Here is a 57,671-nt window from a genome sequence, read left to right on the forward strand (position 1 = left end):
GAATCCTTTACGGTGAGTGCAAGCACTCGGTGTAAAGGTTTCGCGTTCGACTTGCATGTATTAGGCACGCCGCCAGCGTTCGTCCTGAGCCAGGATCAAACTCTCATTTTGAATTCGTGACTCATTATTTATTACTAGCGAAGTTTGACTTCGTTAAATTATGTTGCTCAAAAGAGCCCTACACATTTAATTCGTCGATACTGTGTTCAGTTTTCAAAGATCTATCCCATTGCCTTACGACAACTATTTTATAATAGCATCACTCTCAATTACCGTCAACAACTTACTTCCTCTTTTTTCACAAAAATGCGCTTTTTATAAAAAAGAAACCGCGACGCAAGTCACAGCTCCTTTATTATCTTTTTTGTTATTCCGGCCGTCGCGTTGGGAATAACAAAACATCCCGAATCGACGGTGCGTCCGTTAACAGCATTACTAACCGGTCAATTCCAATTCCTAAACCACCCGTTGGCGGCATTCCATACTCCATTGCTTCCAAGAAGTCTTCATCAATACTTTCGGCCTCATCGTTTCCAGCCTGCCGTTCAGCCGCCTGCGCTTCAAACCGCTGCCGCTGATCAACCGGATCATTCAATTCAGTAAAGGCATTGGCATATTCACCACCAAGAATGAATAATTCAAACCGATCTGTAAATCGCGAATCACTAGCGTTCTTCTTAGCAAGCGGTGAAACTTCAACCGGATGCCCATAAATAAACGTTGGATCAACAATCTTATCCTCACAGAACGTTTCAAAGAATTCGTTAATAATATGACCTACCTGCCAGTAATCCTCATAATGAACGTGGTGCTCATCAGCAACCCTTCGCGCTTCTTCAAGCGTCATCCTTTGCCAGAAATCAACCCCCGTAACGTCCTTAATCATATCAACCATATGAACGCGTTTAAACGGCTTATCAAGGTTAACTTCCTTCCCTTGATACGTCACGATTCCATTGCCAGTAACTACCTTAGCGGCTGCCTTAAAAATACCCTCAGTTTCATCCATGACATCCTCGAAATCCCAGTAAGCTGCGTACGTTTCCAACGTAGTAAATTCTGGATTGTGTCGGGTATCAATTCCTTCGTTCCGGAAAACTCGGCCCAGTTCATAAACCCGTTCCATTCCACCAACAATTAACCGCTTCAATGGCAATTCCAGGGCAATCCGCAGGTAAAGGTCAATGTCCAACGCATTATGATGCGTAATAAACGGCCGGGCAGCCGCTCCCCCTGCCATGGTATTTAACACTGGCGTTTCCACTTCAATAAAGCCGTTATCATCCAAGTACTTCCGTACCGCCCGGATAATTTTACTCCGGTTAATAAACCGGTCATAACTATTCTTATTGGTAATCAAATCAAGGTACCGCTGACGATAAACCTGTTCGATGTTTTGTAATCCGTGATACTTATCCGGAAGTGGCCGCAGCGCCTTTGATAGGTGCGTCAACCTTGTCACGCGCAGGGTCAACTCACCCATGTCAGTCTTAATCACTTCACCGGTAATTCCCAGAAAGTCCCCAAGGTCAGCCCGCTTAAAGATATGATACTGATCCTCACCAACAACATCTTTCCGCACGTACAATTGCATTTTGCCGGTTCGGTCCTGCAGGTCAGCAAAGCCAACCTTACCCTTTCCCCGCTTAGCAACCATCCGCCCAGCAATCGTAGCCGTGAGCCCCGAATCATTGAGTTCTTCTTTACTCATTTTGCCGTACTTTGCGTGTAATTCCGCATTTGTCGCGTCCCGCTCAAAGCGGTGACCAAAAGGATCAATTCCCTCATCACGCAGCTCTTGCATTTTCTGCCGCCGTACCCGCATTTGATCGTTCATTGGCTGCTGCTTCTTTGCCATCCTTAATCGTCCCTTCTTCATCCTTAGTCCCTGTCAGTATACCATAAAACTAACACTGTTCCCGGCGGATCCGGCGTTCCTCGTAATCTGCAAGGAACTTGTCAAAAATCGCAACCATTTCTTCCTCGGTATCAGCATTATTTAATGCCGCCTTAGTCCGAGCAGACCGCGGAATCCCTTTTAGGTAGTACGCCGCTTGCGACCGAAATTCCTTAGGGCCAACCACTTCACCCTTAATCTTAATTAGCCGGTGAAGGTGCTCCTTAGCCACTTTGATTTTCTCCGCCGGCGTTGGTTGCGCAATCTTTTCGCCCGTTTCCAGGTAATGCGCAACCTCCCGAACTACCCACGGATTCCCGAGGGCTGCCCGCCCAATCATCACGGCAGTACACCCAACCTCATCAAGCATCTTCTTTGCTAATTCGGGAGTTCGTACATCACCGTTTCCGATAAATGGGATCTTAGTAAGATGATCGTTTACATCCCTTAAGATTTCCCAGTTAGCATGACCAGCGTACATCTGCTTCCGGGTTCGCCCGTGCATTGCCAGGGCCGCAACCCCCGCTTCTTCAGCTGCTAGGGCGTTTTCAACAGCCAAAATGTGATCATCATCCCAGCCGGTCCGCATTTTAACCGTAACCGGAATATCCACGCTATGCACAACAGCATTTAGCATGTGATAAATCTTGTCGGGGTCTAACAGCCACTTAGAGCCCGCCTCGGTTTTAGTTACCTTAGGCACCGGGCATCCCATATTAATATCAATAATATCCGTTCCGGTATTTTCCTGTACAAACTGGGCTGCTTCAACTAGGGTATCCTCATCGCCCCCAAAAATCTGAATGCTTACTGGATGCTCGTTGGGATTAACAAATAACATTCCGAGTGTTTTTTTATTTCGAAAATGAATTCCTTTATCCGAAATCATTTCGCACTCGACCAAACCAGCGCCAAATTCCCGACAAATTGTACGGAAAGCCACGTTCGTTACTCCCGCCATCGGAGCAACAACTACTTGATTCGGAATCTCAACGTTTCCAATCTTCCACTTTGTCACGGCTATCCCTCCTTTTGCGTTGCGTTCTTCAAAATCGTGCGGAGCTCCTGTTCACTGAACCGATAATCTTTCCCGCAAAAATGACACACTGCTTGGGCACCGTGATCCTCATCAATCATTTGTTGCAAATCAGCCGGAGCAACGCTTGCAAGGGCCGTTGCAAACCGCTCCTTCGAACAGTCACATTCATACTTAACCGGCATCGTTTCAAGTACCTTAAGGCGCCCTTTCCCACAAATGGTTGTCAGGATATCCTCTGGCTTTTTATGGGCCCGCATTTGTGCCGAAATTGGCGCCATCGCGTTAATCTGTTGCTCCACTTTGGTGATTACGTCATCATCCGCCCCGGGCATCACTTGAAGCATGAATCCTCCGGCCGTCGCAATGGTATTATCGTCATTAACAAAAACTGATAATCCCACCGCTGATGGAATTTGTTCAGATTTTGCCAGGTAATACGTGAAGTCCTCTCCCAGCTCACCAGACACCAGCGGAACTTCTCCGGTAAACGGTTCCTTCAACCCAAGGTCCTTCGTTACCGCCAAGAACCCCTTCGTTCCCACAGCCCCCTTAACATCAATCTTGTGCTGATCGTTAAGCGGAAGGTGCACATGCGGGTGTTGTACGTAGCCCTTCACCATTCCATGCGCATTACCGTCAACAACAATTCCACCAACCGGGCCGTCCCCATTAACCTTAACTGTCATTCGCTCATCATCCGTAAGGGATGCGGCGCTCAGCATCACCGTTGCCACAATGCTCCGCCCAAGAGCAGCCGAGGCCGCACTCCAGGTATCATGTAACTGCTGCGCCTGGCGCACAGTAGCACTTGCATCCACTGCGTATGCCCGGATTTGGCCATCAAACGCCAGTGCCTTTACTAAATAATCGCTCATCTTGTCCGCTCCTTTCACCCATAATTTCCAGTAGTGATTTTATCATGTTTACATGCACGACAAAAGCGGGCAGTCGTTCGTCCCGACTATCCCGCTTTGTTCTTATTCATCCGATTGGTGGTTATGCGGATAGAACGTTACCGTTTTATTAGCGTCCTTGTCGTCCTTCCCATCATAACGCTCCGCTTCCTTCTGTTCGAGGGCTCGCTTTGATTCCTCAAAAGTAGCAGCCTTCTCACTTGGAAACTCATCTTCCTCACTCTGCGCTGGCATCTTTCCTGTCTTGTACAGGCTAAGAATTTGCTTTTCATCCAGCGTCTCATACTTCAACAGGGCTTCGGCAATTACCCGGTGCTGCTCACGGTGTTCCTGAATAATTTTCATCGCCGTTGCCATTCCTTCATCGGAAAGGCGTTTAACCTCAGCATCAATTGTATTAGCGGTCTGACCAGAATAGCTATGCTGTCCAGCCATTTCGCCCGGATTCATGCTGGCGTCACCTTCGTACTGAACGGGGCCAAGTTTCTCACTCATCCCGTACTCTGTAACCATTGCCCGGGCTAACTGGGTTGCCTGCTGAAAATCATTAGCTGCTCCGGAAGACTGACTGTCAAAAATAATCTGCTCAGCAGCCCGACCACCCATTAATCCGGCAATCTGCTCCTTGAGGTTTTTCTTTGACATCAACATCTGATCTTCCTTCGGCAACATAATGGCATATCCGCCGGCCCGTCCCCGCGGCACAATCGTTACCTTATGGACAACCCGCGCATCGTTTAAGACCAGACCAACGATGGTATGCCCGGCTTCGTGGAAAGCCACCGTCTCACGTTCATGCTTGCTAATTACCCGGTCACGTTTTGCTGGCCCAGCAATTACTCGGTCCTCCGCTTCATCAAGGTCCGACGAATCAATCTGCTTCTTATTCCGACGGGCAGCTAATAGGGCAGCTTCATTTAACAGGTTTTCTAAGTCAGCCCCCACAAACCCCGGCGTTTGCTTAGCAATCATCTTCAGGTCAACGTCATCCGCAAACGGTTTGTTCCGGGCATGTACCTTCAAGATTGCTTCCCGGCCCTTTACGTCCGGCCGCCCAACTAAGATCTTCCGGTCAAATCGTCCCGGCCGTAGCAACGCTGGGTCCAAGACATCAGACCGGTTCGTTGCGGCCATCACGATGACGTTTTCGTCGCCTTCAAATCCGTCCATTTCAACCAGCAACTGGTTTAACGTCTGTTCCCGTTCATCGTGGCCGCCGCCCATGCCGTTGCCCCGACGACGACCAACCGCATCGATTTCATCAATAAAAATAATCGCCGGCGCGTTCTTTTTGGCAGTTTCAAAGAGGTCGCGCACCCGGGATGCCCCAACCCCAACGAACATTTCAACGAAGTCCGAACCAGAAATGGAGTAAAACGGAACACCCGCTTCACCGGCGACCGCCTTCGCGAGTAACGTTTTCCCGGTTCCTGGCGGGCCCTCAAGCAGAACCCCAGACGGGATCTTTGCCCCTAATGCCTTAAATTTTCGCGGATTACGGAGAAACTCAACAACTTCAACCAGTTCTTGCTTTTCTTCTTCTTCGCCGGCTACATCGGAGAACCGCACCTTGTTTTTCTTCTTGTCAATTGGCTTAGCCTTTGACTTACCAAAGCTCATCATCCGGCCACCCTGACCACCCTGGCCAGCCTGCCCCATCATCATATAGAAGAAGAACAAGAAGAAGATTACCGGTGCCACGTAGATCAGCAACTGCATCCAAATACTATTGGACGAATCCGCCTTCGCATTGTTCTTTACGTGGTACTTATTAGCATATCGCTGAATCTCGCGGGCAGTCGGGTCGTTTGCAAGAACGGTAGCCGTGAAACTCGTCACCTTATTCGTACTGCTTCCCGTTCCCAAAAGACCGTTATTGGAACTGTGGGTTTTTTGGGGGTGCCGGTACGTCCCCGTTACCTTATAAGTTGATCCCGACGGCTGCATCGTATAACTCTTAACGTTATTTTCCCTTAACGCCGTAATGAATTGGCTGGACTGAATCTGCTGGCTAGACGACTCCGTCTTATCACCAAAGAAGTAATAGCCCATCCCAATCACACCAAGAATTATCACGAGGTAGAACAACACGTTGCGGAATAACCCATTACGCTTGTTATTCATGCGTTCACTTCCTCAATTCTCAAAAATTATCACTATTCATTAATGACTATCACGGTAAATCTTACCACATTTGACTATCATTGACTAACCTATTAATCAGAATAAACTTCCGGTTTTAAAACGCCGACGTACGGTAGATTCCGGTACTTTCCCGCATAGTCGAGCCCATAACCAACGATAAATTCGTTGGGAACATTAAACCCAACGTAGTCTGGCGTAATCGCCTTTTCCCGGCGATCATGTTTATCAAACAGGGTGCATACCTTAACGGAAGCAGCATTCCGGTGACTCAATAACCCCACGAGTTTATCGAGGGTGCGGCCCGTATCAATGATATCCTCAACAATCAAGACGTCCCGACCACTCACAGAGACGTCCAGATCCTTTAAAATCCGCACGTCCCCCGTTGATTCAGTCCCATCGCCATAACTTGACACATCCATAAAATCAAGTTCCAGGTACGTTTTAATCTCCCGAACAATATCCGTCATAAACATTACAGCACCCTTTAAAATACAGATTACCAGCGGATTCTTCCCCGCAAAATCCACCGTAATCTGTTTTCCCATTTTCTGGCACGCTTGCTGGATATCTTCCTGACTATACAGGACCTTCAAAATATCGTTATCCACCGTTCGTTCTCCTTCCCGTCGCTGACCGATAAACTACTATGTATTGCCCTATTCTAGCATCTCCACCGGTGAGTGACAAATCACTATACTTAATGCCCAAAACAGCAATTACTTCGCCGGTCGCCATAACCACAACCGGCCAATCTACCCGCTGATTTCCCGGAACATGAGCGGCCTGTAATACCCGCTTTACCCGTTGATGTCCTGTCCGGGTAATAAGCCGATCACCCGGCTGCCGTGAACGGATCGTCAACGGCCCTGCAGGTACTAGAAGACTTGGTCCCTCAACAGGACATTCTGTGCGTTCAAAGAGTCCAACCATTCCGCCAGTAGGAAGCATCACCCAACTACCAGGTGTAAGACGGAGTGAAAACGGACTTGTCGTTTGGAACGAAGGCTGCTTTATTTTAACCAACCACCCTTGGTCTTTAATGATAAAAAACGAACCGCAATTTACCATTCCATCAGGCCGCTGCAAATTAGCTGCAAGTTGTTCCACCTGGGCCCGTTGCCGGATGGTCATTGCCGGCGCAAACCGGTCAAGCACTCCCGCTTGAATTGCAGCAGGCAACCGTTGTAGCTGCTGGCAGCTTACACCCCGATCGGGCGAAACGACCCGGGGCCATTCCCGATCAACCTCCCATTTCACCGCTGTAAGTAGCTGTTGTACCCCACTAGCGGCCATATTAATGTGCGCCACGGCCACCGGATTCTCCTGTTCCAACTGGGGAATAATATGGTGCCGAATCCGGTTACGCTGCACGTCATCCTCCCCGTTTGTTTCGTCATCAAAAAAGCGCACGTGGTGCCGGATAGCATACGTCCGGAGTTCTTCTTTGCGCATTCCTAAAAGGGGACGAATAATACGTAAATTATCCCCAAACGAACGACTTGGTTGAATTCCTTGAAGCCGGTTAACTCGCCCACCCCGAATTAGTTTTTGAATCACGGTCTCTGCCTGATCATCAGCATGGTGCGCCGTTATCAGGGTTGGAATTTTATTTGCTTGCATAACCCGGTTAAAAAAGGCGTACCGAAAATCCCGCGCCGCGGCTTCAATCCCCGTCTTAGGGTGCAGGGCCTGTGCCCACTTAACCTGGTAAAGGGGCAGGCGGTGACGGTGACAATATGCCACTATGTACGCTGTTTCTGCTTGGCTAGCTGTCCGGAGCTGGTGGTCAACATACGCTACGGCAAGGCGTGGCCGCTCTCTTTCAGGTAAGCGTTGGAGAAGGGTAATGAGTGCCATCGAATCACTTCCAGCTGAAACGGCAACGAGAACCAAATGATGTGCAAGGTGAAAAGTCGTCATTGCCCGCCGAAACCGTAATTCAAGTTGGTCTGCCATCTAATCCACCTCCACATTAACCGCTAAAAAATAAGGGCCGTTGACCACCAATGATCCGCAAGCCCTTCATCATGTTTACGTTCGTTCTAACTCCGGCGACCGCCACGACCACCGCGTTTTCCCTCAGTATTATGCTTAATCGTCGCCAACCGGGATTCACTTTCCTTTAGGAAGTTAGCCATCATCGAATCGAAGTCCTTGTTCCCACCAGACCGCTTCCGGCCACGAAAAGCCCCTCCACGGGTCTGACCACCCCGATGATGATCATGCTCATGCCGGTTTTGTTGCGGTCGATCAACCGCCTTTCGGATGGACAAGCCAATTTTCCCGTCATCACCAACACTTAACACCTTAACGGTGACTTCGTCGCCCTCCGTTAGAACATCATGGACATCCTTAACGTATTTATCCGAAACTTCACTAATGTGTACCAGTCCGGTCTGATTATCACCAAGATCAACAAATGCTCCAAAATTAGTAATCCCCGTGACCTTGCCCGTTACCTTTTGTCCAACTTCAATCGCCATAAAAAGACTTGCTCCTCCTAAACATTCCGTTCTCCACGGGAAAATCCCGTATCATTACCTAATTATTATTCGATACATTCGTTTGCGGAAGGTTGTAAACCGTTTCGCCCTTCTTAGTGTAATTATACCGTTGGCGAATTACCTTTTGTACATAGTCGTTATTACTGAGCTGCTGGACTTGTTGGCTAAGGCTGGCATTCCGGGCCTTTACCCGTTGAAGCTTTTGCTTTGCCACCGTCGTTTGCTTGTTCACCTGGTGAGTTTCAACTTCCGCCTGAACAATCCGGATACCACAAAAAAAGGTAACAATTGCAACAACAATTGCTAACAGCCCCATTCGAAACCGCGTTCCACGAGACTGCCGTTCATTTGCCGCATTTTCTTGCTTCTTTTGCTGAAAATAAGCGTTGTCGAGCACCTTAATTTTTGAGCGCTTTGCCACTCGCTTCCACCCCCGTAATCCCGGCTACTTCTAGTGAAAAATTATACCAAGAAGTCCCAGGGTTGTCTAACTACTCCTGCTAACTTTCCTCATTGAACGAACCAAAATCTTCCTTGTAGCTTTCCGAAATCACACGGTATAAATCAGCCGCATCACTCTTCTTAGTTGAATCTTTAATTCCTGTTATTTCAACGGTTAACGTTTTATTTCCAAAATTAATTACAAGTTCATCACCAACTGCTACACTGCTCGATGATTTGGCTGGTTTTTGATTAATTGTAATCCGTCCCTGATCAGCAATCTCCTTTGCAACCGCCCGCCGCTTAATAATCCGAGCCACCTTTAAGTACTTATCCAACCGCATTTTATCCACTCCTCTTCTAACTAATCATGCTCATTCTTATCGTTTCTACCTTGATCCGGGGACTGCTTAACCGTTACTACCTGAGCGACCGCCTGCATAAAGGATTGTAATTCCGTTAGCACTTGCGTCATCGTCATCCGGGGCTGAATTACAAACTGCACTCCTAGATGCCCAGCGCGTTCATCTAAGACAGCGTGCAGGTGAGTTTGGGCGACCGCCTGCAACAACTGCTTAGCCGTCAACAGATGATCAATCGCTGAATCAAAGGTCACCGTAATCCGCTTATCTTTTTGATCAATTGCCGTAACAAGGGCTGCCGCTGCGTTCATGCGTAACACGCCGACTTCTAGCAAATTAGCGACCGCATCTGGGTATTCACCGAAACGATCAATTAAATCATCCTGAATCTCCCGGTACTCGTCGATTCCCGTTAACTGCCGGATTCGCTTGTACATCTCAATCTTTTGCTGCTGGTCACTAATATAGTCTGCCGGAATGTACGCCTCGATTTCAAGGTTAATTTCCGGGTTTGTCCGACGTTCAGGCTGGTGCCCCTGCTTCCGGGCCACCGCCTCATTCAACATCTGGGTATAAAGATCGTACCCAACCGAATCAATAAACCCGTGTTGCTCCCGTCCCAAAAGGTTTCCGGCTCCACGAATCGAAAGATCCCGCATGGCAATCTTAAAACCCGCCCCTAGTTCAGTAAAGTCCCGGATAGCCTCAAGCCGCTTTTCACTCACCTCGGATAACGCCTTATTTGGTTGGTACATAAAGTATGCGTACGCAATTCGGCTTGACCGGCCAACCCGTCCCCGCAACTGGTAGAGCTGGGCTAATCCCATCCGGTCAGCATCCTCAACAAATAACGTATTCACGTTTGGCATATCAATACCAGTTTCAATAATAGTAGTCGTCACCAAAACATCATATTCGCCTGCTAAAAAATCCATTAAAATACGTTCAATTTGGGGTTCTGGCATTTGGCCATGAATCGCAGCAATCCGTGCTTCGGGAACCAGTGCTTCTAATTCCGTAACTACCCGTTCAATATCATGTACCCGGTTATGCAGGTAAAAAACCTGCCCACCCCGGGCTAGCTCCCGCCGAATCCCCGCAACAATTACATCGTAGTTCTGTTCCAACACGTACGTCTGAATCGGATAGCGGTTAAGCGGTGCAGTCTCGATTACAGATAAATCCCGCACCCCAAGCATTGCCATGTTGAGTGTTCGGGGAATCGGGGTCGCCGTTAACGTCAAAACATCCACGGTGGCCTTCATTTGCTTAAGCCGTTCCTTATGCTTAACGCCAAACCGCTGCTCTTCATCAATAATCAACAATCCCAGGTCATGAAAGTGAACGTCCTTTGACAGGAGGCGGTGAGTTCCTACAATAATATCGAGTTTTCCAGTTTGAAGGTCAGCCAACAAGTGGTGGGCTCCCTTAGTGGTTGTAAACCGGGAAAGCACGCCGACCGAAACGGCGAAGTTCTTAAACCGCTGTTTCATCGTCTCGTAGTGCTGTTGGGCCAAAACAGTAGTTGGTACAAGAAACGCAACTTGCTTACCGTCTAAGACAGCCTTATACGCCGCCCGGAGTGCTACTTCGGTTTTCCCGTAACCGACATCACCAATCAACAGGCGATCCATCGGCCGTTCCCGTTCCATATCACGCTTAACTTCCTTAATACTCCGGAGCTGGTCGGCCGTTTCAGCATACGGAAAAGCATCGTCAAACTCACGTTGATTAGCATCATCTGGGGAAAACGCAAACCCGCGCTTAGCCGCCCGCTCAGCGTACAGGTCAATTAAATCATCAGCAATATCTTCAACCTTCGCCGCAACCCGTCTCTTCGTCTTCTGCCACTCGGTTCCACCAAGTTTATTAATATGTGGTGGTTTAGCATCTGCCGCCACATACTTTTGAACCCGATCAAGTTGGGTAACGGGGATAAATAATTGGTCATCGCCCCGGTACATGATTGTCATGTAATCCTGGTGCTTTCCGTCAACGGTCATCGTCTTCATGCCCATGTACCGCCCTATCCCATGGTTAACGTGAACCACATAGTCCCCCTTTTTCAGGTCGGTGTATGCCTTCAACCGTTCCGTATTGGCCATCGTTGCCCGTTTTGCACGGTGATGGGTTACCTTAGCGAACAACTCACTGGCTGTTAGCACAACTACTCCCGCAGAAAACATTTCAAACCCCGTTGCTAGTTCTCCTACAACAACCTGGACCTTTCCTGGCTGCACGTTATTCGGAGTGGTTTTAAAAGCAGCAACCTCAAAGTCAGCGAGGGTCGCCATCACTTTATCCTGCCGCTCCCGTTCTGGAACAAGCAAAACTACGGTCTGGTGTTCATGACACCACCGGTCCAATTCTGCCTTTAGTGCCGGCATTTGCCCGTAAAATCGTTGAACCGGTCGGGTTTGAGCATTTACCAACTGGCTAAACCGTAAATGACCAACACTACGTTCCAACCCGGTAACAAAGAGCTCATAGTGCCCATTAGTTTGTTCAAGGTTCCGGATTGCCACTCCGAACCGCTCATTCTGCGGGAGAAGAGGGTGGCTATTAACCCACTCCTGCTCGTCAGTAACGAGTTCTTGCTCATAATCAGTAATCCGTGCGTAGTCATCAAAAACAACTAAACCGTCATCCGGCAGATAATCCACTAACGTGTTGTGGTCAGGAAACAACTGCGGTCCCAAAACTAAGTGCGCTGGGGTGAGCGCATGCGCTTGTAATCCTGGAAGTAATTGCACCACCTGCTGGGTAACTGCCTCATCCGCCGCCTCACGCTGTCTTTTTTGCAGTTCAGTAACCACCTGTTCCACCACTTCATCAGAAGCAAGTAACGTTGTCGCCGGTGAAATGGTCACCGTTGTGGTGTTCGCGATGCTTCGTTGGTTAGTTTCATCAAACGTACGGAGTGAATCAACCTCAGTATCAAACAAATCAATCCGTACTGGATGGGGTAAATTTAAAGGATAAACGTCCAAAATTGATCCCCGCACTGCAAAATCACCCGGGCGGCCAACCATTTGTTCTCGCTGGTATCCCATCCTGGTTAACTGGGCAACCGTTGCCTCCAAATCAAGATCATCACCCACAGTAATGGTAATGTGGGCCGCCTGCCAAGTTGCTGGAACTGGAAGGTAGTGCCGTATCCCCGCCACTGCGGCCACAACGATTCGCGGTTCCCCGGTCATCAACGCGTTTAGCGCCTGAATTCGCTGCGCCCGAAACTCCGGTGAACTGGTTGCCATCTCAGCTGCCAGTACCTCTTCAAACGGAAAAAGAAACACAGAATCAGGAGCTACGACGTTTTGGAGGTCATCAACAAGTTGTTGGGCCCTAAAGAGTTGATCGCATACAACCACCATGGGACGCTGGGATTGGCGAAAAGCCGCTGCTAGAAGAAGCGTTTTAGCTGATCCCGTCAATCCGGTTATCATATGCCGCCGCCCCTTATTAAGGTTTGCCAACCAATGACGGATATCCTTATTTTGTTCTAACAGCGTTGTAATCTTCACAATCCAGCCTCCTACCCGTTATACTGATTCATTATTTGGTTAAAGTCGCCCGTTAAAATCCACTCCTGCAACCCATCAACGGCCCTGGTAACTGTCTCGTCAAAAGTAATCCGTTCAGGAACACTAAACCGAGAAAGCACCCAATCAACCACCGTCACCTTCGTGGGGTGGCCAATTCCCAACTTCAAGCGCTTAAAGTCCTGCCCACCAACGTGAGCAATAATACTTTTAATGCCGTTATGGCCGCCAGCCGACCCCTTCGCCCGGAAGCGTAACCGTCCTAGTTCCATATCCATATCATCTTGAATGATCATTAATTCGTCACGAGTTACCTTGTAATAATCCATTAACTGCCGGACAGCTCGTCCCGACTCGTTCATGTATGTCGTTGGCTTTGCCAGCAAAACCCGCTCGCCAGCGATATGGGCAGTTCCCATTAATGCATCCCCCTGCACACGGTTAATCGCAACGTCATTCCGCGCCGCCAGTTCATCAATTACCATGAAACCAACATTATGCCGCGTCCCCGTATATTGTTGCCCGATATTTCCCAGACCGACAATCATTTTCATCCATAACTCCTCCAATTTTAACTGCCTACACAAAAAGCCCAGACACAACCGTGCCGCGGGCGACTCATTATTATGTACATTTATTATACAACGGCGCGTAAGTCTTCGGATGATCCATTGATAGCGAAACCGTTTTCTTTTTGCTTGTCGCGGGAATTAAAGCATGGTACATTATGACTAGTGATAACAGTCACAAATACTTACTTAATAGAAGGAAGGACGCACTATGAACAAGCACCATTCAAAAATTATGCTCGTGGGTGACGGCGCAGTCGGCTCCACGATTGCTTACGCCCTCACCCTCGAAGGAATCGGGGCCGAACTTGGAATCATCGACATCAAGAAGGATCACAGCTACGGTGACGCCATTGACCTGGAAGACGCCACGGCTATTAGCGCTCCCAAAAGCATCTATGCTGCCGACTATGCTGATTGTAAGGACGCTGATCTGGTGATTATCACGGCCGGTGTTCCCCGGAAACCCGGAGAGACCCGCTTACAGTTAGTTGGGAAAAACCTCACAATTTTAAAGTCAATCGTTGATCCGGTTGTCCAATCCGGATTTAATGGTATCTTTGTTGTTGTGGCGAACCCCGTTGATGTTCTTACGTACGCAACGTGGAAGCTTTCCGGATTCCCGAAAGAACGGATCGTTGGAGCAGGAACCGCCCTTGATAGTTCCCGGATTCGGGTTGCCCTTGCTAAGGAATTAAGGCTTGCCGATGCCCGGTCAGTTCATGCATACGTCCTCGGAGAACACGGTGATTCCCAAGTTGCAGCATACTCCGCCGCAACCATTGGGGGCACGCCGCTGTTAACATATGCTTCAGCAAAGGGCGTTTCTACTAATCGTTTACACGAAATCGAAGAAGACGTTAAACATAAGGGAGGGACCATCATTGCCAAGAAAGGCGCAACCTTCTACGGCATTGGTGCAGCTACAGCCCGGCTATGCAAAGCCATTCTCAACGATGAGCAAAGCGTAATCATTACGTCCGCTTACTTAGACGGCCAGTATGGCATTCACAACGTCTTTACGGGGGTTCCGAGTGTCGTTGGTGGAAATGGACTGGAAGAAATTATCGAAATGGATCTCAGTACCGAAGAGCGCGCTCAACTGCAACATTCCGCAACGGTCCTCCGTGGTGTCTTAGACGATGCACTTAAAGAAGCCGGTATTCCCGATTAATACCCGTTAATTAAAGGCCAAAAGCGTCCTGTTTCCCTGGCACAATGAACTTCATTGCCAGAATTACAGGACGCTTTTTAATTTACCCGTCTCATAAGGCGTTTTTTATGGTATGGTAGACGGGAAATTAAGGTACCGGGAGGATAAACCATGCTAATGAAGGACCTCATTAAGCCGAAGAACAAACTTACAACTGTCAAGGAGGACGCAACGTTAGCGGAAGCGCTCACCATTTTGGAAACATCCGGGTTTCGCTGTGTTCCAATCCTTGACGCAACGGGGAATATCTACCGCGGAAACATCTATAAAATGCATATCTACCGGCATAAATCTCGCAACGGTGATATGCAGCTCCCCGTAACCCACTTGCTGAAAAATGCAACAAAGTTTGTCACCCTAAACTCCCAGTTTTTTACGGTCTTCTTCGCTATCCGTGACCTGCCATACATTACCGTTTTAGATGAAAATAACCGGTTTTACGGGATTCTCACCCATAACCGGCTCCTTAAAATGCTCTCCCAATCGTGGAACGTTGACATTGGTAGCTACGTCCTAACGGTCACTTCGCCAGACGAACGAGGTGACCTTGTTAGCATCGCTAAAATCATCACGAAGTACACCGCCATCGCAAGCTGTATGACACTTGATATTCGAACGGACGGGGAACCCCGTCGCACAATGTTTACCCTGCCGGCCGATGTCACCCCAACGAAACTTAATAAAATTGTAGCGAACCTTAAACGGAAACACTTTGACGTTCCTGAAATCGAAAATCTCCGGGAATAGCACACTAAATTCGCGTTACCCGGAGGACAGCATCCACGTATTCTTTTTTGGAGTGAGCCGCATCATGAACAATAATTGTCCGTTCTGCTACCCGCCACTGGGCATTACCATCCCCCACAATTAATGTATCTCCGGGAACCGGAAGAACTCCCAATTCGACCGTCACTGTCCCTGAATTCCCTCGAAGCGGTTGATCTGCGTTTATTTGTACTCGCCACATCTTTCATCATCCTTACTATTATTGGGGCTAACTTTATTTCAACGGTAAAAAAGCGCGGCAAAACACCTAATGTTCCCGCGATTTTCCGGTATGTAACCGCACCAACCCTACGCTCACCTTTAATGCCTCATCAACATCATGCATCACCTGTGAATCCAGGTGGGTTACCCGGTCTGCCAACCGTTGCTTATCAATTGTCCGAATTTGTTCAAGTAACACAACGGAATTCCGTTCAAGCCCGGTTTTCTTAGCCTCCAAGGCAACATGCGTTATCATTCGCGGCTTCGTGATCCGGGAAGTAATTGCCGCAACAACTACTGTTGGACTATACTTATTACCAATGTTATTCTGAATCACCAATACTGGCCGGCTTCCTCCTTGCTCCGAACCAACAACTGGTGAAAGATTTGCGAAGAAGACATCGCCCCGCTTCACGCTATTCTCTGTCAATTAAAATCCCCCAATTACCGTAACCTTAAATTTGCCAGGGATCCGTAACCTCTTCTTGCTGAATTTCCTCCGCAATCGGTCGATTAATTATCCCCATTGCTCCATACCCAGTAATCAATTGTTCCAGGTATGGCTGGTACTTTAAAATATGAGCCACATATTCCGGGTGTGTCATTAAATCCTCTCGTGTAACCCCATAAAAATCACAATATTCCGCTAAATGCTTGTAACCCGTAATATCTGCTTGATTATTATTTTGTCCGTATTCAGTCATGGCGCCTCTGTCCCTTATCAAGTTCTCCAATTCCATAATAAACCACGGAACGGCACGCCAGTCAAGGTTCTTTTATTCACGGTATTCCCGTTTAATTCGATCTGATAAACAACATGTAATTTCGTAGTTAATTGTGTGCGCGTAGTCAGCAACGTCTTGCGGGGTAATCACGCTCCCGTTATTTTCCCCGATTAACGTAACCCGCGTTCCCTGGGGATAAGCGTGAGGTAGCCGAATCATAAACTGATCCATACATACACGCCCAACAATCTCGCAAAAATGGCCATCAACCAATACCTGCGACCCCTGCATTCGCCGAAGCCACCCATCGGCATACCCCATCGGCACTGTACCAATCCATTCATGCCGTTGTGCCGTATAAGTCTTCCCGTATCCAACCGAATCTCCCGGGTTAATTTGCTTAACAAAAACAAGCTCACTCTCAAGGGTCAGGGCTGAGTGAAATCCCGCCGGCATTGCCTGAGCCGTTCCCGCAGGATTCATTCCGTACATTGCCACCCCTAACCGAATTGCATTGCCGCCACATTCTCTGTGCCACAACGCAGCTGCAGAATTAGCAACGTGGATAAACCGGGGAATAACCGGAACAGCTGCCATTAATTCCTTAAACCGCGTTATCTGCTGCTCGTAGTAAGCCGGATTCGGATCGTCCGCCGTTGCAAAGTGGGTAAAGATCCCTTCCAGGTCAAATTCCTGGGAGTGGGCTGCAATAAACCGCAGAGCTTTTTGGAGTTCGTCTGCGCTGGTAAAGCCAATCCGCCCCATTCCTGAATCAAGCGCCAGGTGCACCTTTAATCGCCGGTGTTCCCGTGCTAACAGCGATTGTGCGGCGGTTAAAAAAGCAGTACTAGCAACCGTAACGGAGAGATCGTGCATTGCACTGTATACCGCAGTATTAGCCGACGTTACGCCAAGAACCAAAATCGTTTTAGTAATCCCCGCATTTCGGAGGGCAACTCCCTCGTCAATAACCGCAACACAAAAGCCATCAACGCCTGCTTCCACGGCTGCTTGGGCCACCGGCAACAACCCGTAACCATAAGCATTGGCCTTAACTACCGCAAACAATGACTGGTCTGCCGCCATCCGAGACCGTTCCTGCCGGATATTATCCTTAATCGCCCTTAAATCAACAATCGCTTTTGAGTTCCGGTGCTTTCCAATAATCACTTACTTTCCCCTCCGTTTCGTTCAAGAATTACTTCCGTTCCCGCCAACTCATCCGTATGTGTAATGCTGACGTGAGCGAATAACATTCCTTTTCGGGGATGAACGGCAAAGTATGGCTTGCCCGCCTCATCATTTAAAATAGTAAGGTCGTGAAAGCCCACGCACTTGCCAATTCCCGTTCCCAACGCCTTGCTATATGATTCCTTTGCTGAGAACCGGCCCGCAAGGTATTCAATCTGGCGTTTTGCTGACGGTAATGCATCATACTGCTCACGCTCACGGGGAGTTAGGACGTAATCAATAAAGTGGTGTTTAGCCGCGGCTTGCTTTATTTGGGCTAACGGCGCAACATCAATCCCAATTCCGTAAATCATCCGGTTCCCTCCTTAACTAAATTACTTCTTCTTACGGATCGTGTATCCACTTACCATTCGGCGACGACTATCCTGCCGTGTTCCTGTTCGTTGCTTAGCAGATTTATGAGGAGAATTTCCCCGCTGTTTGCCACTGCGCCGGTGTCCGCGATTATCTTCACGATGCCGCCGGGGAAGTGGTCGTTCCGCCGTGATCCGAACGGGGAGTGTCCGCTGCTGATCCTTAGTTAATTCATCGACAAACGCAGTTACCAAATCAACCGCATCATTTTGCGCCAACAGGTGCCGGGCAACGTCCTCGTATTTAGTATGATCAGTTTGCGCTACTAATTTTTGAATCTGTCGCTGCGCCTGAGTAAGCTGACCCGCAAACGCCTCATCCTGCGTTGGCGGCTTAAGGGGCATCATTCGCTTGTTAGTAAGCTGTTCAATCGCCCGGAGGTATGGCCGTTCATTTCCGGTAACAAAAGTAACCGCAACCCCATGTTTCCCGGCCCGGCCCGTCCGCCCAATCCGATGAACGTAGCTCTCTGGATCCTGGGGAATATCATAGTTATATACGTGGGTCACCGCGGAAATGTCAAGGCCCCGCGCTGCAACATCAGTTGCAACCAAAACCGCTAAATGACCCGCACGAAACTGACGCATAATAAGTGTTCGTTGCTGCTGTGTTAAGTCACCGTGGATTCCCCCCACATTAAAGCCGCGGGTTTGTAATCCCCGGGTAAGTTCATCTACCCGCCGCTTAGTACGCCCAAAAATAATCGCATACTGTGGGTGTTGCACGTCTAAGAGCCGAGTAAGGGTATCAAACTTCTCCCGTTCCTGAACCCGCACAAAATACTGATCAACAAGGTCCGTAGTCAACTCCTGCGCCTGTACCTTTACGATTGCCGGGTGCATCATAAACTGCTGGCTGACCTGCATAATTGCTGGGGGCATTGTTGCGGAAAATAGTAACGTCTGCCGCTTAGCAGGGGTATGTTTAAGAATATGCCGGATATCGTCCAGAAAGCCCATATCAAGCATCTCATCAGCTTCGTCCAACACCACCGTCTGCACGTTACTCAAATCAACGGTATGGCGGTTAAGATGATCAAGTAAACGCCCCGGTGTTCCTACTAAAATCTGGGGCGGTCGCCATAAATTTCGAATTTGTCGCCGAATATCTGCTCCCCCATAAACAACCTGCACGTGAGCGCACTTCTCCTTCCCCAGTTTGAACAACTCTTCCTGGGTTTGGCTAGCTAACTCCCGAGTGGGGGCAATAATTAACGCTTGAACGACATTCCTTCCCGGATTAATTCGCTGAAGAAGTCCCAACCCGAAGGCAGCCGTTTTCCCGGTCCCTGTTTGGGCCTGACCGACAACATCCGTTCCTGCTAATTCCAGCGGGATGGTCTTTGCCTGAATTGGAGTAGGTGTGGTATATCCACACCGGGCAACCGCAGCAAGTAACTCTTGATCTAAACCTAAATCTGCAAATTGTTCCACGTTTTTCTCCTAACCAACTGACGGTGTTATCAGCGCCGCCAAGACCTTCTCAAGGTGCATACCGTGACTTCCCTTTAATAAGACGATGTCATCGGCCTGCACGGTTGACAATAAATCACTAATTAAAACTGGTTGTTGTGCTAAGGGGTACCAATGAACCTGATCTTTCCCGTAACGGTCAGTTAAAGCATCCGCGAGGTTTTTCATCAGGTTGCCGCACAAATATACTTGCTGGATTTTTCGAGGATCAAGTGCATCAGCTAACGCCGAATGCATGGCAACGCCCTGTTCACCCAACTCAAGCATATCGCCCAAAACAGCAATCCGCCGCCCAGCTGTCGGAACCTGAGCAAACGCCGCTAACACCTCACGCACCGCCGTTGGGTTAGAATTGTACACGTCACTCAGAATACGCATCCCACTTGGCGCAATCCGCCACTCTGTTCGGTTAGCGGTAAGCGCAAACGTCCTTAACGCCTGCCGCATATCAACAACCGGCACCTTAAACAACTGACCCACGCTTAACGCCGCTAACGCATTCATCACGTTATACGTTCCAATCATGTTAACAGTCATCGGCTCGTCCGGCCATGCACTCGCAGTAAACGTTGTCGTCGTCGCATTACCCGCAATTTTCCGGGCAACAAGGTCGTTATTTTTCTGCATTCCAAACGTACGCACGGTCTGCACTAGGTTAGCCGTCCGCGCGCGTAGTAACGGCTCGTCCCCGTTGTATACCAAGGTACCATCCGCTTTTAGCCCGTGAGTAATCTCCATCTTAGCATCCGCAATACGCTCTCGGGTCCCAAAGAATTCAATGTGGGCCTCTCCGATCATGGTAATTACCGCAACGTCTGGCGAAACCAACCTACTCAGCGCATCAAGCTGACCGCTGCGATCCATCCCCATCTCAACAACTAGCACCTCAGTCCGTTCATCCATTCCCAATACGGTAATCGGTACTCCAATTTCATTATTGAAATTAGCGTTCGTCTTATGAACGGTAAAGGTCGTCCCTAGAACCGCCGCAATCATGTCTTTTGTGGTCGTTTTCCCGTTACTCCCCGTTACGGCCACCACCCGCGGATTAACCCGTTTAAGGTAATACCGGGCAAGGCGGTGTAATGCCGCTAACGTATCCGGCACAACAATTGCGGGCAAATCAGCCGGAGCCGGTCCGTGATCAGCCTGCCATAACGTTGCTACCGCCCCGGCCTGCTTTGCTGCCGCTACGTACGCGTGCCCATCGTGCTCACCAATCAACGGAATAAAAAGCGATCCCGCATCTAACTGGCGACTATCAAACCCCACACTTGTGATTGTCACCTGACCAGCATTCCCCGGTTGGGGAGTTGCAAGTGCTTGAGCAACCTCACTTAACTGCATGTCCATGTCATGTTTTCCTTCCGTTTTTCAAGGGTGGTTCCCCACCCGTTCTCCCCGTTATTGTACCATACCGCGTCTCCGATAAAGTGAACCCTAACTATATTCTCTTCACCGGTAAAAGTCAATTAAAAGGGCGCGTCCCCCAATATCGAACCGGGCGTAATGAAAAGCTACTAGCTACACAAAGCGCAAATTACAACAAACATGGCAACTGATTTTCCCCACTCAATCCGTTCGTTTTAACGCCAAATTAACCCCAAAAACAAGGAGACTGCGTTTCTTGCAACAGTCTCCTTATCTTACCGATTAATCATTTAATTACATTTCTTCCAACCGTTTAATTCTGTCAGCCACTGGTGGGTGAGTGTCAAAAAGATGAGTCCATGACCGCTTTTTGAACGGGTTAGCAATGTATAATCCAGCACTACTAGCATCAGCCGCCTTCATTGGTTCACTATCAGTAATCTTTTGTAATGCGCTGATTAACCCCTGCGGATTCCGGGTTAGTTCAACCCCCGAGGCATCAGCCAGGTATTCCCGGTTCCGGGAGAGTGCCATTTGCGCAAGGGAAGCTGCTAATGGCCCTAGTATAAGAACCAGCACTGCGCCCACGGCAAACACAACTGTTAATACGCCGTTCCCGTTGTCTTCATCATCCCGGTCACCCTGGCCGCCACCCCACCAAAAGAAACGCATTCCCATACTCACTAGCACAGAAACAACTGATACTAAGGCGAGCGAAATGGTCTGGAGTCGGATATCGTAGTTGCGAATATGGGAAACTTCGTGAGCAATTACCCCTTCTAATTCTTCGCGATTCAGCCGGGCTAACAGTCCCTGCGTTACCGCAACGGCAGCTTTCTCCGGTCGATTCCCCGTCGCAAATGCATTGGGACTAGGATCATCAATGATAAACACCCGTGGCATGGGGACGTTCGCCGCCAAAGCCATATCTTCTACTATGTGCCACAATTCCGGATACTCAGCAGCTGTATGAACCTCCCGGGCATGGTTCATATCCATGACGATTTCGGTTGACTGACTCCACGTAACGATAAAATAGATGACTCCCAAAACCACCGCAGCAACTAATCCCGCACTAATACTTCCAAAGAATAAGTCACCAACAGCTGCGCCCACGGCCGCAACTAACAAGATAAAAGCCGTAAGCACATAAATTGTCCGTCGTTTATTCTGCGCAATTTGCTGAAACAACACGGCCCATCACCACCTAGAACTTAACTTCCGGAACCTGCTGAGCCTCAGCCGGCGCCTGCAAGTAGTCAACTTTAGTTAAGCCACTCAGCCGCGCAATGATATTCGTTGGAAACATAACTAATTTCTGGTTAAAATTAGCTGCTTGGTTATTAAAGAGTTGCCGGGAGTACGCAATTTTATTTTCTGTATTACTTAATTCTTCCTGTAACTGGGAAAATTCTGCGCTGGCTTTTAAATCAGGATAATTTTCTGACAACGCAAAGATCGACTTTAAGCTATCAGTAATCTGATTAGAGAGTTCCATCTTTTGCTGATGGTCACCTGCCGGAACGTTGACTAACTGGTTCCGTAACTGAACAACCTGTTCAAAGGTACTCTTTTCGTGCTTAGCATATCCCTTAACCGTGTTAACTAAATTAGGAATTAGATCGTTTCGCCGCTGAAGTTGAACATCAATCTGGCTCCACGCCTCTTCGGTATACACCTTAGCCCGCTGAAGACCGTTATATAAAACGATGTAGCCGCCAATCAAAATAACGGCCAACACAATAATGATGATGAATAACCATTTCATCGTAGCTACCTCCTTGGAATTAACTATGAAATGAACGTAGGCCAATCATAGCATATTTAATCCTAAACCCAAACAATTATTAACAAAAAAAAGGAGCTCAAAAGCTCCCCGCGCAGAACCATCTTAAAAGACAGCGGAATAACCGCTCCACAACGGTCATTCCCTTCCCCACAATCCGGTGGTACGGAAGCCTGCAAGTACGTGTGGTCGGTGCGCCGCAGCGCTGACCACCTCGACTCATCGCATCAGAATCCATCCTAACTTATTTTAAAGAAAAACGCAACGATAATAATTGACATGCGCCTCAGCCGAGCGTTAACATGACATTGTGTCGTATGACATATTGTCATACGACAATACACGTTAGCGTTAAAGGAGGAGCTTATGCCAACCCAAACATTCTTAAACCTTCCCCAGAAGAAACGCCACCGCTTAATTGACGCGGCTATTCAAGAATTTTCCCGTGTTCCTGTTAGCGACGCAACTATCAGCCACATTATCAAACAAGCGAAAATTCCCCGGGGAAGCTTTTACCAGTACTTCGCGGATAAGTTTGATTTGCACCACTACATCATCGGCCAATTTCGCACATCATGGATTAACCAGTGGCGTAATTTCCAGATTGAAAACCATGGGAACCCCTTTGCCGCTATTCGGCAACTCTTCCCCATTATTCTTGACGACATTACATCCCCGCAGTACTACCGTTTCTGGCAAAACACCTTTATTACCTTTCGCGATCACCAAATGCAACCCAGCCAAAAAAAGGGACACCTAGCCAAGAAACCAATTCTCACCACACAAAACGTCGCTCTTGACCACCTAGCGATTACCGCTGATCAACTTTCCCTACTTCAACAGGAGCTATTCGCCTCCATTTTCTTTGGGATCCGCTTATATATCATGGCAAGTTACCGCGGGGAAAAACATCCCCGCCAGCAAACCCTTGACCAATTCAACACGTTAATATCCTGGCTAGAAAACGGCGTTGTGAAACGGAGGGATTCATATGATTAAGCTCATTCGTAATCGGCTCCCCAAGAAAGCCATCGTAGGGTCATTTATCTTTATGCTGATCCAAGTCATTACCCTATTATATTTACCAACATTAACGGCTAACATCGTCAACAACGGGATTGCCAGGGGGAACTTACATGCCATCGTTCGCATTGGGATAATCATGCTCTTCTTCTCCCTAATCAGTGTGGGAGCGGCGGCGGCCAACGCTTTTTTCTCTGCCCAAGGTTCCCAAAAGCTCGGGCAACGATTACGAAGCGCTGTTTTCCGAAAAGTCATCACCTCTTCCCGTGCTGAACGGGAACACTTCGGCACGTCATCCCTAATCACCCGAACAACAAACGACATTATGCAGATTCAAAACGTCGTCTTAATGTTCCTGCGACTAATGATGATGGCCCCGTTAATGTTAATCTGTGCTAGCATCCTAGCCTACGCTAAGAGTCCCACCCTAACACTAATCTTTATCATTGTCCTTCCAGCCCTCGCCCTGCTAGTCGGCATCATCGTGTACTTTGCCAGCCCGCTTTTTGCGGCCATGCAACACAAACTCGACGCCGTTAACCGGGTCTTCCGGGAAGGCTTAACGGGGGTGCGCGTTATCCGGGCGTTCCGCCAGGACCAGTTTGAACAAGAACGGTTTGACAACGCTAACCGGGATTATACGCAAAATGCCGTGAAAGTATACAGCATTACTGCATTGATGCTCCCCATTGCAACCCTCATTATGAGTTCGACCAACGTTCTTATCACGTACTGGGGGAGCCGCCTCATTGCGGTGCAAGCAACGATGGTCGGAAACATGATGGCGTTCATCGCTTACGCTACCCAGATTTTAATTAGCTTCATGTGGCTTGCAATGGTGTTTGTTCTCGTTCCCCGCGCTCAAGCCTCTGCCAAACGGCTAAACGCCGTTTTAGACACAACTAGCTCAATTGTTAATCCACAGCACCCAACGTCAATCAGAGATAAGGTTGCCTCCCTGGAATTTACCGCCGTGCAGTTTACTTACCCGGGCGGCAGTGCTCCTGCTTTGAGCGGAATCACCTTCTCCGCTTATGCCGGGGATACGGTAGCCGTAATTGGAAGTACCGGTTCAGGAAAAACCTCCCTGGTCAACCTTATCCCGCGTTTTTACGCTCCAACTGCTGGTGCTATTCGGGTCAACGGGGTCCCCGTTCAAGCGATTAGCCTCCACGAGCTTCGCAATCAAGTTGCTCTAGTCCCCCAAAAAGCGACCCTTTTTAGCGGAACAATTAGAAGCAACATGTTGTGGGGAAATAAAGATGCAACGGATGAAGAAATCTGGCACGCTTTAACCATTGCGCAGGCAGCTGACTTTGTGCGCTCCTTGCCGGACCAACTTGACGCTACCGTTGACCAGGAAGGCGCTAACTTCTCCGGAGGGCAACGGCAACGGTTAGCGATTGCCCGGGCACTGGTGAAAGACGCCAGTATCTACGTTTTTGATGATTCATTTTCCGCACTAGACTTCCAAACCGATGCCCGCTTGCGGGCCGCCCTTAAACATGATCCACGAATGAAGAACCGCGTGGTCGTCATCGTCGGTCAGCGAATTGCAACCGTAGCGGATGCCGCTCCAATCATCGTGTTGGATCACGGAAAAATGATTGGCCGAGGAACCCACCAGGAACTCTTGGCAACCAACACCGTTTACCAGGACATTGTTTACTCGCAATTAAGAAAGGAGGATGATCACCGTGACGAAAAGTGTTCGCAGTAAGGTCCAAAAACCCAAAAACTTCTGGAAAACAACGGGACGCCTTTTGATTTACATGAAAAACCGGTTGTTTACCATCGCCATCGTGCTCGTCCTGGCGGTAATTGGTCAAGTTTGTCAGATTCAAACACCAAAGATCCTCGGAGAAGCCACCACAACCATCTTTAAGGGAGTTATGCAGGGAACTGCGATGCAAAAGGCGGGAATTCCTATGAAGCACTGGCCAATTGATTTTACCCGGATCGAGCACATCCTTCTAATTGTCCTAAGCCTATACGCTATCGCAGCAATTCTTTCGTTTGGGCAACGCCTAATTATGAACGTGCTCGCCCAACACTCCGTTTACCAGATGCGTAAACAAATGAAACATAAGATGATGACCGTGCCGGTCCATTACTACGACGACCACAATAACGGGGACATCATTAGTACCGCCATCAACGACCTGGATAACATTTCATCAACCCTCCAACAAACCCTCACTCAGTTAGTAACAGCCATTGTCCAGTTGGTGGGAACATTCTGGCTAATGCTGACCATCAGTTGGCAATTGACCCTTTTAATTATCCTGGCCATTCCGGTAAGCACTATTCTGGTAGGAATTATCGCCCCCCAATCACAAAAGAACTTTACTGCTCAGCAAAATCACCTGGGATTATTAAATAACCAGATTGAAGAAAACTACGCCGCCCAGGAAGTCGTGCAGGCGTTTGCCCGTGAAGAGGACGTAATTACCCGGTTTGAACGAGAAAACGAGCAGGTTTACCAGGCATCATGGAAGGCCCAGCTCTTTTCAGGCATCATGCAGCCACTAATGCGGTTTGTTAGCAACCTTAGCTACGTGGTAGTGGCAATCGTCGGGGGAATTGAGGTCACCCATGGCCAAATTTCACTGGGGAACGTCCAAGCAATGCTGCAATACTCGACCAACTTCTCGCAGCCAATTATGCAGCTGGCCAACTTAGCTAACACCATTCAGCTGACAATTGCGTCGGCTGAGCGGGTCTTTGGGGTACTCGATGAACCGGACATGAAAGAGCCAACGACCACCATGCCCCCAGAAAAGGAGCCCGCTGGGATTATTGAATTCCAACACGTCCGGTTCCACTATCCGAATGCTACGGAACTAATGACCGACTACAACCTAACGGTTAAACCAGGACAAATGACGGCTATTGTGGGCCCAACCGGAGCGGGAAAGACCACCATCATCAACCTCCTCGAACGGTTCTACGACGTGACTGACGGGGTCATTCGGTTAAACGGACAAGACACCCGCACAATGAGCCGGGAAAAGGTGCGTTCCCACTTTGCAATGGTGCTTCAAGATACCTGGCTGTTTACCGGAACCATTTGGGATAACCTAAAATACGGCCGGGAAGAGGCTCGCGACGAGGAAATTTATGCCGCGGCCAAGGCAGCCTCCGCTGATGCGTTTATCCGTCAACTACCTGATGGCTACCAAACGGTCCTAACGGAAGGCTCAGCCAACATTTCCCAGGGCCAACGCCAACTCCTAACCATTGCCCGGGCCTTTGTAGCCGATCCGGAAATTTTAATTCTTGATGAGGCCACCTCCAGTGTTGACACTAGAACTGAACTGCAGATTCAACATGCCATGAATCGGCTCTTAAAAAATCGAACCAGTTTTGTAATTGCACACCGGCTATCTACGATTCAAAGTGCGGATCAAATTATCGTGATGAACCACGGTCAAATTGTTGAAACCGGAACACACAACACGCTCTTAGCGCAAAATGGGTTCTACGCCGACCTGTATAATTCTCAATTTGAGGGGAACGTAACAATGGACGAAGGAGGGTTAGCATGAATAAACGCTTAATCACCATCGCAACGATTCTTAGCCTCAGCGGCCTTGTTGCCGGTTGCCAGTCGCGGATTACAACTACGGCAAGAACGTACCAACAAACGGGTATGGTCGCGACCATTAAGGGCCATGCTGCTGGCAAAACCATCAAATACCGGATTGGAAGTGAAACGATACACACAGCTACCATCCACAATAATTCGTTTGTCGTTTCAATAGCACCAACTACGCACCAACAAACCGTTACCCTAAGTGCACCTAACACCTCACAACACAAGGTAACGGTTAAGGCCGCTAAGCCACTAGGAAACTACCGCCAGTTTGCCCGGCGATACAACCAGATTATTACAATGGCACAACTATCGTCAGAACAGCAACACCAACTACAGGCAACTCCCCAGCTAAAACACAATCCCCAGGCGGCCCAAAACAATCCACAGCTTCTACAGCAAACACAGCAGGCTCAAAAAAACCTTAATCAAGCCCGTCAAAAGGCCCGTGCATCCCAGCTTCCCGCATACCGCCAGGGCATCCATCCCTTAGTTAAAACGGCCAGTTACACCCTGCGAGGGAACATGCAAGAGAACCAGTTGATGGGCGTAACCATGATTATCCCCCTCCGCAATCTCAAAAATAAGCAGGCTGCCCGGCAATTTGGAACCGCCTTTATGGCCCTTAGTCAAGCATGCGGGGCGAATGGTAAACAAGTTCTCCGGGCATTTAAACGGGCCACTGATCACCAAAAAGAACAACAAACAACTCTTAAGACGATTACCAACCACGGCGTCCACTACCAGGTTGCCTTCTCCCCCAACGGGTTATACGTCTACGTTACTAAGTGAATAACTTTACGGTAAACAAAGAGGAGCCAGCTCCCATAACGGAATCCTGGCTCCTCTTTTTTATCCCCTTATTTCGTTCTAATTAACGGAATCGGGTTGATTATCATCGTTCATCTTAAGCTGACTTTCGACGTCGGAAATCGAGTATACGCTGTCCGTTGCAATTGCATCGGGCGTTTCCGGCTCGATGTTGCGGTACTTCGGCATCCCCGTTCCGGCTGGAATCAGCTTCCCGATAATGACGTTTTCCTTCAAACCAACTAGCGGATCGTTCTTGCCCCGAATAGCAGCATCCGTCAGTACCCGGGTTGTTTCCTGGAATGATGCAGCGGATAAGAAACTGTTGGTTTCCAATGACGCCTTAGTAATTCCAAGAAGGACTGGACGGGCCGTTGCTGGTGTCTTACCGGCATACAAAGCCTGCTCGTTATTATCGGTAAAGTCACCGATATCAAGTAGCGTCCCCGGCAGCATATCAGTTTCACCCGGATCCATGACACGAACCTTGCGCAACATCTTCCGGGCCATAACCTCAACGTGCTTATCGGCGATGTCCACCCCTTGCATCCGGTAAACCTTCTGAATTTCGGCCAAAATATACTTTTCGGTTGAAAGGGTGTCACGAACCTGAATCAGTTCTTTCGGGTCAATCGAACCAACCGTTAATGGGTCACCCCGGTGAACTTCATCACCCTCAGCGACCTTTAAGACAGAAGTGAACGGGAGGTCATACGTCCGCGTATCCGTCTCACCCTTAACGGTGATTGTCTTTGTCCGTTCGGCCGGATTCTCCTCAATTGCGTCAATTACCCCTGTAACCTCAGTAATGATTGCCCGTCCTTTCGGGTTCCGGGCTTCAAAGATTTCTTCGACACGCGGTAACCCTTGGGTGATATCGTCTCCGGCAACCCCACCTTGGTGGAAGTTCCGCATCGTCAATTGCGTCCCTGGTTCACCAATTGACTGGGCAGCCACCGTTCCGACGGCTTCACCCACTTCAACGGCATCCCCAGTTGCCATGTTCCGGCCATAGCACTTCTTACATACCCCATGCCGAGTATTGCAAGTAAATGCTGACCGAATCGTGACACGCTTAATTCCCGCATCAACGACACGCTGCGCGTCATCTTCGTCCATTAAGTGACCGGCCGGAACAAGCGTTTCGCCTGATTCTGGGTCATGAATGGATTTCATCGTGTACCGCCCAAGAATTCGATCGTACAGTGGTTCCACGATTTCGCCGTTGTCGTCCCGGATATCCGTAACAATCAGTCCGCGGTCGGTGCCACAATCCTCCTCGCGAACAATCACGTCCTGGGCCACATCAACTAACCGCCGGGTCAGATACCCAGAGTTAGCCGTCTTCAATGCGGTGTCCGTCATTCCTTTCCGGGCTCCGTGAGAGGAAATAAACATTTCCATCACGGATAATCCTTCCCGGAAGTTTGAGATAACTGGCAGCTCCATTGTCTTCCCGTTCGGGGCAGCCATCAAACCACGCATCCCAGACAGTTGCGTGAAGTTGGAAATGTTTCCCCGCGCTCCAGAATCTGACATCATCTGGATTGGATTAGACGGGTCAATATCTTCAACCAGCCGCTGCTGGATCTGATCCTTAGCATCGTTCCAAATTGAAATGACCTGATTATACCGTTCGTCATCCGTAATAAGCCCCCGCCGGAACTGTTTAGCTACCATTGCAACCTTCTGCCGCGCTTCCGCCACAATTTCTGGCTTTTCAGGAACTTCCGTTACGTCGATGAACCCAACGGTTAATCCAGATTTTGTTGATTCAAAATACCCAAGATCCTTCATCCGGTCCAGCAGTTCGGACGTTTCTGTCACCTTGAACTTCTTGTAAACGGCAGCAATGATATCCGACAAGAACCCAGACTTAAATGGTGGAACAATGTCCGTCTTGTTCATGTAATCCATGATATCTTGCCCTGGTTCAAGGAAGTACTTGTCCGGAACCTGTCCGTACAGATTATCGTCTGTTGGCTCGTTAAGGTACGGAAAATCGGTTGGCAAAATCTCGTTAAAGATTGCCTTCCCGGCCGTCGTTACCATGATCCGTTCCTTCTGCCAGGCAGTAAACGGCTTTCCTTGCTTAGCGAGTGAAGCGGTCTCCAATCCAATCCGCGTGTGCAGGTGGACGTAGTTATTTTGATAGGCTAACCGAACTTCGTTAACGTCCTTAAAGATCATGCCTTCACCCTCACGACCCCGTTCTTCTGTCGTGATGTAGTAGTTCCCAATCGTCATATCCTGGGATGGCGAAATAATTGGTTTCCCATCCTTAGGTGCCAGAATATGATGAGCAGCCAGCATTAACAGCCGGGCCTCTGCCTGAGCTTCCGCTGACAGCGGAACGTGGATCGCCATTTGATCCCCATCAAAGTCGGCATTGTAAGCCTCACATACCAGCGGGTGCAGCCGCATAGCCTTTCCATCAACCAGCTTTGGTTCAAAGGCCTGAATTCCTAGCCGGTGCAATGTAGGTGCCCGGTTCAACAGAACAGGGTGTTCCTTGATGACATCTTCTAGAACATCCCAAATATCGTCATCCTGCCGTTCAATTTTCCGCTTGGCATTCTTAATGTTAGAAGCCATATCCCGCTTTTCCAATTCGTGCATCAAGAATGGTTTGAATAATTCAAGTGCCATTTCATGCGGAATTCCCATCTGGTTTAAGCGCAGGCTTGGGCCAACATCAATAACGGAACGACCGGAGTAATCAACCCGCTTTCCTAGCAGGTTCTGCCGGAACCGTCCCTGCTTTCCCTTTAACATGTGGGAAAGGGACTTTAATGGCCGGTTTCCCGGGCCGGTAACTGGCCGGCCACGCCGCCCGTTATCAATCAGGGCATCAACGGCTTCTTGCAGCATCCGCTTTTCGTTTTGGACGATGATTCCCGGGGCGTTTAGGTCTAGCAATTTCTTTAACCGGTTATTCCGGTTAATAACCCGCCGGTACAGGTCGTTAAGGTCAGACGTTGCAAACCGCCCACCTTCAAGCTGAACCATCGGTCGTAAGTCAGGCGGAATTACTGGAATAGCATCCATTACCATCCACTCCGGCCGGTTTCCCGACTTCAGGAATGCTTCAAGGATATCTAACCGGCGAACTGCCCGGGTCCGCTTCTGGCCCGTTGCTTCACGCAGTTCATCCTTTAATTCGGCACATTCCTTTTCCAGGTCAACGTCGGCTAACAATGTCCGCACTGCTTCCGCTCCCATGCTAGCCTGGAACTCGCTGCCAAACTCTTCCCGTTTTTCCCGGTACTCCTGCTCGGTTAGCAGCTGTTTCTTTTCAAGCGGTGTTTCTCCCGGATCCGTAACTACATACGACGCAAAGTAGATAATTTCTTCCAGTGCCCGGGGGCTCATATCCAGGACAAGTCCCATCCGGCTTGGAATCCCTTTAAAGTACCAAATATGAGTTACTGGTGCAGCCAACTCAATGTGGCCCATCCGTTCGCGCCGAACCTTGGCGTTCGTGATTTCAACCCCACACCGGTTGCAAACGTCACCCTTATACCGGATACCCTTGTACTTTCCACAGGCACATTCCCAGTCCTTTGTTGGCCCGAAAATCCGCTCGTCAAACAGCCCATCCTTTTCGGGCTTCAACGTCCGGTAGTTAATTGTTTCAGGCTTCTTGACTTCCCCGTAAGACCAACTCCGGATCTTATCGGAGGAAGCTAAGCCAATCTGCATGCTATCGAATTTATTAACATCGATCACTGAACCAACCTCCCTTTCGTTGTGTTATCCATTATTCTGCATCGTTATCCGTTGCCGCATCATCAGAAGCACCGTTTCCTTCGGTCTCCTGCTTCTTTGCAGCTTCTTCCTTTGCCTTCTTTGCAGCCTGTTCCCGGGCTACCCGGCTCAGTGCATCGACGTTAACGATGTTATCGTCTTCTTCGTCCATGTCGCGCAGTTCGATTTCCTTCTTATCAGGATCTAGAACCTGCATATCTAGTCCCAATGCTTGCAGTTCCTTAACAAGCACCCGGAAAGATTCTGGTACTCCTGGCTGTGGAATCGGTTCGCCCTTAACGATCGCCTCGTAAGCCTTAACACGCCCCACAACGTCATCTGACTTGTACGTTAGAATTTCTTGCAGGGTGTATGCAGCCCCGTAAGCTTCCAGCGCCCACACTTCCATTTCACCAAACCGCTGGCCACCAAACTGAGCTTTTCCTCCAAGTGGCTGTTGGGTAACTAGTGAGTACGGTCCAATTGACCGGGAATGAATCTTATCTTCAACCATGTGGGCAAGTTTCATGTAGTACATGACCCCGACAGCAATTCGGTTATCAAATGCTTCCCCGGTACGGCCATCGTACAAGACTGACTTCCCGTCGTCCGGTAACCCAGCTTCCCGAAGCGCATCCCACATGTCTTCGTCGGTTGCTCCGTCAAAGACTGGTGATGCCACGTGCACACCAAGTTCCTTTGCAGCCATTCCAAGGTGTAAGTCCAATACCTGCCCGATATTCATCCGGGATGGAACCCCCATTGGTGACAACATGATGTCAATCGGCGTTCCGTCAGGCATAAACGGCATATCTTCTTCGGGGATTACGATTGAGACCGTCCCTTTGTTTCCGTGCCGACCAGCCATCTTATCACCAACTTGGAGCTTCCGTTTCTGGGCGATGTAAACCCGAACCATCATGTTAACACCTGGTGAAAGTTCATCGCCGTTTTCCCGGGTGAAAATCTTAACATCCTGGACGATTCCGCCACCACCGTGAGGAACCCGCAGGGAAGTATCCCGAACTTCCCGAACCTTTTCACCAAAGATAGCGTGCAGTAACCGCTCTTCAGCGGATAGTTCTGTCATTCCCTTTGGCGTCACCTTTCCGACCAGAATATCACCATCGTGCACTTCCGCTCCAATCCGGACAATTCCAAATTCATCGAGGTCCTTTAAGGCATCCTCCCCAACGTTTGGAATTTCACGCGTAATTTCTTCCGGCCCAAGTTTAGTATCCCGTGCTTCACTTTCGTGTTCTTCGATGTGAATTGACGTGTACACGTCTTCCTTGACCAGCCGTTCGTTAATAGCAATGGCATCTTCGAAGTTGTACCCGTCCCAAGTCATGAACGCAATCAGCGGGTTTTGCCCCAGCGCTAATTCACCCTGATCCATTGCTGGCCCGTCTGCTAACACTTCATCAGCGTCGACCTTTTCACCCACACGGACAATCGGGGTCTGGTTGTAGTTCTTTCCTCCGTTTGACCGGCGGAACTTCATTAACTTGTACGTGTCCAGGGACCCATCCTCACGCCGAACACGAATTTCCTTCGCATCCACGTACTCAACCGTCCCAGCATTTTTACATAGTAAGGCTACTCCAGAGTCGTGCGCTGCCTTGTATTCAATCCCCGTTCCAACAAGCGGAGCGTGCGGCTCAATTAAAGGCACAGCCTGCCGCTGCATGTTAGCCCCCATTAGGGCCCGATTAGAGTCATCGTTTTCCAGGAATGGAATACATGCCGTTGCAACGGCAACAACCTGCTTCGGTGACACGTCCATGTAGTCAACTTTATCCACGGAAATTTCAACGTTATCATCCTTATGCCGGGCCATAACCACCTTGTCCTTAAAGGAACCGTCGTCGTTTAACGGTGAGTTAGCCTGAGCAACAACGTAGTTATCTTCCTCGTCAGCTGTCAGGTAGTCAATCTTGTCTGTAACCTTATGAGTATCCCATGAAACGCGGCGGTATGGTGTTTCAATGAATCCGTACTTATTGACCCGCGCGTAGGTTGACAAGCTGTTAATCAAACCAATGTTTGGCCCTTCAGGTGTTTCAATCGGACACATCCGGCCGTAGTGCGTGTAGTGCACGTCCCGGACTTCGTATCCAGCCCGGTCACGCGTCAACCCGCCCGGTCCAAGGGCTGATAACCGCCGCTTATGCGTTAATTCGCCAAGCGGATTCGTTTGGTCCATGAACTGGGATAACTGGGAGCTCCCAAAGAATTCCTTGATTGAAGCGACCACCGGCCGAATGTTAATTAATTGCTGGGGCGTTACCGTAGCGGTATCCTGAATGGACATCCGTTCACGAACAACCCGTTCCATCCGGGAAAGCCCAATCCGAAACTGGTTTTGGAGCAGTTCACCCACGGAACGAATCCGCCGGTTCCCTAAGTGGTCAATGTCATCCGTCGTCCCAATCCCTTCCTGCAAATTAAAGAAGTAATTAATGGATGCCACAACATCAGCTGGCGTAATGTGCTTGTAGTTCAAGTCAACGTTTCCGTTACCAATCATGTTTAATTCTTGCTCTGGATTTTGCTCAGAGTAGACCTTAATAATCTGGAGTTTCATCGGCTCTTGAACAACACCATCTTTAGCCGGATGGAACGTAACCATCTTGAAGTCGTCCCGTTTCAGGTACGGTGCCAACTTATCCATTACCCGCTTATCCAGCAAATCGCCCTTCTTAACAAGAATTTCACCCGTATCCGGGTCTGCTAACGTTTCGGCAACCCGCTTGTTTAACAGCCGCCGCTTTAAATCAAGCTTCATATTCATCTTATAACGACCAACAGCTGCCAAATCATAGCGCTTTGGGTCAAAGAACCGGGCTGTCAGCAAGCTCCGTGCTGAGTCCGCCGTCTTCGGTTCCCCCGGCCGTAACCGCTCGTAAATGTCCTTTAGTGATTCCTCTACCCGGGAATCTTCCGTGTTCTTATGGATATCCTTTTCCAGCGTCAACATTAAGCTGTCAGTTTCTCCGAGCATCTCAATGATTTCACTATCAGAGCCATACCCCAAGGCCCGAATCAGCTCGGTAATTGGGAGTTTCCTCGTCCGGTCAATCCGCACATACCCGATATCCTTGGTATCCGTTTCGTATTCAAGCCAGGCACCCCGGTTAGGAATTACGGTCGTCCCGTAACTTGTCCGGCCGTTCTTATCAACTTCAGAGTTGTAGTACACCCCTGGAGAACGAACCAGCTGGGAAACAATTACCCGTTCAGCCCCATTGATAATAAACGTTCCTTGCTTGGTCATCAGCGGAAAGTCCCCAAAGAAAACATCCTGGGACTTAATCTCGCCAGTTTCCTTATTAATTAGGCGTAAGGTAACGTGTAACGGCGCCGAGTAATTAGCATCGTGCTGCCGCGCTTCCTCCACCGTATACTTTGGTTCCAATAACTGGTAATCAACAAATTCAAGCGATAGGTTCCCGGCGAAATCTTCAATTGGCATGATGTCTTCGAACATTTCGCGTAACCCTTCATCGAGGAACCAATTGTACGAATTCGTCTGAATTTCGATCAAATTCGGGAGATCCAAAACTTCCTTGATTCGGGAGTAACTTCTCCGTACACGGTGCTTGCCGTATTTTACCAAGTGTCCTGCCAAGCTGTTCACCCCTCATTAAGATTCCGCAAATTTAGCAATATTACATTTTTGTTACAAATCTCCAAAAATCACCCTTACCAGGGCTTTTGTAGCAAAAAAAAACCAAAAACAGTTTCAAACGGTCCATCCCGCCATCACTATTTTTGCTTCTTCATAACCCAGCATGGACAATAGATCACACTGAGTTGCTAAATTCACAGTTTTTTCAACTACGTATTCTACCTTGAATCTACTAATAAGTCAACGGTATCCTTACTTAGGCGTTACCGTAATTTGCCCCCGCCGGGCACCAACGGTCACCGTCATTCCTGCAGTTACCGTTCCTGCTAAAATTGCAGTACTCAACCGGTCCCCAATCAACCGCTGCAAGGCACGCCGCAATGGCCGTGCCCCGTACTCCGGTTTATAACCAGCATCCACAACCGCATCAACGGCTGCCGGAGTTATTTGAAGCCGAATTTTCTGATTGTCAAGGCGCGCCGCCAATGGTTTCACCATCAACCGCACAATTTGCCGGAGCTGTGGTTTAGTTAGTGCATGAAAGACAAGCACGTCATCAACCCGATTAATAAATTCAGGACGAAAATGGCGTTTCACCGCCGCATGCACCGCAGTCGCCATCGCATCGTAATCATCAGCGGCGTTAACCGCGCCAAACCCAACGCTTTTTTCGTCGCGCAGCGTGGTGGCACCAAGGTTTGACGTCATAATGATGATCGTGTTTCGAAAATCAACTTTCCGGCCCTTTGAATCAGTCAAAAAGCCGTCATCCAAGACCTGGAGCAAAAGGTTAAACACGTCCGGATGAGCCTTTTCAACCTCATCAAACAATACCACCGAATACGGGTGTTGGCGAACCTGTTCGGTTAGCTGTCCTCCCTCATTAAACCCAACGTATCCGGGCGGGGATCCAACTAACCGGCTTGCGTTAAACCGTTCCATATATTCACTCATATCGATCCGAATCAGACTTGCCGCATCACCAAACACACTTGCCGCTAACGCCTTTGCGAGTTCTGTTTTTCCCACCCCCGTCGGTCCTAAAAACATAAATGAACCAAGAGGCCGCTTGGATGAACTGATCCCACTCCGGGCCCGCCGAATTGCCCGGACAACCGCACTGACCGCCTCATCCTGACCAATTACTTGCCGGTGAAGTTCCCGTTCAAGGTGCACAAGACGCTGCTGCTCACTCCGGGTAATTCGGGTAACTGGAATCCCCGTCCACGCCGCAACTACTGCCGCAACATCTTCCGCCGTAACGGTTCCATGTACCCGGGGCTGTTTTCTACGACCAGACGCTCTCCTTAGCTGCATTGCCCGGGAAAAATCCCCCTGTTCAAGTGCCCCTTGGAACTGCTGGCTCTTATCATCCCGGCCATCATTCTGATTCTTACGTTGAGCAACACGGAGCTGAACGTGGGCTGCTGCCTCATCCATCAAATCAATCGCTTTGTCCGGCAGCTGCCGGGCAGGGAGGTACCGCACACTAAGGCGAACCGCTGCATCCAAGGCAGCATCACTAATTCTTACCCCGTGATGCTGTTCGTACCGGGGGCGCAACCCCCGTAAAATCATTCTTGCCTGTTGCGCGCTTGGCGCCGCCACCGGAACCCGGGCAAACCGCCGTTCGAGGGCGGGATCCGCTGCAACGTACTTTTGAAATTCTGCCTGGGTAGTTGCCCCGATTACCTGAACAGCGCCCCGAGCCAAAGCGGGTTTCATGATATTCGCCGCATCAATTGCTCCTTCCGCGCCTCCAGCACCAACGAGGGTATGTAGTTCGTCAACAAAAAGTATAACGTGCCCATCCCGGTTAACCTCAGCCAGCACCTCTTTTAATCGGTCTTCAAATTCTCCCCGGTACTTTGTCCCCGCAACAAGCGCCCCCATCTCAAGGGCCATTAACCTTACCGAGTATAGGGATGGCGGAACCTTTCCCGCAACAATCTGCTGAGCGAGGCCCTCCACAACCGCGGTTTTACCAACCCCCGCATCTCCTAAGAGCACTGGATTATTCTTTGTGCGCCGGCTTAAAACTTGAATCAACCGGTCAATTTCCGCCTCACGGCCTAAAACAGGGTCTAACTCTCCTGCACGCGCTTGGGCCGTCATGTCGGTTGCAAGCTTATCCAGTGTTGGGGTGGCAGAACGTTGGGCTGCTTTATTCTCCTGGTGGAGTTTTTTTTGTAGCCGCCGGTAATCTGTCTCCGTCATTCCAAGCTGCTTTAAAACCCGCCGTCGTAACTGGCGAACGTTAACTCCCAGGTTCACCAGAATCTGAACGCCAAGGGTTTGTTCGTTCTGTAATAACGCTAATAATAACAAACCAGTATCAACCTCTGCGCGGTCTAATAATCGGGCCATCGTTAGCGCCCGTTTCTGGATTATTTGAACACGGGGGGATTCTGGGTGCTGGGCCCGCCGCCAATGCTGTCCCGAGCGAATCATCCCGCTAAGCTGTTCAATCACATCAGCAGGTGTAATAATCTCTTGCCGCAAAACAAGTCCTGCAACCCCATCTTCCTCGGTTAACAACCCCAATAGGAGGTGAGGAGTAGCTACAGTATCATGATGACACCGCCGCGTCTGGGTTTCCGCCATCTTCAAGGCTTGTTGAGCACTCTTTGTATACTTAACTATCATCCAATTACCACCTCACCCTTAGTCCACACACCGCAGCCGGTTAAGCAGGGCAATCATCATCCGGGCCCGCACCGCTGCCTCAACCATTCGGTCACCTACATTTAACGCATCGTGTCCCATTACCGTTAACAAAAGGTTTCCTTCCTTCCGTGACAGCAACTTATTCTCGTACAACGTCTGGACGATGTGAAGCGCATCCACTGAGCTTAACCGGTCGCCCACCATCTCAATCAACTGATCAATAATTTGAGTGTCATTCACCAGGTCGACTTTTTCAATTCGAATGTAACCACCTCCGCCCCGCTTGCTTTCAACCAGGTATCCATCCTGAACAGTAAACCGGGTTTTAATTACATAGTTAATCTGTGACGGGACGACGTCAAAACGCTCAGCAACTTCTGAACGCTTAATTTCGACCTGCCGACTTTCTGCCAAAATTTCCTTTAAGTACCGCTCAATAATATCAGAAACGTTTCTGCTCTGCATCAAAGTCACCCCCTTGTCTGACTATTTTTGACTAAATTATAGATGATTTTCAACCGGATGAAAAGACGCACCTAGCCATTAAAAAAGAACCGTAACTTACATCACGCTTCCCATCAATGACCGAAATCATAGCAGTTTTCCGCCGCTTTTTCTATTTTATTAAATCGCACCGTTACCAGTCCCGTTTACGCTGTCATATCAGCATAAACGGCTCTCACCCTTTTTCTAGCCATCTCACCCAAACCGTTGCAAGCTTTTTATCAATTCTTCTTAAGAAGGTCGCTAGCAAACTAAAAAGCAGCCCAATTTACAGGTCGCTTCCCTCTTTATTTTAAAATTAATGCAACAATTATCAAAACCGCTCCAACTAAGAGGACTAACCCCCAAACCCAAGCAACCTGCCCCAGGGATTTCTCTCCATCCTAATAACTTGCCAGCACCACTAATAATTAAAACCGCCGCACACCAACCCATTATATAGTGAAAATCGTTGGCCTTCATTCACTTGGATAAGTTCTCTCTTCTCCGGGTTTCCCGTTTAACCTTTCCGGCCATCATCTGTGTCGTAATCCAAATCACCAGGATAACCGCAATAGCCGAATATAACACCATCATACTTTCCGCGACAAAAATCTTAGAATTTAAATAATAACCAAACGTTGCCTTTAACTTATACAACAGAACAAACAGGGCCAAGTCGCCCCCAAACATCCCAAAAAACAACGTGTTAAACGTCATCCCCATAATTTGGAACCCGATATTCCGACCACTCCGCCGTACAGCTGCCACACTAATTCCTGGGTTTTGTTCAATCACTTCCCGCAACCCGCTTGCAATGGCAATTGCGGCCTCTGAAATTGCGCCAAGGGTGCTAAGCATCGTTGTTGCAATCGTAATGGCCTCAAAATTTGCCCCCACAAGGAGGTTAAACTGCTCAATTTCATCCGTTTGCTCGTTACCAAACCCCTTAATCTGGGCAAAATGGTCCAATGGAACGATCAAGATAATCATGGCGCACAGTACAATGAGGGTTGCAATAAAGGCAATCCGCGCCGTTTGTTCATCGTTATTTCCCAGATAAATCGTAATCGCCAAGATTGCAATCCCAACAAATAATGCCACCCAAATCGGGGCAAACCCAGCTGAAATCAAAATAATCGCAATAAACATTAGCACAAAATTGAGGGCAACGCTGCCAAAAGCAGCAATTCCTCGTTTCCCGCCAACAAGGCACATCAACACCGCCATCACAACCGTTAACGCACTAATTGATGCCATTTAACCGTCCCTTCTTTCCTAACACAACCGCTGCCAAACAGCTGGCCGACGGAATTACAAGCGCAATCCCAATCCCACTAATTAGGGCTTGAATAATCCCCAGTTCCATCGTCCACTGGAACGTATACCCAATTGGGTTCCCCGTTCTAAAGTAAAGAACGGCCACCGCAATTGTCTCCGCAAAAAAGATCAGGAGCAAAACGTTAATCAACGGGCCTAAAATCGACCGTCCGACTTCCTGCCCCGACTTGAACAGTTGCAACCGGGAAATGTCCGGGTCCGCCCGGTGCATTTCAAACAGGGTTGAAACAATATCGGTTGCGGCATCCATGACCGCCCCTAAGAGCCCAATCACGGTCGCCGATAAAAACAGTTCCTGTGGTGATTGGGTAGCATACCCCAACGCTTCATAGTGCACCCCTGCGTTATGCGTAAACTGGAGTGTCCCGATTCCGATTACGAATGCCAACGTGGTCCCGGTAACAATCGCCAGAAACGTTACCAAACATTGGCGGTTAATCCCAATTACCAAGCACAGCGTTAATCCCGTAAAAAGAAGCGCACTCAATGCAAACAGCCAGAAAAAATGGGTTAAGTTTAGGTTCACATCTAGCCGAACAAAAAATAAAAACAAAATAAAGTTAACCGCTACGCTTAATAACGTACGCAATCCATGGGCGTGCATCACAAGATATAAAAGGACAACCACCAACCACGCTAGCATTAACAGTGCCGTGTCACGCTTAAACCGCGAAGCCGTCGCGTAATACGTTCCGTGAACCCGCCGAATATTCGTCAGAAAAATATGCTGTCCCCGATGGAAATCCTGATCAAGCGCGCCTGACCGCGAAAACGTGTTATGAATGATGATCCGGCGTCCCCGGTGACGCCCATTTGTTTGTACCACCGTAAGTCGTTGCCGGGTTTGGTAGTCGACATTTTTGTACTCGTCGGTCTGCCGGACTGCCTTCCCGTCCTTTACCGCGATAACTTCACCAATTGTTTGGTGATACATAAAATCATCGTGCGTACTAAAAAGAAAAAGGGCTAATCCGCTCAGGATAATCACCATAATTTCAATTAATGTTCGTCGTCTTAACTTCATCAAATCCCAGCTTTCATAAAATGTTCCGGTTCGTTATCACCGGGCGTCTGCTGGAGCGGCGAACGCCTTAAGGAACTTAGGGTGTTCAAGGTTCGCCCGGTCACTTCTCAGCGCCACCGTTACTTTCACAAAATACCATTATCCGCATAACTTGGAAAGGTCTAATCCCATATTGAACCCAATTCTTTCCTTTCCTATAATGTTTGTAACAGGGAGGGGTTCTCATGGAAAGTTATCATCAAATTCTTCAGTTACTTGCGACCACGGATGGGTTTATCTCGGGGCAAACCATTGCTGACCAGTTAAACTGCTCACGCACTGCGGTATGGAAGGGAATTAATACCCTCCGCGATGACGGCTATGTCATTGAAAGTGGGGGAAAACGAGGCTATCACTTAGCCGATAATGGCAAACTAGCCGTCCCCCTAATCCAGCGGGCAATGCATTCCACCACCCCCCTATCAATCGAGGTTGCCGCAACTCTCCCATCGACAAACGCGAAAGCAAAGGAGCTCAGTACAAAACACCCCACCACCCCCATTGCCATTATTGCGGATACCCAAACCGCAGGATATGGCCGGCAGGGGCGAACGTTTTTTTCCCCCGCAGGAACGGGCATCTACATTACGCTTCTTCTGCCGCACCTAACGAATTCTCTTAACCCGGGGCTTCTTACGACCAGTACGGCCGTTGTCCTAAGTCAAACAATTAGTCGCCTTCTAGGCGTTGAACCAACAATTAAGTGGGTTAACGATGTCAACGTTAACGGCCAAAAGGTTGCTGGTATTCTAACAGAGGGAATTGCCGATTTTGAAACCCGCGGTCTTGGCGCGGTAATTATCGGAACGGGCATCAATTATCTCACCCCCGCTGCCGCCTTTCCCCCTGAGGTGGCCGGCAGGGGCGTCGGTACCCTGGAAGAAGCCGCCAAAAAAGCAGGGGTCTCCCGGAACGTCTTTATCGGCGCGTACCTCGACGGTTTGTTGGGGATGCTAAACAGTTATACTACCGGTAAGTACATGGACGAATACCGTAAACGGTGTGATTTAATCGGGAAGGCCATCACCATCCAACAGGGAACAACTAAGATTACTGGTACCGTCCAAACCATTAACAACGTAGGACAACTAGTCCTTACAACCGGACAAGTATTTAGTGCGGGTGAAGTAACCAAAGTACGCCCACAATAAAAATAAGCATAATCAATAGTGGGTAGCCCCTATCAGGGACTACCCACTATTAATTTTAGTTAAACAGTCAACGGAAAACTTTGTTAGTTATGGATTTGGAGAATGCTCCGTTTCCTGTAATAACCTACTTTAATTCAGCCGCAGCCGCTTCATCAACAATCACCGTAACGTCTGGGTGCCGTTGCAAAATACTTGCCGGAACTTCTGGTATCACCGGGCCGGCAACCATCGCCGCGACAGCAGCTGCCTTTTTTTCACCGAATGCCTCCAGCAAAATTTGCTTCGCTGCCATAATCTGCCCAATTCCCATCGAATAAGCGTACCGCGGCACGTCCGTTTCGTTATCAAAGTAGCGGGCATTCGCTTCAATCGTTGACTTTGTCAGTTCAATCTTCCGGACCTTCCCGTCAACCGGCGATCCCGGTTCATTAAACCCAATGTGACCGTTTCGCCCAATCCCTAAAAGCTGTAAGTCAACCGGATGCGCCGCAATCACCTTATTGTACCGGACGATCTCAGCATCCGGATCCGTTGCTAACCCATTGGGCAGATAATTAGCCTTAAACGGCTTGGCGTCAAAAAGATGCGTTCGCATATAATAGTGATAGCTTTGCGGGTTGTCCGGCCCTAGCCCAACGTACTCGTCCAGGTTAACCGACGTACACTGGCTAAAGTCCAGGTCACTGGCAACTAATTCCTTATACGTTGTCTCAGGAGTCCCCCCTGTCGCTAACCCGAACGTCCGGGCACCGTCTGTGAGTGCTGCTGCAAAGATCTTCAGGGCTTCCTTGCCCCCGTCATTTTCATTTGCAACCCGAATAACTTTCATGGTTTCGCCCCTTTCAAATTGGTATAGTCCTTTTTGGTATAGTCCAATTATAACTATTCAAACGCTGAAATGCAACCATTTTATGCTTTAAATTAAACCGGTTTCATCTTTTGAGTGGCAGTCCCGGATAAAACGTAATATAGTAAGATTAAAAGAAAGGTTATACGGAGGAAAAACAATGAAACTTACAATTACTCCTGCGGCCAGCGAATGGTTCCGCACCGAACTTCACGTTCCTGCTGGAGGGGGCGTCAAACTGTTCGGTAAGGTTTACGGTAACACCAACGTTCATCAGGGTTTCTCACAAGCCTTTCAACGTTGTGACGAACCCGTTGATCCGGTTTTTGATCAGGTGATTGACGGTATCCACTATTACGTGGAGGCATTTGACGCGTGGTTTTTTGACGGTCTCGACCTCAGCATTGACCTCGACGCAGAGTATGACGGGCCTAAATTCACGTTTAGCCACACCGACGGCATTACCGACACGGTTGTCGGTGATGTTGATGGGGTTTCGAGTGCATCCTATCACGGGGAATAGCAGTGCGTTATTTAAAAAGGAGGCTGGAATTTATATTCCATCCTCCTTTTTATTGTGCTCATTACCTTTCCACTCAGTCTAACCGCCGTTCGTAAAGAAGCATTCTCACTTCTCCGTGGGTCCCGCCAACCAGTTGCTGGCGTAAGTAAAATCCCGTATGCTGGGCAACACGTTGGCTTCGCAGGTTATCAGCCGCGGTAATTAACTGCAAACTGGTTAACCCTGCTTGCTGAACCCGGGGAAAAAGTTGTCTCAAAGCTGCAATGACATAGCCGTTCCCCCACGCCGCATTCTCCAACCAGTACCCCACATCCGCCGTTATTGCGGACATGTTTTCCAGCGTAAGCATTCCCACGGCTTGCCCGTTAACCCGGATAACATACCCCACACCACTTCTCTGGCGCCAAGCGTCAACGTACTGGCTAACGAATTGCTGGGCCGCAGCGAGCGTGGTAACTGCCCGTAATGCAGGGAGCCACCGTTCCAACTGGACCCGACTTTGCTTAATTAAGTGGTACAAAACCCTTGCATCCTGGGGACGAACCCGACTAATTGTTACCGGTGTTTTCACCTCATCCCTCCAAAAAAGGAGGTGCTTACTGGCACCTCCGGTGATTCATTAATGCTTAGCACTCTCAAACCGGGTGTTAAACAACGGGCTAACTGATTCATTTTCATGGATCCGGCTGATGGCATCCCCAATAAGTGGGCCAACCGAAACCTGGATTAACTTATCAATCTGCTTTTCTTCTGGCAGTTGAATGGAATCAGTCACAACCAACTGCTTAATCGGTGAATTCTCAATCCGTTCAATTGCCGGCCCGGATAAGACCGGATGTGTTGCGCAGGCATACACATCGGTGGCACCTGCATCCATTAATGCTTGGGACGCAAGCGTAATAGTCCCCGCCGTATCAATCATATCATCGATTAAAATGCACCGCTTGCCCTTAACGGAACCAATGATGTTCATCACTTCTGCTACGTTTGCCCGCGGCCGCCGTTTATCAATAATTGCAATTGGCGCTTTGAGAAATTCAGCAAGTTTCCGGGCTCGGGAAACACCCCCATGATCAGGAGAAACAACCACTGCATCTTTATCTAAATTATTAGTTAAAAAGTAATCTGCTAACAGCGGCGCCCCCATCAGGTGGTCAACCGGTATATCAAAGAAGCCCTGAATTTGAGCAGCGTGGAGGTCAAGCGCAATCACCCGGTTAGCCCCTGCCTTTTCAATCATATCAGCCACCAACTTAGCGGTAATTGGCTCCCGGGAGCGCACTTTCCGATCCTGCCGGGCATAACCATAATACGGAATTACAACATTAATCGTTGCCGCACTAGCCCGCCGCAAAGCATCAATCATGATCAACAGTTCCATCAGGTTATCGTTCACCGGCGCCGACGTTGACTGGACGATAAAAATCTCGTCCCCCCGGACACTTTCCTCAATGTTAATCCGAATTTCTCCGTCACTAAACCGGTCAACCGACGTCTTCCCCAGCGGAATCCCCATGGCGTCAGCAATCTTCTGTGCTAACGGCTTATTAGAATTCAACGCAAACAGCTTAATCTTTGAGTCTGAATTATGTCCCGACATGGTAGCCTCCATATGTTTAAATCTATGGTTAATTCTAATTCATGCACCGTCATTCAAGCAAGCAGATTCCTACTTTTCACCGTACTTTTCAGCATTTTTCTTTGCGGCTTCCGCCACCGGATAACGATCGTAATATCCCTTCTTATTAACTTGCCGACCACGAGCAATCCCCATGGCGTGGGGCGCAACGTCATCCGTTATCGTTGACCCCGCTGCAACGTATGCATGGTCCCCAATTTCAACCGGTGCAATAATGTTTGATCCGCTTCCGATGAACGAATAATCGCCAACATTCGTATGGTGTTTGTTTTCACCATCGTAGTTAACGAAGACCGTCCCACATCCAATATTAATTTCTTTCCCCAGGGTGGCATCCCCAACATAGGTAAGGTGCCCCACCTTGGTGTTTTGACCAATCTGCGCGTTCTTAATTTCGCAGAAGTTTCCGATATGAACCCCTTCACCAATCTCTGCCTTTGGCCGGAGGTGACTGTACGGTCCAATATTACTATCCTTATGCATTACCGCATTTTCAAGGAATGATGCCGTTACCGTTACGCCATTCTCAATGACACTATCCCGAATCTCGGAGTGCGCGCCAACCACACAATCACTCCCAATGATTGTCTTCCCTTTAAGCACCACCCCAGGTTCAATTACAGTATCGTTCCCAATCTGGACATCCGCATCAATGTACGTGGTCGCTGGGTCGATCATGGTAACCCCGTTTTGCATGTGGTGGGTGTTAATTCGCTGCTGCATCACCCGCGTTGCGTTTGCCAGCGCCACCCGATCATTAACGCCCATTGATTCCGTGAAGTCGTCCATTTGGAAGGCGTCGACCTGTTTACCAGCCTGTTTTAAGATACCAATGACATCCGTGAGGTAGTACTCACCCTGCGCGTTATCGTTGGATAACTGGTGAAGTGCGGCAAATAATTCCTTATTATCAAAGCAATACACACCCGTGTTAATTTCCTGAACAGCTGCTTCTTCTGAAGTTGCGTCCTTCTGTTCAACAATCTTGGCAACCGTTTCATCCGCATTCCGGATAATCCGTCCATAGCCAAACGGTTGTTCCGTATGCGCCGTTAAAACCGTGGCTGCCGCTCCTTGTTGCTCGTGGTAAGCAAACAACTGTTTAAACGTCGTCGCGGTAAATAATGGGGTATCACCACACGTTACGAGGGTAACGCCATCCTTGGGACCCAAAACATCCTCCGCTTGCATCACGGCGTGCCCCGTTCCAAGCTGTTCCGCCTGCAAAGCATAGGTGGTTCGCTCACCAAGAAGGCGCTTAACCTGATCCGCACCGTGACCAACAATAGTCACAATCTGGTCAATTCCAACCTGCTCCAGTTGAGTTAATACGTGATCAACCATTGCCCTCCCACAAACGGGGTGGAGGACCTTATATAACTTCGACTTCATTCGGGTTCCCTGACCTGCTGCTAAAATCACTGCATATTTCTCTGTCATAATTCCTCAAATCCTTTATTAACTAACTAATCTTAATCTTACTCCATGTCCTGAAGAGACGCAATTTTAGCTTCAAATCATAATTCCAACATTTAATAGAATAATTGAAAAAATATTCGCCTTTCCTTGACGATCACGAATGAACGTAGTATAAAGTTGGTAAATAAGGTAATAGAGGTCGCGACCAATAAGAGTACCTTTTCGGAGGCTTGCCCACGCCGATGATGAAAAGCGAAAGGAGCGGTTGCCGAAGCATCAGTTCTTGGGATGAGCTGAGTGCTGGGACGTAGTTGAATAAGCTACGGACTGTCGCAGTAATGCGGAGCGCTATTCACACGGAACGGATAAACCCCTCCTGGTGCATGTGGTGCCCGGAGGGGTTTTCTTCACCAGTAGTGTTAGCCAACCTTTATTAATTATTTAATCCAATTAATTAAGGAGCGGTTACTGATGGAAAACAGTCAACGCAAAATGTCAATGTGGAGCCTGGTCTTAATGATCTTTGCCGCCATTTATGGGCTTGGTAATACGACCGTCGGCTTCTACCAAATGGGATACGGTGCAATGCTCTGGTACGTTTTAGGGGCACTATTCTTCTTCATCCCTAGTTCACTTATGTTCGCGGAATATGGTTCCGCCCTCCAAGACAGCCAAGGAGGAATCTACTCGTGGCTCCAAGCTAGCGTCGGCGAAAAGCCCGCGTTCATCGGAACTTTTATCTGGTACGCAGCATGGGTTATCTGGCTGGTGACAAACTTCTCAACGATTTCAGTTTCAATCTCGGGGGCTATTTTTGGAAGGGATACTACCCAGTCATGGCACCTCTTCGGATTAACGTCCAACCAAACACTTGGATTAATCGGAATTACCCTCCTCGTCTTCGCGACGTTCGTATCAACCCGCGGGTTTGATAAGATTGAAAAAATCGCCAGTTTCTGTGGAACGTTTATTATTGGAGTAGCCATCTTCTTTCTTATTGTCAGTGCTATCTACCTGGTAGTCGTTCATGGTCACCTCGCTCAACCATTAACCACCCAGAGTATGGTAAGATCCCCGAATCCCGCATTCGACTCACCCATCGCACTAATGTCGTTCTTTGTTTACGCGGTCTTTGCGTATGGCGGAATGGAAACGATGGGCAGCACCATCGATAAGGTAAAGGACCCAGACAAAAATTTCCCACGGGGGATTATCATTGCCGCTATCGGCATGATTGTAATCTACTGCATCGGTGTCCTTGCTTGGGGGGTTACCGCTAACTGGCACCGGGTTTTAAGTGGCAGCAACGTTGACCTGGGGAACATTACCCTGGTATTAATGAGTAACCTTGGATATTCAATTGCGCACACTCTTCTCCACACATCCGTTGCCACCGCAAAAATATGGGGATTATGGGCCGACCGGATTATCGGGATTGAAGAAATCTTTTCAATTTTTGGGGCCATCTTCATCCTCATCTACTCCCCGTTAAAGACAATGATTATTGGAACCCCGCAACGGTTATGGCCAACTAAACTCACCAAGCTCAATGAACACGGAATGCCAGCAACTGCCATGTGGCTCCAAACCATTATGGTTGTGCTGATTATCCTCGGGGTTTCCTTTGGGGGTAAATCCGCGCAGGCATTCTACACTGTTCTGCAGGATATGAACAACGTCACAACCTCCATGCCGTATCTCTTCTTGATTGCGGCCTTCCCGTTCTTTAAGAAACGGCATGACTTAGAACGGCCATTTGAGATCTACACCAACCGGGCATTGACCACAACAGTTTCGTTTATTAGCTGGACTACCGTTTTCATGGGGATCGTCTTTACGGTTATCCAACCACTCCTTCAACACGACCTTTATACCGCCTTCTGGACGGTCTTTGGCCCAGTCTTCTTCGGCATCGTTGGCTGGAGCTTCTACTCCCTAGCTGGTTACCGGCAGCGCCACCGAACTGCAACGGAAATTCCCGTTGCAGAAGAGCTAAACAGCAACGATTAGTTACCATAATAAAAAATGAGGGTGTGACGAATGTCACACCCTCATTACTATTTTCGTTAATTCGGTGCCAAGGCAACCGGGCCAAATAGAAGTACTAACCGCCGAATCTTTCCCTTGCGATTCACGCGGCTTGCCCATCACCCGTTTTCTTCGTCCACGATTACTCCCGGACAAAAATATAATTTGCTGCTTTGTAACCAACGTCAAATTGTTTGCCATTATCTAACCGAACTACAACGGGGCCTTCAAACGGTGTATGCTGTTCAACAGTTAGTTGATCGCCGATGTCAAGGCCACTGCCGTCTAAGTACGTTAGGAGTTCATGGTTATCCGTAAACCGCTCCACCGTTACGCTCATCCCATCCGGGACACTCACCAGCGTTTGGTGACTCTCCTCAACATAGCGGCCATCCTTGTCAGGAATTACGCCCCCGTGCGGGCACCGCGTTGGATGACCGAGATATTCATCAAGGTGATTCATTAAGTTTTCACTCATATCATGTTCGAGGACTTCCGCATCGGCGTGAATATCTTCCAACTTATAATGTAGTTTATCTACTAAAAACGTCTCCCATAACCGGTGCCGCCGAATTAGTGCAGCCGCAAGGCGTTCGCCCGTCTTTGTTAGCCGCACTCCCGCGTACGGAACATAGTGCACCAATCCCTCTGCGGCAAGTTTGTTTACCATTTCAGTTACAGAGCCCGCAACAACGTTTAACCCCACCGCAATCTGTTTATTTGTAATTTCTTTTTTGGTTCCACCCAACTCAAAGATAATTTTCAAATAGTCCTGTTTCTTCGGCGTCATGCTTGATCCCCCAGTACTCCGCTTCAATTACCGCTTCCATTATAGCAATCTTTATCTTTCAGGGAAACGCTTTTTTGGGTATCCCAAAAATAACTTTTACTGCAAAATAGTAACCAGGTCCTGAAAATCCACCGGGACGGGAGCACGATAGGTAACGGCTTGACCAGTAAACGGGTCGGTAAAACCTAGAGTATAAGCGTGCAGGGCCTGCCGCCCAATTAAAGCGGTAGAACCCCCGTATAACTCATCGCCTAAAAGTGGATAACCCGCCGTTGCAAAGTGCGCCCGGATCTGGTGGGTTCGGCCGGTATGGAGCCGCACACGAACCTGCGTTGCGGCCGAAAACCGGGTTATCACCCAGTATTCTGTCCGCGCCGGCTTACCAGTTGCACTCACCCGTTGTCGGCTCGTCCCGGGTTGCCGCTCAAGGGGGCCATCAAAAAAGCCATGGTCGTTCGGCAGAATCCCCTGAACCACCGCTAAATATTCCTTTCGTAACGTATGCTGTTCAACCTGCGGGTTTATTAATCCCTGCGCCACTCGATGACGGGCAACCAGCGTTACACCACTCGTAAACCGATCAAGTCGGGTGATGACGTGGGGAACAAGGTCCCGCGCATCCTGCTGCATTAGGTATCCTTTAATTCGGTTTACCAGCGTATCTACCCGATCATGTGGGCCGGGTACACTCGTTAACCCCGCAGGCTTATTGATTACCATCCAATTATCATCGCTAGCAATAATTGACAATGGCCCCTTGCTCGGAGGAACGTTTTCATCAGGGTACTCGGGGGGAAGCATTACCGTCACCGTCGCCGGTTCATCAACCACCGCTTGCAGCCGTACCTTCCGGCCGTTAACGCGGACCTGACCTTCATGGTGGTTAATCCTACTTAGTATTCGGTGGCTTAACCCCCGGTCACGTAAAAACCGCCGGACCGTTATTCCTTGCGTTATTCCTTTTTGCCACGAAAATTTCACGCGCATTCCCCCCGCCGACTAATAGTCGTTTGCACCCTCCATGGAAGCTTGATAGAATTAGCGGTGAATTACTATCCGACATACACAAGGAGGATTCTCATGATTAACATTCAGGATGATTCCCGCCGCTCAATGCGCGCGCTGGTCCTCATCATTTTATTCTTAATTCTAGCATTTTTAGTTAAGACCGGAAACGGCCTGGTGTATGGGTTCGATTACGCTATCCAGCGACTATTGCAACCCATTACCTTCCCTGCTTTAACCGGCCTTATCCACCTCGTTACATACCTGGGATGTCCCCCACTCGCCCTTCTCCTCACTATTGGGGCAAGTGCGTGGATCTTTTTCAAGTACGACCACATTGATGGGATGTGGGCTTTTGGAACAACCGTTATATGCATGGGCATAGCCTTTATCATGAAACATGTTGTTGCCCGACCACGTCCCCTAGATAAATTGGCTCCAGCAGATGGTTTCAGCTTCCCCAGCGGTCATGTTTTTACTACCATGCTGCTTGTGCTAGTTGTTTTAACGTTTATCTTACCCCACATGAAAAACCAGGAACGCCGGCAAATACTGCGAATTGCACTAATCTGCTGGGTGATCTTTATTGCCTTTACCCGGATTTACCTGCGTGACCATTTCGCTACCGATACAATCGGAAGCGCCCTCCTTGCTGGCGGATTATGGGAAGTATCATTGCTCTGCTACACCAAGTTTATTGGGACATCCAAATATTTTAAATAATAGTGAACCGTGAATCATTAAGATAATTTATATTCCTTTGTTACTTCCAGAAACGATGAACAAAAAACAACGGGGCTATGACTAAATCATAGCCCCGTTGTTTTTTGTATTGAATTAACCCTTAATTACATCACGTTGGTTGTCACCCACGTCTTAAACAGACCAACCCACTGTTGCACTGCCGGAACAATTTGGTCGTCCTTCGCTGCCGTTTCTGCACTAGCCAGCGCTAACCCGTGTGAGCCGTGCGGGAACATATGATACTCACAGTTAACCCCGTGATCCCGAAGTGCCTGTGCAAACATAATAGTGTTATCAACCGGCACCGCCTGATCCTCATACGTCTGCCACATGAACGTCTGCGGGGTATCTGCCGAAACCTGCTTTTCAAGTGAAACCTGCTCTAATAATTCAGCAGACGGGTTCTCACCAAGTAAGTGATCAAATGATCCCCGATGCGCCTTCTCTCCGCTCGTAATTACCGGGTAACCCAACGCTAAAGCGTTTGGCCGAATTTCTTCCGGGTCAAATCCAAGATCCTTAAGCACCGGTTGATTCCACATTGTTGCTAGGGACCCAGCTAAGTGACCGCCAGCTGAAAAGCCCATTGCAATAATCTTATGCGGGTCAACGTGCCATTCATTTGCATGCTCCCGGATCACCTTTACGGCCGTCGCTAGTTCAGCCAATGATGCCGGAAAATGCGTTGGGGTGCAGCTATAATCAAGAACGAACGCCTGTAAGCCAATCGCGTTCATTTGATTTGCAACGGCCTGTCCTTCTCGCTGCGAAACAAAAGCATAACCGCCCCCCGGACAAATCACAACGGCTGGCCGGACCCGATTCTCATCAATTTCTGGAGTATTGTCCAAAACATAACCCGTCAATTTCGCCGTTTTGGTAAGCGGCGTTGTTAGTGTTTGTGTAATAACTTGCATCATTATCCTCCCCTTACTCGATATTTCCCATTTATTATACCGCTTTTCAAATTCATCCTGGTACATTTACCACTCTTAAACGAAATAAAAATCTCCGCTGGTTATACTCACCCTCACCACCGGAAATTCTTTAAGATATTTGAAATCCTTTTTAACTAACAACCTACGCCATCCCAAACGCCCATGTTAATAATGCTACCGCGATTAAGCCGCAGATAACCGATAACCCCATGGAGCGGCTACGGTACGCCACAAGAATGACCAACAAGGCAGCAACTAACTTTGCCCCACTATGGAGCCCCACAAAAGCATAACTTGAGTTTAAAAACAAATCCTTTACTACCAGCGCTGTAAACAACGACACCGGCACATACTTCATCCATTCATTAAACCACTGGGGGATATGGTGCTGGGTAAAAATCCGAAGCGGGAAAAAGCGGGGACAAAACGTCACGCCCGCTGCCAATAAAATTAAAATCAGGTGATCCGTTGATGTCATCACGCGCTCCTCTCACTTACTCTTCCTTGGCAACCTCTTCTTGATCACTTCTAGGACTAATAATATGCTTTAACCAGAAGCCCTTTGCTTTCCCGGCCTTCCGTAACCGGTCCTCAATAAAGAAACCGGTTAGCGAAGCAATGATCGTTGCAACAACTAATCCCATCGTACTCTTAAGAGCAACCATCGCAATAGCAGCAATCACTCCTGAGAACATACTGATAACAATCGTCAGCCGGCTCCGCATTTGCATCACAATCATGTATATGAACCGTGATGTTAACGCAAAATCAACGATTGTCAGGTTAATGTGGATGACCCCGCCAATAATGCACCCAACCAGGTTAGAAACCGACCAAAACAGAAGCGAATAATGCTCAACCATTAGCGCATCACTTGGGGTCCACTTCTTATCAGTTATGAACTTCAAGTAATTAACCGCGTAGTTTTCATCGTTCATGGAAATCGCAAAGGCCCATACAAACCGCTTACTCTTTCCGCGAATATACTGTGACAAACTTGAACCCAGTAAGGCATACCGTAATTCTAGGAAAAACAGCATGATTAAAATTGTGTGCAGCGGCGAATGCGCTAACACCATTGAAGCAATTAAGAACTGCGCCCCGCCTGAAAAAACCGTCAACGACACTAACAATGCTAGGAGCGGCATAAACCCTGCTTTATTTAACAAGATTCCGCAAGCCAACCCGATCGCAATGTAGCTCAAGCATAATGGCAACGAGACCTTCAGAACTTCAAGCCACCGTGGTTCCCTTTTTTCCACAAAAAAACCTCCAAATAATGCTTTTTTGCCTTCACAACGTGATTATAACATATCAACCTGTACTCCCAACGATTAACGATTGCTAAAATAACTAACTTGATAAACACGGTCACGAATAACATCAACTGGATGGTGGTGCCGGTTAAGCGCATAAACCAACCGCACGGGAACCCGGTGCCAAAATTGAGAACTGTTAGTTGCCCCGTTTTTTTCACCAACCACAATTAACCGGCCGTGCCAGCCCAGGGTCGCTAATCGCTGAATTACCGCCACATCACCCGTAACTTGGTCCGGCGCCCATGCCATAATAATTGCGTTGACTTCTGGCGCATATCGGTCCACGGCAGCTACCGCATCAAGCGGTTCAACCACTGTCCACGGCGCGGGATGCTCATTATCCTGTCCGTGCCAGTCAAGATTATCTGTTGCCACCGTTCGCGGTAAATACCGGGAAAGTGCGGCATTGCCCGCCATCAATTCTAACCGATTACCCGGACCAAGGTATTCATCCAAATCATGTACCCACTGTGCCGTAAAAAGATGCCACAACCCAAAGGAGGTTACCATTACCTGCCTGAAATCAGCCAGTAAATCACCTACCATGCTTAGCTTAGGGCAGTCATCAAGGTGTTGCCAAATCAGTTCATCACTAAACCCCAGCCTGGGAAGCTGCTGCGGTAACTGCTTTTTTGCCACTGCACAGAGTGCCGCTTGAACCTGATCAATTTGCTGACACGCTGGCCGCACCATCCGAGCAGTAATCCGAGCCTGCGCTATTGCAGCGGTGTATGCTGCAAGGGATTGCGTAGTTTGCGTATCCACTAATGATTTGCCCCTAACGCTTGCTGACAGTCTGGGCACAAGCCATATACCTCATATTGACTGCTCTCAACCGCAAAGCCAGTTGCCTGCCGGGCTGCACTCTCAAACTGCCGGAAGGAATCGTCAAAAACATCAACAATCCGATTACACCGCGTACAAATAACGTGGTAATGCGGCTTACCGTAGTAATCATACCGCACATGACCGTTATTATCATTTTCAACTTCAATTACAATTCCTGTCTTCAACAACAGTTCCAGGGTATTGTATACCGTTGCTAAACTAACTCCGAGTCCGTTTTTCTTAACGTAATCATAAATCATATCAATTGTTGGGTGCGCCGTGGAAGTTAACAAACAACTTAAAATTGCCTGCCGCTGGGGGGTACTCTTAATTTCATGTTCTTTAAGAATCCGGGCGGCACGCGTCATCACTTTTTGATCATGCATCATTTTTCTTCACTCCCCGCTTTTTCTTTTCTACTTTACATTATACTGAAAACCGCCCTCACCGGGGCAAAAAACTCTGGCATTCCCGAATCCAATGACCGACTGTTACTAGCCATCCTCCAGGAATCAGGTGAGACAAGGTCCCCAACCACATCAACCGAAATTCGATCAATAACAAGCACCCCATAAATCCTAGAATCAGATACTCGCTGATTTTACCCGTCGAATAGTAAATCCCCCCGCCAAAAAGACGCATACCTCGTTTACCAAACGGCCATAACCACGGAACCCCATCCTTTGAACCAGCATCCTCTACCAAATGTGCCAGGTAGCCAAAAGCCAGCCAGAACGGCAACACCCCTGCAGCCGCTGTTAAGTAGTGCCGTTGAAGAAGGGCAGCAATCAAATAAACCCCGACCAACGCAACGATTGAGTGAGTCATCCCCCGGTGACCAAACGCACCGTGTGCTACCTTACTCACCATCCGGTGCCGCCGGCCAAGGTGCGAGGTGGGCTGGTCAATATCAGGCAGCAGAGCACCTACCGCTAAGGCCCCTAAATTAATGATGGTTAACTGATGATTAACTGCCATTAGCGGCACCCCGAGCGCCGCGGTTGTTACTAGGTGCGTTTGGTACTGCATCTGGTTTACCTCCTAAAATGGTTGCTGCACTTCAACGCGGCTCCTTCCGGCCTGACTTACCACCCGTAACTGGGCTGGAATCGTTGCCCGCAGTTCGGTTACGTGGCTGATAATTCCAATCATTCGGTGTTGCCCTTCTATCTGGCAGAGGGTCGCAATTGCCGTTGCTAGGGCGTCTTGGTCAAGAGAACCAAACCCTTCATCAATAAACAACGTTTCCATCGTAACCCCACCGCTTTGCTCCTGGACGGTTTCCCCCAATCCAAGAGCTAAGGCTAATGCAGTGATAAAGCTTTCCCCGCCTGAAAGGGTTCGGACACTCCTTTCCCGTCCCAAATGGTCATCGTAGACGTTCAGTTCCAGCCCGCTATTTTTGCGGTACGATCCTTCCGCTTCAGCAAGCGTTAACTGGTACCGACCGCGTGAAAGAACTGCCAACCGTTGATTAGCATTCGTAAGAACGGTCTGAAAGAGGTGCCGCTGCACGTACTTTTCCAGACTAACCCGGGAATTATCAGACGTCCCTGCCATGACCTGGGCTAGTTTTTCTAGTTCACCCAAGTGGGCTGCCCCAGCAGTCATTTTCTTATCAATGGCCTTCACCTGATGCAAAGTCTCCTTCAACTGTTGTACCTGGAAAACCGCATCGTTTAGGGCGTGATTAATTTGTCCTGCCCGGGCTTGTTCGTCCTCAAACCGGCACTGGGTTGTTGCAAGATCCGGCTGTTTCTGGTTAGCTAATTGCTCTTGTAACTCTTGTAGTTTTGCACGGGTGGTCCGGTGTGTTTCAACCACCGCTGCGAGCCGCTGCTTAACCTGAGCTACCCGGGAAGCATCGACACGCAGTGCTAACAACTCCGCCATGCTAAGCGTCGGCACAACCTGAGCTGCTTCCCACTGAAGTTGTTCCATTTGCTCCTGCCGCCGCTGATCTAACCGTTGTTGTTCCCGCACCGCCGCCTGAAAGTCCGCCACAACCTGAGCCTGGTGCTGGGCAAGCGTCTTTTGGCACTCCTGGTTATCCGAAACGGCCTGGCGGTACTCTTGCACCGCCCGCTCTTCTTCCGCTAAGAACTGCTGTAAGTCCTGCTTCGTCGGGTATTGTTGGGGAAGAGCCTGCCGCGTCGTTGTCGCCTTCACCTCAGCCGCACTAACCCGCTGGTGCGCGTCCGTAACCGCCTGGCGCTGGTTATCAACGGCGCGCTGGGCCATTCCAACCTGCTCAACAAGAACCGCCTGACGTTGCTCGAGCTGCTGACCCTTCTCCTGATCACGGTGTGCTTGCTCCTTTGCGGCTTGGGTCGCAATTATCTTAGCCTTAACCTCCTCAACAACCGCTGCCGGTGTCTGCTGGCCAACCGCTTGTTGAAGCGTCGTCCACCGGGAAGCAACCTTTGCCCGGGCTTCATTCACCTGCTGTTGTTGGGCAGCCAGTTGCTCTTGAAGACCCCGGAGCTGTTGAGCGGCCTGCTGGGCCTGCTCTTGCAGTTGATCAGCTTCATCCTGCGTAACCACTGGGGCCGCATTCGTCGCCGGGTGCGGGTGCGTTGTTCCCCCGCACACCGGACATGGCGCTCCTGGGCTGAGTTGCCGGGCAAGTGCCGCGATTTGATTGCTAATAAACTGGTCGTGGGCTTGCTTAGCCGCTTGCTGGGTCGCCTGGACAACCTCCTGCTGGGCGCTAACCTGCGCCGTTAACTGCTCAATTTGGCGCTGCATTGTTGCAATGTCATTTTCCTGTTGGTGCGCATCTGTAACCTGGTTGCTCAAATGTTGGGCTTCCGCATAATCTCGTTCGGCCGTTGCCAGCCGGGCTGCGGGGTTCCCCAGTGATTGGAGTTGTTTATTAATTTCCTGCTGATTTACCGTCAACTGTTTCAGGTACGTCTCCTGCTCAGCCAATTGCTCTTCAGCCTGAACCTGCACCTGCTTAGCCGCTTGCCATTCCCGGTCAGCTTGGGCAGCCTGGTCGTATAAAGCGAGCTGGGGCGTTCGCTGGGCAAGCCGGGTCGCCCGCGTGGTCATTTCATCCTGCCGGGCGGTTAGTTTTTTCGCCTGGGCCATAGTTTCTTCCACCTGGCGCTTAATGGCTGCTCGCTCCGTCGTTAAATGCTGAATCCGTTCACCAGCATCGATTCCTTGCGTAATAAGGGCATTCAACTGAGTGACCGCCGGCTGTTTGCTAAGCAACCATTCCCATCCTTGAAGTTGTTCTTGCCACCGGCGAACCGCTGGTCGTAGGGTATCATCCGTTATAACTTGTTGGTGCAGTTTAGCTAACCGGTCAAACCGGTGAACCAACTCCCGCTCCTGCCCGAGCTGTTCTGCCAGTTTTGTCGCTTGAGCATTAGCTTGCTTATACTCTTGCTGAAGAGTCGCGACCTCTTTGTCACCCGCAGCAACGAGAGCTTCCAGGTGCGCCTCCGCTTCACCAGTAACAGGGGCTTCTTTTGGCCACGAAACACCTGCAAATAAC

49 protein-coding genes, 1 rRNA gene and 1 riboswitch (1 of these 51 running past the window's edge) are annotated in these 57,671 nt (G+C 49.1%); of the genes, 10 read left to right on the forward strand and 40 right to left on the reverse strand.

The window, feature by feature from the left end; all coding sequences use genetic code 11:
• From ACI3E1_RS05265 to pth, 12 genes are all read right to left on the reverse strand, one after another.
• Positions 1–111 (reverse strand): 16S ribosomal RNA (locus ACI3E1_RS05265); the annotation flags it as partial.
• A 256-nt stretch (positions 112–367) separates the two neighbouring features.
• Complete coding sequence (lysS, locus tag ACI3E1_RS05270) at positions 368–1,858, reverse strand: lysine--tRNA ligase (RefSeq protein WP_405024613.1); 1,491 nt, start codon at positions 1,856–1,858, stop codon at positions 368–370.
• Between the two features lie 49 nt (positions 1,859–1,907).
• Positions 1,908–2,915, reverse strand: coding sequence for a tRNA dihydrouridine synthase DusB (dusB, locus tag ACI3E1_RS05275; protein WP_405024614.1), 1,008 nt, complete (start codon positions 2,913–2,915; stop codon positions 1,908–1,910).
• A 2-nt stretch (positions 2,916–2,917) separates the two neighbouring features.
• Complete coding sequence (gene hslO / locus ACI3E1_RS05280; protein ID WP_405024615.1) at positions 2,918–3,811, reverse strand: Hsp33 family molecular chaperone HslO; 894 nt, start codon at positions 3,809–3,811, stop codon at positions 2,918–2,920.
• A 102-nt stretch (positions 3,812–3,913) separates the two neighbouring features.
• A complete protein-coding gene (ftsH, locus tag ACI3E1_RS05285; protein ID WP_405024616.1) occupies positions 3,914–5,974 on the reverse strand; it encodes an ATP-dependent zinc metalloprotease FtsH in 2,061 nt (686 codons plus the stop codon).
• 92 nt (positions 5,975–6,066) lie between these two features.
• Positions 6,067–6,606: a hypoxanthine phosphoribosyltransferase gene (gene hpt / locus ACI3E1_RS05290; protein WP_405024617.1), complete on the reverse strand. Its 540-nt coding sequence runs from the start codon at positions 6,604–6,606 to the stop codon at positions 6,067–6,069.
• A complete protein-coding gene (gene tilS, locus ACI3E1_RS05295; protein ID WP_405024618.1) occupies positions 6,599–7,954 on the reverse strand; it encodes a tRNA lysidine(34) synthetase TilS in 1,356 nt (451 codons plus the stop codon). The genes hpt and tilS overlap by 8 nt, the downstream gene beginning before the upstream one ends.
• Before the next feature lie 86 nt (positions 7,955–8,040).
• Entirely contained in the window at positions 8,041–8,481 is a 441-nt protein-coding gene (locus ACI3E1_RS05300) for a S1 domain-containing RNA-binding protein (RefSeq protein WP_405024619.1), read from the reverse strand.
• Between the two features lie 58 nt (positions 8,482–8,539).
• The gene (locus ACI3E1_RS05305) at positions 8,540–8,923 is read right to left on the reverse strand and encodes a septum formation initiator family protein (protein ID WP_405024620.1); all 384 of its coding nucleotides are present in this window, start codon (positions 8,921–8,923) and stop codon (positions 8,540–8,542) included.
• A 79-nt stretch (positions 8,924–9,002) separates the two neighbouring features.
• Entirely contained in the window at positions 9,003–9,287 is a 285-nt protein-coding gene (locus tag ACI3E1_RS05310) for an RNA-binding S4 domain-containing protein (protein WP_405024621.1), read from the reverse strand.
• Between the two features lie 20 nt (positions 9,288–9,307).
• The gene (gene mfd / locus ACI3E1_RS05315; RefSeq protein ID WP_405024622.1) at positions 9,308–12,829 is read right to left on the reverse strand and encodes a transcription-repair coupling factor; all 3,522 of its coding nucleotides are present in this window, start codon (positions 12,827–12,829) and stop codon (positions 9,308–9,310) included.
• A gap of 11 nt (positions 12,830–12,840) precedes the next feature.
• Positions 12,841–13,401 (reverse strand): aminoacyl-tRNA hydrolase, encoded by a 561-nt coding sequence (gene pth / locus ACI3E1_RS05320; protein WP_405024623.1) that lies wholly within the window; start codon positions 13,399–13,401, stop codon positions 12,841–12,843.
• Between the two features lie 226 nt (positions 13,402–13,627).
• Between pth and ACI3E1_RS05325 the strand changes: the two genes are divergently transcribed.
• Entirely contained in the window at positions 13,628–14,590 is a 963-nt protein-coding gene (locus ACI3E1_RS05325) for an L-lactate dehydrogenase (RefSeq protein ID WP_405024624.1), read from the forward strand.
• 150 nt (positions 14,591–14,740) lie between these two features.
• On the forward strand, positions 14,741–15,376 hold the full coding sequence (gene cbpA / locus ACI3E1_RS05330; protein ID WP_405024625.1) for a cyclic di-AMP binding protein CbpA: 636 nt from the start codon (positions 14,741–14,743) through the stop codon (positions 15,374–15,376).
• Positions 15,377–15,380: 4 nt separating this feature from the next.
• On the opposite strand, the gene ACI3E1_RS05335 is transcribed toward cbpA, so the two are convergent.
• The 9 genes from ACI3E1_RS05335 to ACI3E1_RS05375 form a co-directional block, all read right to left on the reverse strand.
• A complete protein-coding gene (locus ACI3E1_RS05335; protein WP_405024626.1) occupies positions 15,381–15,596 on the reverse strand; it encodes a hypothetical protein in 216 nt (71 codons plus the stop codon).
• Between the two features lie 66 nt (positions 15,597–15,662).
• Entirely contained in the window at positions 15,663–16,046 is a 384-nt protein-coding gene (locus ACI3E1_RS05340) for a type II toxin-antitoxin system PemK/MazF family toxin (RefSeq protein WP_405024627.1), read from the reverse strand.
• 25 nt (positions 16,047–16,071) lie between these two features.
• Positions 16,072–16,320, reverse strand: coding sequence for a hypothetical protein (locus ACI3E1_RS05345; RefSeq protein ID WP_405024628.1), 249 nt, complete (start codon positions 16,318–16,320; stop codon positions 16,072–16,074).
• Between the two features lie 72 nt (positions 16,321–16,392).
• On the reverse strand, positions 16,393–17,511 hold the full coding sequence (alr, locus tag ACI3E1_RS05350) for an alanine racemase (RefSeq protein WP_405024629.1): 1,119 nt from the start codon (positions 17,509–17,511) through the stop codon (positions 16,393–16,395).
• Positions 17,508–17,885, reverse strand: a complete 378-nt coding sequence (gene acpS, locus ACI3E1_RS05355; RefSeq protein ID WP_405024630.1) for a holo-ACP synthase — start codon at positions 17,883–17,885, stop codon at positions 17,508–17,510. The genes alr and acpS overlap by 4 nt, the downstream gene beginning before the upstream one ends.
• Before the next feature lie 21 nt (positions 17,886–17,906).
• Positions 17,907–19,379 (reverse strand): DEAD/DEAH box helicase, encoded by a 1,473-nt coding sequence (locus ACI3E1_RS05360; RefSeq protein ID WP_405024631.1) that lies wholly within the window; start codon positions 19,377–19,379, stop codon positions 17,907–17,909.
• Positions 19,380–19,388: 9 nt separating this feature from the next.
• On the reverse strand, positions 19,389–20,771 hold the full coding sequence (murF, locus tag ACI3E1_RS05365; RefSeq protein WP_405024632.1) for a UDP-N-acetylmuramoyl-tripeptide--D-alanyl-D-alanine ligase: 1,383 nt from the start codon (positions 20,769–20,771) through the stop codon (positions 19,389–19,391).
• Positions 20,772–21,083: 312 nt separating this feature from the next.
• Entirely contained in the window at positions 21,084–21,983 is a 900-nt protein-coding gene (gene htpX, locus ACI3E1_RS05370; RefSeq protein WP_405024633.1) for a zinc metalloprotease HtpX, read from the reverse strand.
• Between the two features lie 13 nt (positions 21,984–21,996).
• Positions 21,997–22,557 carry a LemA family protein gene (locus tag ACI3E1_RS05375; protein WP_405024634.1) on the reverse strand — a complete coding sequence of 187 codons (561 nt, stop codon included), beginning with the start codon at positions 22,555–22,557 and terminating at the stop codon, positions 21,997–21,999.
• 384 nt (positions 22,558–22,941) lie between these two features.
• Between ACI3E1_RS05375 and ACI3E1_RS05380 the strand changes: the two genes are divergently transcribed.
• Genes ACI3E1_RS05380 through ACI3E1_RS05395 form a run of 4 tightly spaced genes read left to right on the forward strand, consistent with a single transcriptional unit; the run spans position 22,942 to position 27,985 of the window.
• The gene (locus ACI3E1_RS05380) at positions 22,942–23,574 is read left to right on the forward strand and encodes a TetR family transcriptional regulator (protein WP_405024635.1); all 633 of its coding nucleotides are present in this window, start codon (positions 22,942–22,944) and stop codon (positions 23,572–23,574) included.
• On the forward strand, positions 23,567–25,318 hold the full coding sequence (locus ACI3E1_RS05385) for an ABC transporter ATP-binding protein (protein WP_405024636.1): 1,752 nt from the start codon (positions 23,567–23,569) through the stop codon (positions 25,316–25,318). Before ACI3E1_RS05380 ends, ACI3E1_RS05385 begins: the two co-directional genes overlap by 8 nt.
• Positions 25,296–27,146, forward strand: coding sequence for an ABC transporter ATP-binding protein (locus ACI3E1_RS05390; protein ID WP_405024637.1), 1,851 nt, complete (start codon positions 25,296–25,298; stop codon positions 27,144–27,146). The genes ACI3E1_RS05385 and ACI3E1_RS05390 overlap by 23 nt, the downstream gene beginning before the upstream one ends.
• Positions 27,143–27,985, forward strand: a complete 843-nt coding sequence (locus ACI3E1_RS05395; RefSeq protein ID WP_405024638.1) for a hypothetical protein — start codon at positions 27,143–27,145, stop codon at positions 27,983–27,985. The genes ACI3E1_RS05390 and ACI3E1_RS05395 overlap by 4 nt, the downstream gene beginning before the upstream one ends.
• A 78-nt stretch (positions 27,986–28,063) precedes the next feature.
• On the opposite strand, the gene rpoC is transcribed toward ACI3E1_RS05395, so the two are convergent.
• From rpoC to ACI3E1_RS05425, 6 genes are all read right to left on the reverse strand, one after another.
• Positions 28,064–31,732, reverse strand: a complete 3,669-nt coding sequence (gene rpoC / locus ACI3E1_RS05400; RefSeq protein ID WP_405024639.1) for a DNA-directed RNA polymerase subunit beta' — start codon at positions 31,730–31,732, stop codon at positions 28,064–28,066.
• Between the two features lie 31 nt (positions 31,733–31,763).
• Positions 31,764–35,390: a DNA-directed RNA polymerase subunit beta gene (locus tag ACI3E1_RS05405; RefSeq protein WP_405024640.1), complete on the reverse strand. Its 3,627-nt coding sequence runs from the start codon at positions 35,388–35,390 to the stop codon at positions 31,764–31,766.
• A gap of 243 nt (positions 35,391–35,633) precedes the next feature.
• Entirely contained in the window at positions 35,634–38,027 is a 2,394-nt protein-coding gene (locus tag ACI3E1_RS05410) for an ATP-dependent Clp protease ATP-binding subunit (RefSeq protein ID WP_405024641.1), read from the reverse strand.
• An 18-nt stretch (positions 38,028–38,045) separates the two neighbouring features.
• Entirely contained in the window at positions 38,046–38,513 is a 468-nt protein-coding gene (locus ACI3E1_RS05415; protein ID WP_405024642.1) for a CtsR family transcriptional regulator, read from the reverse strand.
• A gap of 501 nt (positions 38,514–39,014) precedes the next feature.
• Positions 39,015–39,791, reverse strand: coding sequence for a YibE/F family protein (locus ACI3E1_RS05420; protein ID WP_405024643.1), 777 nt, complete (start codon positions 39,789–39,791; stop codon positions 39,015–39,017).
• Complete coding sequence (locus ACI3E1_RS05425; RefSeq protein WP_405024644.1) at positions 39,778–40,896, reverse strand: YibE/F family protein; 1,119 nt, start codon at positions 40,894–40,896, stop codon at positions 39,778–39,780. The genes ACI3E1_RS05420 and ACI3E1_RS05425 overlap by 14 nt, the downstream gene beginning before the upstream one ends.
• 224 nt (positions 40,897–41,120) lie before the next feature.
• Here ACI3E1_RS05425 and ACI3E1_RS05430 point away from each other — a divergent pair, with 224 nt between their 5' ends.
• On the forward strand, positions 41,121–42,086 hold the full coding sequence (locus ACI3E1_RS05430; protein ID WP_405024645.1) for a biotin--[acetyl-CoA-carboxylase] ligase: 966 nt from the start codon (positions 41,121–41,123) through the stop codon (positions 42,084–42,086).
• A 124-nt stretch (positions 42,087–42,210) separates the two neighbouring features.
• Here ACI3E1_RS05430 and ACI3E1_RS05435 read toward each other — a convergent pair whose 3' ends face one another.
• Positions 42,211–42,915 (reverse strand): glucosamine-6-phosphate deaminase, encoded by a 705-nt coding sequence (locus tag ACI3E1_RS05435; protein ID WP_405024646.1) that lies wholly within the window; start codon positions 42,913–42,915, stop codon positions 42,211–42,213.
• A 178-nt stretch (positions 42,916–43,093) separates the two neighbouring features.
• On the opposite strand from ACI3E1_RS05435, the gene ACI3E1_RS05440 reads away from it, so the two are divergent.
• The gene (locus ACI3E1_RS05440; protein WP_283582503.1) at positions 43,094–43,456 is read left to right on the forward strand and encodes a HesB/YadR/YfhF family protein; all 363 of its coding nucleotides are present in this window, start codon (positions 43,094–43,096) and stop codon (positions 43,454–43,456) included.
• A 73-nt stretch (positions 43,457–43,529) separates the two neighbouring features.
• Here ACI3E1_RS05440 and ACI3E1_RS05445 read toward each other — a convergent pair whose 3' ends face one another.
• From ACI3E1_RS05445 to glmU, 3 genes are all read right to left on the reverse strand, one after another.
• On the reverse strand, positions 43,530–44,027 hold the full coding sequence (locus tag ACI3E1_RS05445; RefSeq protein WP_405024647.1) for a GNAT family N-acetyltransferase: 498 nt from the start codon (positions 44,025–44,027) through the stop codon (positions 43,530–43,532).
• Positions 44,028–44,075: 48 nt separating this feature from the next.
• On the reverse strand, positions 44,076–45,056 hold the full coding sequence (locus ACI3E1_RS05450) for a ribose-phosphate diphosphokinase (RefSeq protein WP_405024648.1): 981 nt from the start codon (positions 45,054–45,056) through the stop codon (positions 44,076–44,078).
• A 69-nt stretch (positions 45,057–45,125) separates the two neighbouring features.
• Entirely contained in the window at positions 45,126–46,535 is a 1,410-nt protein-coding gene (gene glmU, locus ACI3E1_RS05455; protein WP_405024649.1) for a bifunctional UDP-N-acetylglucosamine diphosphorylase/glucosamine-1-phosphate N-acetyltransferase GlmU, read from the reverse strand.
• A 164-nt stretch (positions 46,536–46,699) separates the two neighbouring features.
• Positions 46,700–46,873, forward strand: a riboswitch (Lysine riboswitch).
• A 112-nt stretch (positions 46,874–46,985) separates the two neighbouring features.
• On the opposite strand from glmU, the gene yjeM reads away from it, so the two are divergent.
• A complete protein-coding gene (yjeM, locus tag ACI3E1_RS05460) occupies positions 46,986–48,524 on the forward strand; it encodes a glutamate/gamma-aminobutyrate family transporter YjeM (protein WP_405024650.1) in 1,539 nt (512 codons plus the stop codon).
• Positions 48,525–48,684: 160 nt separating this feature from the next.
• Here yjeM and ACI3E1_RS05465 read toward each other — a convergent pair whose 3' ends face one another.
• Both ACI3E1_RS05465 and ACI3E1_RS05470 read right to left on the reverse strand, forming a co-directional pair.
• The gene (locus ACI3E1_RS05465; protein WP_405024651.1) at positions 48,685–49,332 is read right to left on the reverse strand and encodes a metal-dependent transcriptional regulator; all 648 of its coding nucleotides are present in this window, start codon (positions 49,330–49,332) and stop codon (positions 48,685–48,687) included.
• Between the two features lie 96 nt (positions 49,333–49,428).
• On the reverse strand, positions 49,429–50,319 hold the full coding sequence (locus ACI3E1_RS05470; protein ID WP_405024652.1) for an RluA family pseudouridine synthase: 891 nt from the start codon (positions 50,317–50,319) through the stop codon (positions 49,429–49,431).
• A 93-nt stretch (positions 50,320–50,412) separates the two neighbouring features.
• Here ACI3E1_RS05470 and ACI3E1_RS05475 point away from each other — a divergent pair, with 93 nt between their 5' ends.
• Positions 50,413–51,060 carry a phosphatase PAP2 family protein gene (locus tag ACI3E1_RS05475; protein WP_405024653.1) on the forward strand — a complete coding sequence of 216 codons (648 nt, stop codon included), beginning with the start codon at positions 50,413–50,415 and terminating at the stop codon, positions 51,058–51,060.
• 125 nt (positions 51,061–51,185) lie between these two features.
• Here ACI3E1_RS05475 and ACI3E1_RS05480 read toward each other — a convergent pair whose 3' ends face one another.
• From ACI3E1_RS05480 to ACI3E1_RS05510, 7 genes are all read right to left on the reverse strand, one after another.
• Entirely contained in the window at positions 51,186–51,998 is an 813-nt protein-coding gene (locus ACI3E1_RS05480) for an alpha/beta hydrolase (protein ID WP_405024654.1), read from the reverse strand.
• Between the two features lie 163 nt (positions 51,999–52,161).
• A complete protein-coding gene (locus ACI3E1_RS05485; RefSeq protein ID WP_405024655.1) occupies positions 52,162–52,497 on the reverse strand; it encodes an AzlD domain-containing protein in 336 nt (111 codons plus the stop codon).
• A 16-nt stretch (positions 52,498–52,513) separates the two neighbouring features.
• Complete coding sequence (locus tag ACI3E1_RS05490) at positions 52,514–53,281, reverse strand: AzlC family ABC transporter permease (RefSeq protein ID WP_405024656.1); 768 nt, start codon at positions 53,279–53,281, stop codon at positions 52,514–52,516.
• 72 nt (positions 53,282–53,353) lie between these two features.
• Positions 53,354–54,103 (reverse strand): SAM-dependent methyltransferase, encoded by a 750-nt coding sequence (locus ACI3E1_RS05495; protein WP_405024657.1) that lies wholly within the window; start codon positions 54,101–54,103, stop codon positions 53,354–53,356.
• Positions 54,103–54,552, reverse strand: coding sequence for a Fur family transcriptional regulator (locus tag ACI3E1_RS05500; RefSeq protein ID WP_405024750.1), 450 nt, complete (start codon positions 54,550–54,552; stop codon positions 54,103–54,105). The genes ACI3E1_RS05495 and ACI3E1_RS05500 overlap by 1 nt, the downstream gene beginning before the upstream one ends.
• A gap of 58 nt (positions 54,553–54,610) precedes the next feature.
• Positions 54,611–55,195: a metal-dependent hydrolase gene (locus ACI3E1_RS05505; protein ID WP_405024658.1), complete on the reverse strand. Its 585-nt coding sequence runs from the start codon at positions 55,193–55,195 to the stop codon at positions 54,611–54,613.
• A 12-nt stretch (positions 55,196–55,207) separates the two neighbouring features.
• Positions 55,208–57,671, reverse strand: the 3' portion of a protein-coding gene (locus ACI3E1_RS05510; protein WP_405024659.1) for an AAA family ATPase. The gene runs 605 nt beyond the window's last position; the window shows 2,464 of its 3,069 coding nt (coding positions 606–3,069); its start codon lies beyond the right edge, outside the window; the stop codon is at positions 55,208–55,210.

Source organism: Ligilactobacillus sp. LYQ139, assembly GCF_045033025.1.
In the GTDB taxonomy this organism is placed as follows: Bacteria; Bacillota; Bacilli; order Lactobacillales; family Lactobacillaceae; genus Ligilactobacillus.

Bases quoted from the DNA above. Each gene is read 5' to 3' on its own strand.
- ACI3E1_RS05505 (WP_405024658.1), bottom strand. From the start codon at position 55,195: ATGCAGTACCAAACGCACCTAGTAACAACCGCGGCGCTCGGGGTGCCG.
- ACI3E1_RS05300 (WP_405024619.1), bottom strand. From the start codon at position 8,481: ATGGCGATTGAAGTTGGACAAAAGGTAACGGGCAAGGTCACGGGGATT.
- yjeM (WP_405024650.1), top strand. From the start codon at position 46,986: ATGGAAAACAGTCAACGCAAAATGTCAATGTGGAGCCTGGTCTTAATG.
- ACI3E1_RS05435 (WP_405024646.1), bottom strand. From the start codon at position 42,915: ATGAAAGTTATTCGGGTTGCAAATGAAAATGACGGGGGCAAGGAAGCC.
- ACI3E1_RS05425 (WP_405024644.1), bottom strand. From the start codon at position 40,896: ATGAAGTTAAGACGACGAACATTAATTGAAATTATGGTGATTATCCTG.
- ACI3E1_RS05310 (WP_405024621.1), bottom strand. From the start codon at position 9,287: ATGCGGTTGGATAAGTACTTAAAGGTGGCTCGGATTATTAAGCGGCGG.
- ACI3E1_RS05475 (WP_405024653.1), top strand. From the start codon at position 50,413: ATGATTAACATTCAGGATGATTCCCGCCGCTCAATGCGCGCGCTGGTC.
- ACI3E1_RS05450 (WP_405024648.1), bottom strand. From the start codon at position 45,056: ATGTCGGGACATAATTCAGACTCAAAGATTAAGCTGTTTGCGTTGAAT.
- ACI3E1_RS05430 (WP_405024645.1), top strand. From the start codon at position 41,121: ATGGAAAGTTATCATCAAATTCTTCAGTTACTTGCGACCACGGATGGG.
- acpS (WP_405024630.1), bottom strand. From the start codon at position 17,885: ATGATTTACGGAATTGGGATTGATGTTGCGCCGTTAGCCCAAATAAAG.
- ACI3E1_RS05420 (WP_405024643.1), bottom strand. From the start codon at position 39,791: ATGGCATCAATTAGTGCGTTAACGGTTGTGATGGCGGTGTTGATGTGC.
- ACI3E1_RS05415 (WP_405024642.1), bottom strand. From the start codon at position 38,513: ATGCAGAGCAGAAACGTTTCTGATATTATTGAGCGGTACTTAAAGGAA.
- ACI3E1_RS05345 (WP_405024628.1), bottom strand. From the start codon at position 16,320: ATGACTGAATACGGACAAAATAATAATCAAGCAGATATTACGGGTTAC.
- hslO (WP_405024615.1), bottom strand. From the start codon at position 3,811: ATGAGCGATTATTTAGTAAAGGCACTGGCGTTTGATGGCCAAATCCGG.
- glmU (WP_405024649.1), bottom strand. From the start codon at position 46,535: ATGACAGAGAAATATGCAGTGATTTTAGCAGCAGGTCAGGGAACCCGA.
- ACI3E1_RS05410 (WP_405024641.1), bottom strand. From the start codon at position 38,027: ATGATAGTTAAGTATACAAAGAGTGCTCAACAAGCCTTGAAGATGGCG.
- ACI3E1_RS05325 (WP_405024624.1), top strand. From the start codon at position 13,628: ATGAACAAGCACCATTCAAAAATTATGCTCGTGGGTGACGGCGCAGTC.
- ACI3E1_RS05380 (WP_405024635.1), top strand. From the start codon at position 22,942: ATGCCAACCCAAACATTCTTAAACCTTCCCCAGAAGAAACGCCACCGC.
- ACI3E1_RS05385 (WP_405024636.1), top strand. From the start codon at position 23,567: ATGATTAAGCTCATTCGTAATCGGCTCCCCAAGAAAGCCATCGTAGGG.
- ACI3E1_RS05500 (WP_405024750.1), bottom strand. From the start codon at position 54,552: ATGCATGATCAAAAAGTGATGACGCGTGCCGCCCGGATTCTTAAAGAA.
- ftsH (WP_405024616.1), bottom strand. From the start codon at position 5,974: ATGAATAACAAGCGTAATGGGTTATTCCGCAACGTGTTGTTCTACCTC.
- ACI3E1_RS05465 (WP_405024651.1), bottom strand. From the start codon at position 49,332: ATGACGCCGAAGAAACAGGACTATTTGAAAATTATCTTTGAGTTGGGT.
- ACI3E1_RS05440 (WP_283582503.1), top strand. From the start codon at position 43,094: ATGAAACTTACAATTACTCCTGCGGCCAGCGAATGGTTCCGCACCGAA.
- murF (WP_405024632.1), bottom strand. From the start codon at position 20,771: ATGGACATGCAGTTAAGTGAGGTTGCTCAAGCACTTGCAACTCCCCAA.
- ACI3E1_RS05470 (WP_405024652.1), bottom strand. From the start codon at position 50,319: ATGCGCGTGAAATTTTCGTGGCAAAAAGGAATAACGCAAGGAATAACG.
- ACI3E1_RS05335 (WP_405024626.1), bottom strand. From the start codon at position 15,596: ATGTGGCGAGTACAAATAAACGCAGATCAACCGCTTCGAGGGAATTCA.
- ACI3E1_RS05480 (WP_405024654.1), bottom strand. From the start codon at position 51,998: ATGCAAGTTATTACACAAACACTAACAACGCCGCTTACCAAAACGGCG.
- lysS (WP_405024613.1), bottom strand. From the start codon at position 1,858: ATGGCAAAGAAGCAGCAGCCAATGAACGATCAAATGCGGGTACGGCGG.
- ACI3E1_RS05395 (WP_405024638.1), top strand. From the start codon at position 27,143: ATGAATAAACGCTTAATCACCATCGCAACGATTCTTAGCCTCAGCGGC.
- cbpA (WP_405024625.1), top strand. From the start codon at position 14,741: ATGCTAATGAAGGACCTCATTAAGCCGAAGAACAAACTTACAACTGTC.
- tilS (WP_405024618.1), bottom strand. From the start codon at position 7,954: ATGGCAGACCAACTTGAATTACGGTTTCGGCGGGCAATGACGACTTTT.
- ACI3E1_RS05485 (WP_405024655.1), bottom strand. From the start codon at position 52,497: ATGACATCAACGGATCACCTGATTTTAATTTTATTGGCAGCGGGCGTG.
- ACI3E1_RS05375 (WP_405024634.1), bottom strand. From the start codon at position 22,557: ATGAAATGGTTATTCATCATCATTATTGTGTTGGCCGTTATTTTGATT.
- pth (WP_405024623.1), bottom strand. From the start codon at position 13,401: ATGAAAATGATTGTCGGTCTGGGAAATATCGGGCAACAATATACGGGG.